This window comes from Bacillus sp. RCC_6_1, from assembly GCF_041360755.1.
Taxonomy (GTDB): Bacteria; Bacillota; Bacilli; order Bacillales; family Bacillaceae_G; genus Bacillus_A; species Bacillus_A cereus.
This window is the reverse complement of sequence record NZ_JBFUPV010000009.1, coordinates 1-57,671: the sequence shown is the minus strand read 5'-3', so window position 1 is coordinate 57,671 and position 57,671 is coordinate 1. Positions and strand designations below refer to the sequence as shown.

Below are 57,671 nucleotides of genomic sequence, written 5' to 3'. Positions count from 1 at the left end.
AACGTTTTAAGCTATTATTCCAAAACTTGTTTTTTAATGTTGAGTCTTCCTCGATTGAAGCTAACCCTTCAACTTCAATATAATCTTCATCTAATTTTTTTCCTTCTCGTCCGAGTAGTACATGGACATTAGGATTTTGTTCAATATCTGTTATCTTTTTTGATTGTCGATCTGTTGCAACATATAGTACAAAATCTTCATGGAAAAACATCATAAAGGCGCTATGAGGTTTCTCATTTCGTACTGTAGATAATACACCAGTACGTTGACCTTGAATAATAGTTGCGATTTTTTCTTTTAAGTGCATAATTTTAACCCCTTTTCACAATTTATAATTCTGTCTGTTTAAACAAGATAATTTAAATATCTTTCATACTGTTTTCTTCAATCCGATTTTTTAAACGTAATTGTGATGAAATCGGACAAGTTAGGAGAAGAATAATAATAATATTGAGGAGAAATACATACGATGGAAGGATGAAAAGCATGTTTAATAAAATATTTCTTATAGTAGCGCTTATAGGTGTACCACTATCTGTACTTGGAAAAACACTTCATTGGCCAGAAACAATTATGTTCGCTGTGTATTGTATTACGATTATCGCATTAGCTGGTTTTATGGGGAGAGCAACAGAGAGTCTAGCAATTGTTTCTGGTCCTAGAATAGGCGGATTATTAAATGCTACTTTCGGTAATGCTGTTGAACTTATCATTTCAATTTTTGCACTTCAAGCAGGGTTAATTGAAGTGGTGTTAGCTTCTTTAACCGGTTCTGTACTTGGAAATTTATTATTGGTAGGAGGGTTATCTTTCTTTGTTGGAGGTCTTAAATACAAAAGACAAAGTTTTAATGTATATGATGCAAGGCATAATTCAGCTTTATTAATATTTGCTGTTGTTGTGGCCTTTGTTATTCCAGAGATCTTTTCAATGAAGATGGACGCTGGCAAGACGTATCAATTAAGTATAGGTGTTTCTATTATTATGATTATCATGTACCTTGCTGCATTACTATTTAAGTTAGTTACGCACCGTGGTGTATATCAACATAAAAGTGACGAAGTAGCGCATGAAGAAGAGCCAGAGTGGTCAAAAGGGAAGGCGCTCCTTATTTTAGCGATAGCAACACTGGCAGTAGCTTATGTGTCAGAGGCACTCGTACATACTTTTGAAACTGTTGCAAAGTCATTTGGTTGGTCAGAGTTATTTATAGGGGTTATTATCGTTGCAATTGTTGGGAATGCAGCGGAACATGCGTCTGCAATTATTATGGCTTATAAAAATAAAGTAAATATTGCAGTCGAAATTGCAATAGGCTCTACATTACAAATCGCCATGTTTGTTGCTCCTGTATTAGTATTGCTATCTATGTTCTTCGCGCAAAGGATGCCTTTAGTATTTACTATACCAGAACTTGTGTCTATGATTACAGCCGTTTTCTTAACGATTGCGATTTCCAATGATGGAGATACAAACTGGTTTGAAGGTGGCACTTTACTAGCGGCGTATGTCATTATGGGAATTGGTTTTTATTTATTATGAAAAATAGGCATAACAATTGCGCTCAGAGAAAACAATAAACGAAGTAGTATATATACCTACATAGGAAGGAGCCAGACAGGTGAAACGAGTATACAGCATATGTCTTTCAACTATGGTCTCGTTTATTTTATTATTTCCTAACATGAGTTTTGCAAAGACAACAGTAGGAACAAAAATGCCTTCATCTGTTTTAAATATTTCAAAAGACAATACATTTCCAAATGATGCGCAAGATTTGCCACGTTTACAACCAAGTAAATTTGCTCAAGAGCTATTGAAAACGGCTAATATTAAAATTGAAAATCCAGACTTAATTCGGATGTTTAATGAAACGACAATTTCAAATGCGCCGCTTGCAGTAGGGTATCGGGCAAAAATTTATTTGGGTCAATGGGCTTTACATTATGAATCAGTAGACACATCGATTAATTGGGAATATAAACAAGTGAATCGAAATGTGTATGATAATCGCGGAGGAGACCGTTTATATCCACTTCGCTATAAGCAAGAAACACAAAAGACGGTTGAAGGCGATTTAACAGCAGATATGAAAGATGCTGCAGATGTGAAAAAAATGATGCTTCTCAAAGCACTTGAAAAAGTACAATTACCCCTTTCGTTTAAAACGACCATTGGTTATGGTACTGGACATGAGCGTGTGTATAATATTAGTCCGAGTCAACTCGGATATTTATACGCTTATACACCAGCAGTAAATGAAAAAGGAAAAGTAACATTTGGAGAAGTGTATCTTGTATTAAAGGGAAATCAAAAAAGACTTGTTGTGAAAAATATTACTTCTCAAGGAATTGGAGCTGCTATTCCAATTCATGATCATTTGTATTTTAAATTCATTTCTTCTTCCCACTCGCAATAACATGAAAAAACGTCAGCTTATAAGCTGACGTTTTTTTATAATGTAATGTTTGCTGTTTTTGATAAGAAATCTTCTGTCGGATAGTAGCTGTTTTTTACAAGAACATTTGGTCCAAGACATTTTACTGCAGGACAGTGACAGCTTAATGATTTTGCAGTTTTTGAAGCGCTCCATTTTTCATACGCTTCTTGTAATGTGTTTGTTTGTATGTTTCCTAGAAGTGGAACATCACCAAAATCAGTAACGATAATATTGCCATCAAAAATATTTACATTTAAGCGTGAACGACCATCTGGATCGTTACGAACAGTTACATTTTTGCTCTCTTGTAACTTTTTAAATGTGGCAATGTCTCGCTCGTCATCGCTACAAGCATAGAAAGGTAAAGTTCCAAATAACATCCATACATTTTCATCGCGAATTTCTAGTAAATGCTCAATCGCATCACGAATTTCAGCTTTTGTTAAAATCTCTAGATTACTCGCGAAGTCACTTGGATACATTGGATGAACTTCATGACGTTTACAGCCCATCTCTTCGACGATTTGGCGGTGAATATGTTCAATATGTGGTAGAGTTCTTTTGTTTAACATTGTTTCGGCAGATACAAGTACACCTGCATCTGATAGAGCCTTACTATTTGTAATCATTCTTTCGAATAATTTTGCACGTTGTTCGTAAGTAGGCTTACGCTCCATCATTGCAAATCCGCCTTCAACGAAGTCATCAATTGTTCCCCAGTTATGAGAGATATGCAATACGTCTAAATAAGGAATAATCTGTTCGTAACGTGCTAAATCTATAGTTAAGTTAGAGTTGATTTGAGTGCGAACGCCTCGTTCATGGGCATATTTTAAGAGTGGTGTTACATAGTTGTCGACGGATTTTTTTGAAAGCATAGGTTCTCCGCCAGTAATACTTAAAGAACGTAAATGAGGAATCTCATCTAATCGTTTTAATAAAAGATCCATCGGAAGCGGATTTGGGTCTTTCGGCTGTAACGTGTAACCAACAGCGCAATGCTCACAGCGCATATTGCATAACGTCGTCGTTGTAAATTCAACATTTGTTAATAGTAGTTTGCCGTACTCTTCAAGGTCCATATACGCTTCCCATGGATCGTAAGAAGGAGTAATCGGCTTCATTTTTTGTGATATCGTCATATGAAATACTCCTTTGACTATTGAAATAACAATTTGTCCATTCTCTATAATAGAAGAATATGTGCTTTTTATAAAGTGAAACTTTTTAGCATGAAAAGAGAGAGGGCTTACATTATAGTGGATGACTGTGACAAAATTGATGAAATTTCATGCCCATAGCAATCGTTTTTGCGGTATAATAAAAGCAACTCGAATTAAAAGGAGAGTGCCTTCATGGGAAAAGCAATTCAAGATAAAGATACACAATTAGTATATTTAAAAGAACGTTTAAATATGTTCATTGAAGTAATTGATACAATTGAACCCGAAGAAGTAGAATTAGAAGATGTAGATCGTCTTCTTGCAATGTTAGATGAATTAGAATTAAAATGTGAGCAATTTAAAAAAGACGAATAATATATTAAAAAGGCTACCAATTCCAATTTGGTAGCCTTTTTCTGTTCGGGTAATAGAAGGACGATAGAAAAAGAGGTATAATCAAGTTGTGAAAAATTTCATTTATGCTCTAATAGCGTGAAATAAATAGCTAAAGAGCATAACAATTGAATTTTCAGCTCATAACGTTTTGGTAGCGTTCACAATTGAGGGGGAAGTAACAATGGAAAAGCTTCAAGAAAGCATGTATCAACTAATTGTTGAAACGTCAACGAACTTACCGAAAGATGTTCGTCGTGCGATTCAACAAGCGAAAGAGCGAGAAAATGCAGGGACTCGTTCTGCGATGGCACTTGGCACAATTACAAATAATATTAAAATGGCTGATGATAACATCTCGCCGATTTGCCAAGATACAGGGATGCCAACGTTTAAAATTTATACACCAGTTGGTGTGAATCAATTAAAGTTGAAGGAAGCTATCTATAATGCGCTTGAGCGGGCGACAAAAGATGGTAAACTTCGTCCCAATTCTGTTGATTCTCTTTTTGGAGATAATAGTGGAAATAATTTAGGACCAGGTACGCCGGTGATTAAGTTTGAACAATGGGAAAAAGATTATATTGATGCACGTTTAATCCTAAAAGGTGGTGGCTGTGAGAATAAAAATATTCAATATAGCTTACCGTGTGAACTAGAAGGACTTGGACGAGCTGGCCGTGATTTAGAAGGGATTCGTAAATGCCTTCTTCATGCAGTATATCAAGCACAAGGGCAAGGATGTAGCGCTGGTGTAATTGGTGTTGGTATCGGGGGAGACCGCACATCAGGTTATGAATTAGCAAAAAATCAATTATTCCGTACATTAGATGATGTCAATCCAGTACCAGAGTTACAACATCTTGAAGAGTACGTATTAGAAAATGCGAACAAGCTTGGCATTGGTACGATGGGATTTGGCGGAGAAACAACTTTACTTGGTTGTAAAATTGGCGTCTATAATCGTTTGCCAGCTAGTTTCTATGTATCTGTTGCGTATAATTGCTGGGCATATCGTCGCCTTGGTGTGAAAATTCATCCTGAAACAGGAGACATTATGGATTGGCTATATCAAGAAGGGGAAGATACACTTCAGCATGAAGTACAAGAAAAAACAGAGCAACGTGAGATTGTATTAGAAGCACCAATTACAGAAGAGCAAATTCGTGAACTTCGCGTTGGTGATGTTGTAACAATTAATGGCATGATGTATACAGGTCGTGACGCAATCCATAAGCATTTAATGGATAATGATTGTCCAGTAGATTTAAATGGACAAATTATTTACCACTGTGGTCCAGTTGTTGTGAAAGATGACAATGACAATTGGCAAATTAAAGCGGCAGGTCCAACGACAAGTATTCGTGAAGAACCGTACCAAGGCGATATTATGAAGAAATTCGGTATTCGCGCTGTCATTGGAAAAGGCGGTATGGGTGCGAAAACATTAGCGGCTTTAGAAGAACATGGCGGTGTATATTTAAACGCAATCGGTGGTGCAGCGCAATATTATGCTGAATGTATTAAAGAAGTGAAAGATGTTGATTTCTTACAATTTGGTATTCCAGAAGCAATGTGGCATTTACGTATCGACGGGTTTAAAGCAGTTGTAACGATGGACTCTCATGGTAATAGCTTACATGCAGATGTTGATAAAACATCACTTGAAAAATTAGCTAGCTTTAAAGAGCCAGTATTTAAGTAAATAAAAAATGCATCTCGAATGATTCGAGATGCATTTTTTTGGTATATATAGAAAAACATGTTCAGCATGAAAGAATGCGTTGCAACAGAAACTACAAGTACGATTATATATGGAAAGGAGACTATTTATGAAATATAAATGGTTATATATCGGTCTCATTTTTTCAATTATGATGGCACTTGTTCCAGTTTCAGCACTGGCTTATACAAATACTCCACATAACTGGGGAATCCCGCGTCCTAAAAATGAAACAGTACCAGATGCAGGAAAGTTATATACAGATTTACTACAAAAAAATGGCGGGTTTTATTTAGGAGATACGAAGAAAAAAGATATTTATTTAACATTTGATAATGGATATGAGAATGGATACACAGGGAAAATATTAGATGTATTAAAAGAGAAAAAAGTACCAGCAACTTTCTTTGTAACGGGACATTACATTAAAACACAAAAAGATTTATTGTTAAGAATGAAGGATGAGGGACACATTATTGGAAACCATTCTTGGAGTCATCCTGATTTTACAGCGGTAAATGATGAGAAACTTCGTGAAGAATTAACGAGTGTAACGGAAGAAATTAAAAAAGTAACTGGGCAAAAAGAAGTGAAATATGTACGTCCTCCGCGCGGTGTATTTAGTGAAAGAACGTTAGCTCTTACGAAAGAAATGGGCTATTATAATGTATTTTGGTCACTTGCATTTTTGGATTGGAAAGTGGATCAGCAAAGAGGATGGCAATATGCGCATAATAATGTTATGACGATGATTCATCCAGGATCTATTTTATTACTTCATGCAATATCAAAAGATAATGCAGAAGCACTTGCAAAAATCATTGATGATTTGCGCGAGAAAGGGTATCATTTTAAAAGTCTAGATGACTTAGTAAAAGGCAATCAACCGTAAGCATGTATGCTTACGGTTTTCTCATGCTATAATGATGTGTAAAAAGGATGGGGAAACGTATGTGGAGCGAGCATGTTACGTTAGAGTATCCGTATCATTTTGAAGAAGTATTAAAACGTTTATCTTTTGATCCTCTTAACGTCATTCAATTAGATGAGAAAGTTATTTATATCCCGCTTTGTATAGACGAGGAACAGGTTGTTGTTCGCTTACAAGGGATTGGTACTGTTCAAAATCCACAGTTTTGGATTTCTAGTCAGACAGGAGATCCAGAGAAAGTCATGAAACGAATGAGAGCCATTTTTCATTGGAATGAACCGTTTCAAGATATACAAAATCATTTTTTAAACACATCATTACGTCCACTATTTGAAACATATGCTCATACTCCAATTATTTTAGAATTTGATTATTTTGCTTGTCTGCTTCGCTGTATCATTCACCAACAAATAAATTTGAAATTTGCTACTGTGTTAACAGAACAATTTGTGAAACGGTATGGAACAGAGAAGAACGGTGTATTCTTTTTCCCCACTCCGGAAATAGTAGCAAATATTTCAATAGAAGAATTGAGAGAGCAGAAGTTTAGTCAGCGAAAGGCTGAATATATAGTAGGATTAGGTCGAAGTATTGTCAGTGGTACATTAAATTTAGCGAGTATAGAAAATGGGACGGAAGAAGACATTTCAGCACAATTGTTGCCAATTAGGGGAATTGGTGCATGGACAGTGCAAAACTTTTTAATGTTTGGGCTTGGACGGAAAAATATGTTCCCGAAAGCGGACATTGGGATTCAGCGTGCAGTGCAAGGTATATTTCAATTAGATGATAAACCTGATGATGCATTTTTAGAAAAATTGAAACAAGAGTGTGAACCATACTGCAGTTATGCAGCGTTATATTTATGGAAAAGTATAGAGTAGAGGTGTAATAATGATACAAAAGCAACATGAGAGTAAGTTGGAAGTTGGTCAAACGTTTCCTGTGACAATTAAACGTCTTGGGATTAACGGAGAAGGCGTTGGTTATTTTAAGAGACAAGTTGTTTTCATTCCAGGGGCATTACCAGGAGAAGAAGTTGTTGCAGAAACAACGAAAATTCAGCGTGGCTTCGCTGAAGCGAAAGTGAAAAAAGTTCGTAAAGCTTCACCGCATCGTGTGAAAGCACCGTGTCCAGTATATGAGGAGTGTGGCGGTTGTCAGCTGCAACATTTAGATTATAAAGAACAATTGAATCAAAAGCGTGATATCGTTGTACAAGCATTTGAGAAGTACATGAAAAATAGTATGGAAGAGAAAATTCGTCCAACGCTTGGCATGGAAAATCCATGGCATTATCGTAATAAGAGTCAATTACAAGTGGGGCGTAAAGACGAAAAGGTTATTACAGGGCTATATAAACAAAACTCACATCAGTTAATTGATATCGCTCACTGTATGATTCAACATAAAGCAACGAATGAAGCGACAAAAGTTGTAAGACGTATTTTAGAAAAATTAAATGTTTCTATTTACAATGAGAAAAAACAAAAAGGTTTAGTACGCACAATTGTAACACGTACTGCAGTTCAAACAGGTGAAGTACAAGTTACACTTATTACAACAAAAGAAGAATTACCAAATAAAGAACAATTTATTGCAGAAGTACAAAAACAGATGCCAGCGGTTAAATCAATTATGCAAAATGTAAACTGGCGTAAAACATCTGTTATTTTTGGCGACAAAACATTTAAATTAGCTGGAAAAGAAGTAATTCAAGAAACACTTGGTGATTTATCATTTGAATTATCAGCACGTGCGTTCTTCCAGTTGAATCCAGAGCAAACCGTTGTTTTATATAATGAAGCAAAAAAAGCCGCTGCGTTAACAGGCGATGAGAAAATTGTAGATGCGTATTGTGGCGTTGGTACAATCGGTCTTTGGCTTGCAAATGATGCAGCGGAAGTACGTGGTATGGATGTAATTCCAGAAGCGATTGCAGATGCAAGAAAAAATGCAAAGCGTCACGGATTTACAAATACGAAATATGAAGCAGGTAAAGCTGAACAATGGTTACCGAAATGGGTAAAAGAAGGATGGCGTCCAGATGTAATTGTTGTCGACCCACCACGTACAGGTTGCGATGATAAATTACTGGAAACAATTTTAAAAGTGAAGCCGAAACAAGTTGTGTACGTGTCTTGTAATCCTTCTTCATTAGCACGTGATGTACAAGCATTAATGAAGAGCTATGAAGTGGAGTATGTGCAACCAGTTGATATGTTCCCGCATACAGCTCACGTAGAAAATGTAGTGAAGCTTGTTAGAAAGTAAAGTTTATTAATATTCCCTCATGGTATGAGGGAATATTTTCTATGAAGGAGAATATTATGCATAATTATAAATTAACAATTCAGTACGATGGCGCACGTTTTAAAGGATGGCAACGTCTCGGTAATAACGATAATACAATTCAAGGAAAAATCGAAAGTGTCATATCTGAAATGGTCGGAAAAGAAATTGAAATTATCGGTTGTAGTAGAACAGACGCTGGTGTACATGCTTTGAATCAAGTTGCTAACTTTCAAAGTGATGAGAAGTTAGTGGAACATAAAGTGAAAAAATATTTAAATCAATATTTACCTAATGATATTAGCATTACGAATGTGGAAGAAGTACATGATCGTTTCCATGCTCGTTACAATTCTAAAGCAAAAACATATCTGTATAAAATTTGGAATGAAGAGCATACAAATCCATTTATGCGTAAATACAGCATGCATGTGAATAAAAAATTAAATGTGAAAAGCATGAAAGCAGCTGCGAAACATTTAGTTGGTTCACATGACTTTACTGCTTTTTCAAATGCGAAATCAAAGAAAAAATCTATGGTTCGAGAAGTATATACACTTGATGTGATGGAAGAGGCAGGGTTTGTACAAATTAGAGTAAGTGGTAACGGCTTCCTTCATAATATGGTAAGAAAAATTGTCGGGGCATTAATTGAAGTTGGATTAGGACAATTAGACGCTGAAGCAATTCCAAACATTTTAGAGGAAAAGCAGCGCAATCAAATTAATTGTCTTGCTGAGGCAAGTGGGTTGTATTTAGAGAATGTTGAGTTTTAATGGCAAATAAAAAAATCGGGCTAAGTAGCTCGATTTTTTTAGTATTACGAAGATTTCTCGTTTTTTATACGTAGCTTCAAATTCCAAAAAGCAGCAAGCATAATAGCTGCAAAGGAGCCACTAATTGTTGCTAATAGCTTTGCATAAGGATAGGCGTTTATATCAATTAGTAACATCATACATACAATGGTAGGGAAGAAGGCTAAGTATTGTAATAACTTTAATTTGTTATCATTACTCATATATATCGCTCCTTTCTAGTATGTTATATGTTTATTGTAGCATATTTTACCAAGTGTTTATTTGTATGTTAAAGCAGATTTATGCTGCATTAACAAGCAATAAAAGTCGAATTGATTAGGGCTAGCAATCCACTCATCCAAGTTTCATTTCATATGTGTAAATGCAGTTTTTTAATTCGATATTGTAAGTTTTGTCTACTTAATCCTAAAAATTTTGCAGCTTGTGAGATATTCCCGTGATACTCTTTTAGAATTTGATTGATGTAGTTTTTTTCCATTTCTTCTATTGTGTGCTTTAACGTTTTAGGCGTATCAGTATCGTTATTAGTTAAGAAAGGTTGCATATTGAATTCTTTTTTTATTCGTTCGCGAAAGCGAGTGGGAAGATGAAACGCTGTAATGATGTTTTCATCTTCAACTAAATTCATTGAACCTTCAATGATATGTTCCAATTCTCTTACGTTTCCAGGCCAATCATATGCATATAAAAACTCTCTTACATGCACATCTACATCTGTTACACTAAGTCCGAATTGAATATTGTATTTTTCGATAAAGTGCTGAACAAGAGCCGGAATATCTTCTTTTCGTTCACGTAAAGGCGGAAGACATAAAGTAACGACGCTTAATCGATAATATAAGTCTTCTCGTAATCGATTGTGTGTAATAGCTTCAAGAGGATCTTCATTAATAGTTGCTATAATACGAACGTCAATTTCTTTTTCGTGTGTGCCTCCGATTCTTCGTATTGTTTTTTCTTGTATAGCTCGCAGTAACTTCGCTTGAAGTGCTGGACTTAATGAGTTGATTTCATCTAATAACAAAGTTCCTCCGTTCGCTTCTTCGAATAAGCCTGATTTATCTATTGCTCCTGTAAAGGCACCTCGATTTGTGCCAAATAGTAGGCTTTCCATTAAGGTATCAGGTATAGCGGCACAGTTTTGTGAAATAAAGGGTTTGGTTGAACGCTGACTTTCATTATGGATGCTTTGTGCAAATAGTTCTTTACCAGTGCCTGTTTCCCCTACGAGAAGTATGGAGGAAGATGTACGAATTACTCTTTTTCCTTCTGTAATGATTGATTGAATGGCTTCAGAATCACCAATTATGTGATCAAAGGTAAATTTAGTGCTTTGTTTTCGAGAAGGACTTATTTTTATCGTTTGTTTTAAGTTACTAATTTCTTTTGATATTTCAATAGCGCCTTTAATTTTTCCATTTTCTATTATAGGGAAAGTATCGTTAATCGTTGTAATTTCTTGTCCTTTATTGTTAAAATACGTTTGTTTTATATTTTTCTTTGTTTTTCCAAATTTTAATGCCTCTATAAGAGTACTATTTTTATTTTCTTCAAATGCAAATATTTCTAAAGGACTTTTATATAATACATCTAAGCGATCCATTGATTCAATTTCCATCATTTTGCGGTTATAGACAATCGTTTTACTTTCCTCATTAATAATATGAATCCCGATATCGAGTTCATTGAGTAAAGTTTCATATAGCATATTCATTTCAACGATCTGTTTTAAATTAATTTCTTCTGTACGCATAGATTATCTTCTCCTCATTTCACCCTATGAAGACTTACTTTTTATAATTTTATTAAAATTCTTATAAAATCGCAAAATTTTTTTGCTATTTTTCTCTTAAAACTTTTCAAATGATAGAAAAATTTTGCGGTTGTGCACACTTTTTTGTGTGAAACTCTCATTTAATATATGAATCAGAGACTTGGTACGTATTTTGCATAAATAATATTCGAAATCTCTAGAGGGGAGAATATGAATTTTTACAGGATATACAACGTTTTGGTGTCAATTAATAAGAGGGAGGAATTTATAAAGTGAAGACAGTTATAGAAGGTGTGTATAGTCCTTGTTATGGAAAAGTAGAGAAGCTATTTGTTGCGGAAAGTTCATACGTATACGAGTGGGAGAAATTAGCGTTAATTGAAACAATAGATAAACAGAAAGTAGAAATTAAGGTAGGAATCAGTGGGTATATCGAATCATTAGAAGTAGTAGAAGGACAAGCCATTGCTGATAAAAAGTTATTAATAACAGTGAGGGATGATCTTTTAATAACAGGTAGTGATTAATAAGTGCTATGTATTTCGCTCTTTTCAATAATCATTTTTATTATGAATGATTTTAAAAACGCTTACATGAAATGGGTTTCCAAAGGGAAAAGGGGGGATTTATATGATGGATCAAAACCAAGGTTTAAAACGTGAATTGAAAAGCAGGCACATATTTATGATTGCACTTGGAGGAGTTATTGGTACCGGTCTTTTTTTAGGATCTGGGTATACAATTCATGAAGCTGGGCCTGGGGGAGCAATTGTAGCGTATCTTGTTGGAGGGTTTGTTATGTATTTAACGATGCTCTGTCTTGGAGAGTTAGCTGTTGCGATGCCCGACGCAGGATCTTATCAAACGTATGCAACGAAGCACATTTCCCCTGCAGCGGGTTATGTAGTCGGATGGATGTCGTGGTTAAACTGGTCTGCTACGATAGGTATTGAACTGATTGCAGTTAGTATTTTGATGAAACGTTGGTTTCCTGATGTACCGTCATGGATTTGGTGTGTAGTGTTTGCGGTGCTTCTCTTTGCTATCAATGCATTATCTTCAAGAAGTTTTGCAGAAGTTGAATTTTGGTTTGCAAGTATTAAAGTAATTACAATCATTGCATTTATTATTTTAGGCGGGGCGGCAATGTTTGGTTTTCTAGATATGAAAGGAAATGAACCAGCACCGATGTTCTCTAGCTTTACTGATTACGGGGGACTGTTTCCGAATGGATTATCAGCCATTTTAATTACGATGATTGCAGTTAATTTTTCTTTCCAAGGAACAGAACTAGTCGGTATTGCAGCAGGTGAGAGTGAAAATCCAGAAAAAACAATCCCAAAGGCAATTAATAATACAGTTTGGCGTATACTCGTGTTCTTTGTATTATCTATTTTCATTCTTGCAGGATTATTCCCATGGCAGCAAGCAGGAGTGATAGAAAGTCCATTCGTAGTTGTATTTGATAAAATTGGTATTCCTTATGCAGCTGATATTATAAACTTCGTTATTATTACAGCGGTACTATCCGTTGCGAATTCAGGATTATATGCAACTTCTCGTATGCTATGGTCTATGTCTAATCAAGGAATGATTAGTCCGATTTTTGGTAAGTTATCTAAAAATGGTGTTCCTATTTATGCATTGATTGTAAGCACGATTGTAGGCTGTCTTTCATTACTATCAGGTATTTATGCGGAAGATACAGTTTATTTATGGCTACTTTCTATTGCCGGATTTGGGGCGATATTAGTTTGGGCATCTATTGCTTTATCTAACTTATTAGCTAGAAGGGCATATGTTAAGCAGGGCGGAGATGTGAAGGACTTGAAATTTAAAACACCGCTATATCCATTCGTACCACTTCTGGCATTAGCATTAAATATAACAGTTATAGTTGCTATGGCTTTTATCCCAGAGCAAAGAATGGCGTTATATTGTGGAATTCCATTTATGATTGTTTGTTTACTGTTTTACCGTGCGACAAGAAATAAGGTACGTAAAGTAGAGCATATTGAAAAGATCAATACAACAAAAGTAGAAAGTTTATAATATTGAGTAATTTGGAGACTGTAAAATTGTAAACAGTCTCTTTTTTTGTGAAAATAAAGCTGGAAACATACTATGTATGCAAAGGGGAATTAGCGATGAATCAAGAAGTTTCACAGCTATTAGAACAGATTGATTTACGAAAAGATGAGTTACTAGAGCTTACAAAAACCTTAATTCGTTTTGAAACACCAGCACCGCCAGCGAGAAATACAAATGAAGCGCAAGAATTTGTTGCAGAGTTTTTAAGAAAACGAAATTTTAGTATTAATAAATGGGATGTATATCCGAATGATCCGAACGTTGTTGGGGTAAAAAAAGGAATAAAAAGTGACTCATATAAAAGTCTTATTATTAATGGGCATATGGATGTAGCTGAAGTGTCAGCAGATGAGGCGTGGGAAACAGATCCATTTGATCCATTTATAAAAGATGGCTGGTTAGTTGGACGTGGCGCAGCAGATATGAAAGGGGGATTGGCTGGGGCACTATTTGCTATTCAGCTTTTACAAGAAGCTGGCATTGAATTACCTGGAGATGTAATCTTTCAATCCGTAATTGGGGAAGAAGTTGGAGAAGCTGGCACGCTTCAATGCTGCAGGCGAGGTTATGATGCTGATTTTGCAGTCGTAGTGGATACGAGTGATTTACATATGCAAGGACAGGGCGGCGTAATTACTGGATGGATTACTGTGAAAAGCCCGCAAACGTTTCATGATGCAACACGTAGGCAAATGATCCATGCAGGGGGACGTTTATTCGGAGCGAGTGCGATTGAAAAAATGATGAAAATTGTGCAAAGTTTACAAGAATTAGAGCGCCACTGGGCAGTCATGAAAACATATGAAGGCTATCCATCTGGAACAACAACAATTAATCCAGCTGTTATTGAGGGGGGAAGGCATGCGGCGTTTATTGCGGATGAGTGCCAGTTATGGATAACAGTGCACTTCTATCCGAACGAAACACATGAACAAATAATAAAAGAAATTGAAGAATATATTGGAAAGGTAGCAGCTGCCGATCCATGGTTAAGTGAAAATCCGCCACAATTTAAGTGGGGTGGAGAATCAATGATTGTAGATCGTGGTGAAATTTTCCCTTCATTAGAAGTAGATAGGGAACATGCAGCTGTAAAAAAACTTAGCTCAGTACACGAGTCTATTTTATCAAAAAATGCAATTTTAGATATGTCTGCAACGGTAACTGATGGCGGTTGGTTTAGTGAGTTTCACATTCCAGCGATTATATATGGACCAGGTACATTAGAAGAAGCACATTCTGTAAATGAGAAAGTTGAAGTTGAACAGTTAATTGAATTTACAAAAGTAATAACAGCATTTATATATGAATGGTGCCACACGAAAAAATAGATTTGCATAGTAAAATCGTACGAGTATGTATACTTGTACGATTTTTTATTGAACTATTTCAGAGTTGAATATAAACAACTGAAATAGTTCTTTATTTTGCTATGTCTTTCGTTTTATTTCAAGTAATTTCTCTTTTGCTAATTCAACGGCGATCGCATCATCTAAATAGCCAATTGGAAAGAGATAGTCGGGAATAATATCTGTCGATAAAATGAAATAAAGTAATGCGCTCCCAAGAACTGCACGTTCTTCTTTTGAAATGGTTTTATTGCAAAATTGTTGATACATATCTGTTAATTGTTCAATAAAAGGACCAGCACTATCAATTTGCTCTAATTTGCTTGCGAAACTGTTATGAATACGTTTTTCGCCTTCTGTTGTCTGGGCATAGCGTTCGTAATTTTCGAGTTCTTGTTTTACGCGAGTTGTAGTGTAATCGAAATCGAATAAGTTAGAGGATTGCAGCGTTTGCTGAATGGTATCAAGAGATGTGTACATATCTGTTTTTTCTTTATTAATGTGAGGAGAATCAGGGTACATTTCATCAAATAACAATTGGGGTGGAACTTGAAGACATTCTGCAAATTTTTGTAGATGTTTTTGTTTTGGCGGTTGCTTACCATTAATAATTCTTGAGACTGTTGCAGGATCAATATTTGTAAGTATTCCTAGTTGGCGCATAGATAAGGCGCGTTCTTTTAAAAGTTTTTTTATTAATTTGCCAAGCCGATCATTCGGGTTTTCATTAGCCATAGTGTAGGCACTCCTTTTTTAGTGTTGAAAAAATATTGAGCATTTATTACAAGTATATGAAACAGACAGGCACAGTTGCTCAACATTTTCATAATATGCATTGAAAAGTGAGAAAAAGGGGTGACTATTTATGAGTACGGTAGGCTTATTTTCAATTTTTTTAATCGGGATCGCTTCTAATTTAGATAATGCAGGTGTTGGAATTGCATATGGCATTCGTAAAATTCGTATTTCGTGGTTTAACAATTTTATCATCGCATTCTTTGGATTTTTATTTACTTTACTAGCTGGATTTTTTGGAAACTGGATTGCGTTATTTATTTCAGAGTTTACAGCAAATCTGATTGGAGCAATCGTTTTAGGGATAATCGGTGTGTTTATTTTATGTCAGCCTTTCTTGGGCCAAAAAAATACTGCAGGTTCTAAAGATGATAATGTACTTATGGGAATTTTACGTGATCCGGAAAAAGCAGATTTTGATGGTTCTAAAACAATTAGTTTCTCAGAAGCAATTGTTTTAGGAGTTGCGTTGTCTATTAATAATATTGCAGGTGGATTTGATGCAGGGGTAACAAATTTAAATCTTTGGCTTACAGCGACTATTTCTGGGGTGTTTAGTTTTATTTGTATTAGTGGTTTTGCGTATGTAGGAAAACGATTTTTAGCAGAATACTTAGGGAAATGGGCGACAGTTATCGCAGGAGTGTTATTAATTCTTATTGGGATCGATCAGTTGTTGTAAGGAGAGTAGAAAACAAGGTTCGAGTATTTCCTTGGAAATACAGCAAGAGATTGCATATATCGACGTACTTTTCTCCATACTAATACGGATTTCTTTTAAGAAAGGGGGATTTGTATGGGACGCGGGAAAGCATTTGATCATAAGAAAAAAGGGCATGATCATCAACCACCTAAAGGTGCGTTCATTCATAAAGATGTAAATGAACATACTTTGGAAGAGGAAGAGCTACCAGTAAATATTGAGGCGTATAAAAATAGTTTAAAAAAACATTAAAAGCACCTACATAGGTGCTTTTTTACCGTATATCTTCAATTAATTGTTCGGATTCTTCATGCATACTGTACTCACTTAATACTTGAATGCAAAGCCACTTTAATTCCTCAATCGTATGCTCAAGTTCTTCAGGAAGCACATGATAAATGTCTTCAAGTCCCATCCCGAAATGAATAAGTTCAAGTACTTGATCATCGATGTTCCGATCCATTAATAATTCAAGTACTTCTAAATTGAATATGTATCGGTGAGCTTCGTCGAGTGAAACAACTTTTAACTTCAAGCTTTCTACAATACTCAGTATAAAAAGAAGGATTGTTTTTTCAAGAACAGGTTGTTTTCCCATTTGAAATATTAGTTTCATCTTTCACACCTCCACATATAGCGCTAGGTTGTACTATATTATTCAGGAGGGGGGAACAAATATGCATGATATAGAGAAACTTTCAGCACTGTTTTTGTAAGAGGATTGATAACTGACAAAAGTGAGGTTTTGGCGAAATAAAAAATCCTGCTAGTATAGCAGGATAACTCGCGATTAAAAAATGCTCCAACCTTCTTGAGCAGAAAGAAGTTCAAGGATTTTAAAACCGGCAATACTATTTCCGTTTGCATCTAAAGCTGGTCCGAAAATACCGATTCCCATGTCTCCTTTTACGCAGCCAAAAATACCACCGGCTACACCACTTTTTGCAGGAATACCAACACGAATTGCAAATTCACCAGATTCGTTATACATACCACATGTGACCATAAATGTTTTGCAAATTTTTGTAATATGCTTAGGGATAATTTGTTTTTTCTTATATGGATCATATCCATCCATTGCAAAAATTAAGCCGATACGCGCTAAATCGATGCAGTTTACTTCAACTGCGCATTGACGAGTATATAAATCCATAAGTTCTTCAATATCACAATCGATAATTCCGTTTTGTTTCATATAATAACAAAGTGAACGGTTTAGGTAAGCTGTCTCTAGTTCTGAATCGGCAACTTTAGAGGAATAATTAATAGTAGGATTATCTGTTATTTCACGTACAAAATGAAGAATACGTTCCATTTTTTCCTCGTTATCTTTTCCTGCTAACATGCTTGTAATAGCTAAAGCTCCTGCATTTATCATTGGATTAAGGGGTTTGGACGGACTTGTCGTTTCTAACTTAATAATAGAATTAAATGGGTCACCCGTTGGTTCCATTCCAACTTTAGAAAATACATATTCTTCACCACGGTCTAAAAGGGCAAGGGCAAGTGTAATTACTTTGGAAATACTTTGAAGAGTAAATAGTGTTTGTGAGTTGCCTGCATGGATATATTCTGTTTCTTTATGGAAAATGGCAATCCCTAAATCGTCTGGATTTGCATTTCCTAGTTCGGGGATATAAGTAGCAAGTTTTCCTTTTTTCGTATATGGTTTTACTTGTTCTAACAACTGTTGTAAGTTGTTTGTTTCAATGCACTGCATAGTACCAACGCTCCTATTTTGAATTAACTAAGTTTACTTTTCCCGATATGCTCGGAAATAAATAATAACATGAAAAAGTGGAATGATAAAACGAAAGTTCAATGTGCTATAATAGGTCTTTCGTTTCGAGTATTCTGTATTTTAAAAAGGAGAATTTTCCTTTTATATAACAGTTTGGAAATAGGAGATTTATCCATAAAAAGTTCAGAAATAAAAACTACACATCTATACAACTATATGTTATTATGGTTATGTAATAGAAAGCGTTTTCTAAAGCGTACTTATAATGATAACGATTTCATAAATTTAATTAGGGGGAATTAAAATGTTGCAGTTTTTACAACGTATTGGTAAAGCTTTAATGCTTCCGATCGCAGTACTACCAGCAGCAGGATTATTGCTTCGTTTAGGGCAACCAGATGTATTTGATATTCCTGTTATGGCACAGGCCGGCGCAGCAGTTTTTGATAACTTAGCACTTATTTTTGCAATTGGTATTGCAATCGGTCTTTCAGTGGATGGTAGTGGTGCAGCAGGTCTTGCAGGTGCAATTGGTTATCTTGTTATGAAAAATAGTATTGATGCACTTAGCAAAGGGTATTCAACTGCTGAATTACAAGGTAAATTAAGTAAAGTCCAAGATTTAATAGGTAATAGCGCAAATGTAGATCCATCTAAGCTTGCGGATACAATGACACAAGTATCTAAGGCTGCTGAATTATCGACTAAAGTAGATATGAAAGTCTTAGGTGGTATTATTGTTGGTGTTATAGCAGGACTTCTTTATAATAAATTCCATAAGATTAAACTTCCAGAATGGTTAGGTTTCTTTGCTGGAAAACGTTTCGTTCCAATTGTTACATCAGTCGTGATGCTGATATTAGGAATTCTATTTGCACAAATTTGGCCAACAATTCAAAATGGTATTGATGCATTAGCTCATGGAATTGTTAATTTAGGTGCAATTGGTTCAGGATTATTTGGTTTATTAAACCGTTTATTAATCCCAATTGGTTTACACCACGTAATGAACACATACTTCTGGTTTGTATTTGGGGACTTTACAAATGCAGCAGGTAATGTTGTTAATGGTGATATTGCTCGTTTCCTTGCAGGTGACAAAACAGCAGGTATGTTTATGACTGGTTTCTTCCCAGTTATGATGTTCGGTTTACCAGCAGCATGTTTCGCAATGATTGCAGCTGCTAAACCAGAAAAGCGTAAAGCAGTTACTGGTATGTTAGCTGGTCTAGCATTAACTTCATTCTTAACTGGTATTACAGAGCCTATTGAATTCTCATTCATGTTCTTATCACCAGTATTATATGGTATTCATGCTGTATTAACAGGTCTTTCTTTATTCATTACAACATCGCTTGGCATTCATGATGGTTTCTCATTTAGTGCCGGTGCAATCGATTACGCTTTAAACTTCGGTATTGCAACAAAACCAGTCTTACTAGCAGGTATCGGTTTAATTTACGCAGCAATTTATTTCATAGTATTCTACTTCTTAATTAAGAAGTTCGATTTAAAAACTCCTGGTCGTGAAGATGACGATGAGTTAGTTGAAGATGGTGAGGCACCAGTTGCAGGTTCAATCGGTGAAACTTACGTAGCAGCTTTAGGCGGAAAAGAAAACTTAACAGTTATTGATAACTGTGCAACACGTCTACGCTTACAAGTAAAAGATGCTGGTCAAGTAAATGAAGCAGCATTAAAACGTGCTGGTGCAAAAGGTGTTATGAAATTAAGTAATACAAGTGTACAAGTTATCGTAGGTACAAATGTTGAATCTGTTGCCGATGATATGAAAAAACACGTATAAATAATGAGATAAGAGGATGTCCAAAAAGATTGATAAAATCAATTTTTTAGAGGATATCCTCTTTTTTTTGTTAATAATTTAACGGGAATCTTACTTTTGTAAATTTTCTTTTTCTTTTTTGTACATATAGGTTGGTAATATGTGCAGTGCGTGATAAAGTAGGGATGATATAGAATGGATTATCCATAATCTACTAAAATAAATCTTTAATAGAGGAATTAAATTATTGGTGAGTAAGGGGAAAAAAGCAATTATGGATCAGGAAAAAAATAATGCGAATGGGAAAGTACGTCGGCCGATTGTATACATAAAAAGAACAATCATTCTCGTCTTACTATTATCACTTGTATATTTTATGTATACAAAAATTGTTGCGCATAATAAGAAAGAAGAAACTTTAAAAGCGGCAGCAGAAATGAAGAAACAAGAAGAGCTAAAAAAGAAAGAAGAAAAAAAGAAACAAGAAGTACAGAAGCAAAAACAAAAAGAGCAGGAAGAACAAGTGAAGCAAGCGCAAGCTGTGGAGAAGCTTCCCGAGGGACCACCTCAAGAAATTAATGAAAACGCTCAATTAGACCAGTATTTACAAAACGCAGGATTTAGCGGGACAGCTGTTATTGTAAAGAATGGAAAAGTTCTTTTGAATAAAGGGTACGGTATGGCAAATAAAGAACAGAAAGTACCGAATAATTCAGAGACGACTTTTTATATTGGTTCTATTTCAAAGGCATTTGTAGCAACTACTATTATGCAGTTGAAAGATCAAAATAAATTACAAGTAGAAGATACTGTTGCAAAGTATATTCCAAATTTTCCTCAAGGTAATAGTATTCAGCTAAAACATCTATTAACACATACATCAGGGATTCCCGAATATGAGCAGGGAAAAGAAGATATTTCTCATGAAGAACTGATAAAGCGGATAGGAAATCAAAAGCGTATTGGTGGTCCAGGAGAGAAATGGAAGTATTCTGACTCGAACTACTCTATACTTGCATACATTGCCGAGAAGGTAAGTGGACAGTCGCTCGAAGAATATATTAAGCAACATATTTTTGCTATTGCGGGTATGAAACATTCTGGTTTTGGCACAGCGTTAGAACAAACAAGATTCCCATCAACGGGTTATAAAATAGTAAATAATAATATGACAACACCTAATATTCCGAGCATGTCACAACTATATGGTTGTGGTGATATATACACAAGTGCGCATGATTTATATTTATTTAACGAAGCACTATTCTCTGGTAAATTAATTTCAAAAGAGAGTTACGATCAAATGTTTACGGGTGGAAAAAAGGATTACGGGTTTGGATGGTACGTAGACCCAGGAAGCTATTCGAATCACGGTGTAATGCCAGGATGGAATTGCTTAAACGGATTTAGTAAAAATGGTAGTGTATATGTTGTTTTATTATCTAACATTCAAAATAACATTAAATCATTTGGTAAAGTGAATAACGATATTTATTCGATATTGCGGAATATTGAAGTGTAAGAAACTATCCTTTTGGATAGTTTTTTTTATGCCTTGAACCAAATATTTCTTTTAGAAAATGTATGTCTTACCTATCACAAAAATATCTATTTTGTATACATTAAGATGTATGGATGTGAAATTTTATAATCTAAAAATAATAGGAGGAGAAGTGTATGTGTCTGTTCAGAAAATATTGGAATAAATTATCGAGATTGTTTAATAGGCAATTAGATTATTTTTTAGATAATAAGTTATTACCTGCTGTGGAAAGACTTTTATTTTCACAAAACTTCGCGAGATTTATTCAAAGAAACTCTAAGCAAGCTACTGAAGAAGTTATTGAATCAAGTAGATTTCAATCTATTATTTGTAACATTTTAAAAGAATGTACTACATCACCTTTTAAAGAAATTGCAGAGCAGTATTTAGGTAAAAACGTAGAAATTACTGTGACAGTGGGACAGTTAACAGGCGTTATTGTAGCAGTTGGTGATGACTTCTTAACATTGCAAGAAGGAATAGGAACAGAAGTTTTATTACCATTTACAAGTATTATATCAATTAAAGAAGCGTAAGAAAGGAGCGTTATATATGTTATTTACTGATGAATTACGTAACCATGTTGGGGAACTAGTGCAAGTTGTGACAGCTGTAGAAATCATTGCAGGCGTTCTTTTATCTGTGACGGATGGGGCAGTAATTGTTCGTACTTCTCCTTCTTATGGACCACCAGAAGATGTAGTTGTGCGTATTCCTATTATTGCTTATGTTCGCTTGGAAGGGTAAGAGTGATACAAGTATGAGAGTGTCAGTTGTTATTCCAGTGCATAATGAAGCAAGTACTTTATCAAAAGTTTTAGTAGAAGTAAGAAAGCTCGAACCATATGAAATTATCATAGTAGATAATGGATCGACAGATGGTACGAAAGAAATAGCGCTACAGCATAATTGCCGTGTGATTTATTATAGATATTCCCTTGGTAATGATGTGGGACGGGCAATTGGTGCTAGAGAAGCAAAAGGTGAAATTGTTTTATTTTTAGATGGTGATATCGTCATGAAAAGTGAAGAATTATACAATTTTATTAAAGGAATACAGCAAGGACATGAGATTGTTTTAAATAATTTAACATGGTCCGTTTATTTGAAGATGAGACCGCATTATACGACGGTTGGAAAATATATGTTAAATCGTTATTTGAACAAGAAGGAGTTTGTTGTAGGATCTTTAATTGCAATACCACATTCGATAAGTCGTAAAGTGATTGAAAAACTGGGGTGGTGGAATTTAGCAGATCCAGCATTATTTCAAGCGATGGCGATGTCTAGAGGAGTAGATATTTCTGATATGGCTTCAGTTGATGTCATTTACACAAATAAAGTTCGTCCTGTCCATACGGGCACATCACCTGGCTCTCCTTATCCGAAAGCGACTAGTCGTATTATGGGTGATCATTTGCGTGCTTTACAATACGTAATCGAAACATACGGTAATCGCGGTGGTTTTTCAGAGGACAATAGAGATAGAGCGTTTGTAGGAAAGTATAAACCAGTTTTATTACAAAAGAAAAAAGCGAAATATAGTGCCATTATCCCGGTATCAGAAGAAAAAATAATTATAAGGTCTGTTATACAAGAAGTGAAAGAAGCAGGTGTAGATGAAATTATAGTTGTCGCAAATGGAGCAGATGTTGAGACTGTTAAACAGGCAAAGTTAGAGAATGTTATTGTAGTTGAATTTACGAAGGCGCTTGGACATAATGTAGCACGAGCAATAGGGGCTATGCATGCTACGGCAGATATTTGTTTATTCGTTGATGGTGATTTTGTTATTCCAGCAAAAAAACTCACTCCATTTTTACATGCTGTTGAAGATGGAAATGACGTGGTGTTAAATGATTTACAATGCTTATTAGATATGTTTCATCCAGCAGATCCAATTAGTATGGGAAAATACTTTTTGAATTTGGTAGCGAAAAGACCAGATTTATGGAATAACTCACTAACTGCTGTACCACATGCCATGCATAAGAAGGTAATAGAGAAAATAGGATATGACTCCCTTATCATTCCGCCATTAGCACAAGTGAAAGCTATTTTAGAAGGATTCTCTATTACAACAGTAGAGTTAGTAGATGTTATAAAAACAAATCGAGTACGTCCAGAGCAACACGAATTTGTAAATGGGCGTATTTCAGCGTTTGATCGTATTTTCGGTGATCAACTTGAGGCGGTTACGTATTTATTACAACGTACGGACGAACGTGGTGGCTTTACTGATGGAGATAGAGATAGAGATATCATTCAACAATTGAGAAGGGAAGAAGAGAATACAAATGAATAGTAGTAAAGTAGCTATTATTGGGTTAGGGTATGTTGGCCTTCCTTTAGCGGTACATTTTGCAGAAAGAGGGCATACAGTACTTGGATTAGATAAAGATATTAGAAAAATAGACTCAATTATAAAAGGAGAAAGTTATATTCCAGATGTTTCTTCTAAAGAGTTACAAAGTTTATTGACGAAAAAAAAATTAACAGTAAACACACCGGATCAAGGCATTGCTGATTTTCAAAGTAGTGATTATGTTATTGTCACTGTCCCGACTCCAATTAATGAACAAAGAGAACCAGACTTAAGTGCCCTCATTTCAGCTTCGCATTATATACAACAAAACCTTCAAAAAGGACAAACCTTCATTTTTGAAAGCTCCACATATCCAGGCACACTTGAAGAAGTCATCATACCTATTATTTCTCAAAATAGTAACAAGGTAGGGGAAGATTTCTATATCGGATATTCCCCTGAGAGAATTGATCCAGCAAATAGTCAATATTCAGTTCAAGCTATTCCAAAAGTTATTAGTGGACAAACAGAAAAGTGTAGACAAAAGGTACAGGATTTATATAGTACCATTTTTGACGAAGTTGTACCTGTTAGCTCTCCGAAAGTAGCAGAGATGTGCAAGCTATTTGAAAATATTCAGCGCTTAGTTAACATTTCTTTAGTAAATGAACTAAACACACTATGTGAAAGTTTAGGCATTGATTTTTATGAGGCCATTGAAGCGGCATCTACAAAACCATTTGGGTTTACTCCATATTGGCCAGGGCCAGGGATAGGGGGACACTGTATTCCAGTAGACCCTTTATATTTTCAATGGAGAATAAAAAAGAATGGGGCAATTAGTCAATTAATTGAGGCAGCACATATAATTAATGAAGAAATGCCAGAGAAAATGGTCCGGAAAGTAAAAAGTGTGGTGCAATCACCTGCAACGGTGTTAATTGTAGGGATTGCGTATAAAAAAGATGTAAATGATTTGAGAGAATCACCAGCGTTACCGATTATTCAATTATTAAGAAATCAAGGATACGAGATAGAATATCATGATCCTTATATTTCTTTCGCGGAAATTGGAGATAAGGTGTATCAATCTGTTTCTTTAGATGAAGAAAAAGTTAAAAAAGCGGATTGTATTTTAATTTTAACGGATCATTCTAATATTGATTGGAAGCTTTTTAAAGGAATGGACCGAGTAATAGATACACGCGGGATTGTAAAGAAGGTGAGTAAATGAGTAAGAAATGTTTAATTACAGGTGGGGCCGGATTTATCGGGTCGCATTTAGCTGAAGAGTTGATGAGAAGAGGTTATGAGGTCACTGTTGTGGATAACTTTTATAAAGGTAAAAATAAGTACCATAAAGAGTTAATGAAAAAAATCCGTGTTATTCCAATAAGTGTTTTAGATAAAAATTCTATTTATGAATTAGTAGATCAGCATGATGTCGTGTTTCATTTAGCAGCAATTTTAGGTGTGAAAACAACAATGGAAAAAAGTATAGAGCTCATAGAAACGAATTTTGATGGGACGAGAAATATTTTACAAGCAGCGTTAAAAGGAAAGAAGAAAGTAGTTTTTGCTTCTACTTCAGAAGTATATGGTAAGGCCAAGCCGCCTTTCTCTGAAGAGGGAGATCGATTATACGGGGCAACTTCTAAAATTCGTTGGAGTTATGCAGTTTGTAAAACGTTGGAAGAGACATTATGTTTAGGATACGCATTAGAAGGTTTACCGGTAACGATTGTTCGATATTTTAATATTTATGGTCCAAGAGCGAAAGATGGTCCGTATGCAGGGGTAATCCCGCGATTTATTAGTGCGGCTTTGCAAGGAGAAGACATTCTCGTATATGGAGATGGAAAGCAGACACGTTGTTTTACGTATGTGAGTGATGCGGTAGAAGCAACAATTCGGGCAATGGATGAGAAGGTAAATGGTGAGATTATTAATATAGGTTCTGAGAATGAACAGAGTATAAAAGAAGTAGCAGAAGTAATTAAAAAATTAACGAATTCTTCTTCGAAGATTGTACAAGTGCCTTTTGAAGAAGTATATCCTCATGGTTTTGAAGAAATTCCAAATAGAAGACCAGATGTAACAAAATTAAAAAAGCTTGTTCAATTTCAGGCGAAAGTAACGTGGGAAAACGGATTGAAGGAAACAATTAAGTGGTTTCGTGAACAAAACAATGGCTAAGTCATTATCTGTTATTATTCCTGCATGTAATGAGGTCGATACGATTTCAGACGTTATTCAATCGGTAAGACCATTAAATCCAGTAGAAATTATTGTAGTAGCAAACGGTTGTAATGATGGAACAGAAGATGTTGCAGATCGTTTAGGGTGTAAAGTAATCAAACATACAGAGCTACTAGGGAACGATGTTGGACGTGCAGTCGGCGCAAAACATGCGATAGGTGATGTATTACTATTTATAGATGGTGATTTTGCTATTCAAACTTCAAAATTAAAATTATTCCTTAATCCGATTTTATACGATCAGGCAGATGTAGTTTTAAATAATTTGGATGCATTATTTTTAAAAAGGCAAAAACCTACTTCTATTACAGTATGGCGCCAAATATTAAATGCAATGTTAGAGCGTGAAGAATTAAAAATTAATTCTTTATTAGATGTACCTCATGCGCTGACGAAAGAAGTCGTTCAAAGCATCGGATATGAATGTTTTGTTAATCCTATTGTGGCTCATTTACGCCTACTTCAAAGTAAATGGAGAATTAGTCGTCATTGCGCCATTGACGTTATTACGCCAAATAAATTTCGTCCATTCCAGCATGCTGCATATGGAACAAATCTTTCCCAATCTGAAAAAAGAATGATAGGTGATCATATAGAAGCAGTAGCGGCACGGATATTAAGCAGTGATGAGCGCGGAGGATATTATGATGGAAATAGGAAAAGGGATAGTGTCTATCATACTTTAAGTTTTGAAGAGTTTTATCAAGGATGGGGCGTCACATCTAATTTGTATAAAGGAAAGCAACTATCTGTTGTTATTCCCGTACAAGATGAAGAGAAAACAATTGGAAACGTTATAGAAGAGCTTCGCAAAATTGAACCCTTCGAAATTATCGTTGTCGTAAATGGTTCGTCAGATAAAACGAAAAAAATTGCAAAAGACAAAGGGGCAACGACAATTGTATATAAAGAAGCACTCGGAAATGATGTAGGGCGCTCACTTGGAACTTATTTTGCCAAAGGAGAAATTGTGTTATTTATAGACGGCGATTTTATTATTCCAGCGAGTGAGCTATATCCTTTTGCAAAAGCTATAGCAGATGGAAAGGACGTCGCATTAAATGATTTAAATCACTATTTAGATTTAAGAGTACCACTTCATCTTGTAACTGCATTTAAGTATGCACTAAATTTAGCTTGTGATAGAAAGGATTTAGGGGTAGGCTCACTTATTGCGGTACCTAATGCATTTAGCCAAAAGTGTTTGAAAGCAATTGGGTATAAATCTTTATTGTCACCTTGTGTAGCACAAGTGAAGGCTCTTCTGTCTGGATTTGAAATTGCATGTGTATATCGTGTTGAGGTTGATAAGATGAACCGTATTCGTCCCAGTGAACATTTCGCAAAAATAGGTCACCCTCCAGCTGTACTTCGAATTATAGGTGATCATATAGAGGGACTAGAGCAAATAATTTCATTAACAGACAATCGTGGCGGATTCTATGATGGCAATAGAAAAAGAGATGTTTTATAGAAGTAACAAAAAAGTGTACAACATGTGTACACTTTTTTGTTCTGTTATAAAAACTATAACAGATTAGGAGATAAGAGTATTACAGCTCTACAATGGGTATTGTTCTTATATTACAAAATAGGACTCGTATATAAGGATACCAAAAAAATACAATTAAGGAAAGGGTTAATTTTAAAGACTTTTAAATGAAGTTAACACTATATATATAGTAGTTTGCTCAATGTTTCACAAACATGTCACAACTATTTCGTTCACTTTCGTAAAAAAGTAGTATTCTAAGTGTGTAAGCTGTTATATAAAAAATCTTAGTCCTGTACTAATCAAAAATGGAGGAGATTAGGATGACTCAAGTATTAGAAAATGTTAAAAACGCATGGGAAAACTTTAAAGGTGAAAAATGGAAAGCAGAGATTGATGTTCGCGATTTCATTTTAAATAATGTAAACGTTTTCGAAGGAGACGAATCTTTCTTAGCAGAAGCAACTGAAGCAACGAAACAACTTTGGGATCAAGTAATGGATTTAACAACGAAAGAACGTGAAAACGGTGGCGTTCTTGATATGGATACAAAAATTGTTTCTTCTATTACATCACATGCCCCTGGATACTTAAATAAAGATATTGAAAAAGTAGTCGGTTTCCAAACTGATAAACCATTTAAACGTTCTTTACAACCATATGGTGGTATTCGTATGGCAGAACAAGCTTGTGAATCTTATGGATACGAAATGGATAAAGAACTTAGTCGTATTTTTAGAGATTGGAGAAAAACTCATAACCAAGGTGTATTTGATGCATACACACCAGAAATGAGAAATGCACGTAAATCAGGTGTTATTACGGGTCTTCCAGATGCATACGGACGTGGACGTATTATCGGTGACTATCGCCGAGTAGCGTTATATGGTATTGATCATTTAATTGAAGCGAAAAAAGCTGATTTAAATTTAACTGGCGGTGTAATGAGCGAAGATACAATGCGTTTACGCGAAGAGTTATCTGAGCAAATGCGTGCACTTCAAGAGTTAAAAGAAATGGCCGCTTCTCATGGCTTCGATATTTCTAAGCCAGCAACAAACACGCAGGAAGCATTCCAATGGTTATACTTCGCATACCTTGCAGCGATTAAAGAGCAAAACGGGGCTGCAATGAGTCTTGGGCGTACTTCTACATTCTTAGATATTTACATTGAAAGAGATTTAGCAAATGGTACTTTAACAGAAGAAGAAGTACAAGAAATTGTAGATCACTTCATTATGAAATTACGTCTTGTGAAATTCGCAAGAACACCTGATTATAATGAATTATTCTCTGGTGACCCAACTTGGGTAACTGAATCTATCGGTGGTATGGCATTAGATGGTCGTCCATTAGTAACAAAGAACTCATTCCGTTTCTTGCATACATTAGATAATTTAGGACCAGCTCCAGAACCAAACTTAACTGTTCTTTGGTCTAAACAATTACCAGAGAACTTTAAAAACTACTGTGCGAAAATGTCTATTAAAACATCAGCAATTCAATATGAAAATGATGACATTATGCGCCCTGAATACGGCGATGATTACGGTATTGCATGTTGCGTATCTGCAATGAGAATCGGTAAACAAATGCAGTTCTTCGGAGCTCGTGCAAACTTAGCGAAAGCATTATTATATGCGATTAACGGTGGTAAAGATGAAAAATCTAAAGCACAAGTTGGTCCTGAGTACGCACCAATTACTTCTGAAGTATTAAATTATGAAGAAGTTATGCATAAGTTTGATATGACAATGGAATGGTTGGCGGGTCTATATTTAAATACATTAAATGTTATCCATTACATGCATGATAAATATAGCTATGAACGTATTGAAATGGCACTTCATGATACAAACGTTCTTCGTACAATGGCAACAGGTATTGCTGGTCTATCTGTAGTAGCAGATTCATTAAGTGCAATTAAATACGCAAAAGTAAAACCAATTCGTGATGAAAATGGTATTGCAGTTGACTTCGAGATTGAAGGAGATTTCCCTAAATACGGTAACAATGATGATCGTGTAGATGAGATTGCTGTAAATCTTGTAAAAACATTTATGAATAAACTTCGTAAACATAAAACATACAGAAATTCTGTTCATACAATGTCAATCTTAACAATCACATCTAACGTTGTATACGGTAAGAAAACTGGTAATACTCCAGATGGCCGCCGTACTGGAGAACCATTTGCACCAGGTGCGAACCCAATGCATGGACGTGATACAAAAGGTGCATTAGCTTCATTATTATCTGTGGCTAAATTACCATATGAAGATGCACAAGATGGTATTTCTAATACATTCTCTATTATTCCGAAAGCACTTGGTAAAGAAGATGATGTACAAGTACGTAACTTAGTATCAATGCTTGATGGCTATGCAGTAAAAGAAGGCCACCACTTAAATATTAACGTATTTAACCGTGAAACATTAATGGATGCAATGGAACATCCTGAGAAATATCCACAATTAACAATTCGCGTATCTGGTTACGCTGTAAACTTTATTAAATTAACTCGTGAACAACAAATTGATGTAATTAACCGTACAATGCATGAAAGCATGTAAATGAAAAAAGTGTCCCTTCGCTCTTAATATATAGCGAAGGGAGGCTGTTTCAATAAAGGAGGAAGTAACATGGTAAAAGGAAGAATACATTCTGTAGAGTCTTGTGGTACTGTTGATGGCCCAGGGATTCGTTATGTCATATTTACACAAGGGTGTTTATTACGTTGTCAATATTGTCATAATGCTGATACGTGGGAAATCGGTAAAGGTAAAGAAATAACAGTTGAAGAAGTGATGCAGGATGTGACATGTTACCTTCCATTTATTGAAGCTTCCGGAGGCGGTATAACAGTTAGCGGTGGAGAGCCATTATTACAGCTAGACTTTTTAATTGAGTTGTTTAAAAAGTGTAAAGAGGCTGGTATCCATACAACAATCGACTCTTCTGGTGGTTGTTATTCTGAGGAACCAGAATTCCAAAATAAGCTAGATATTTTAATGGATTATACAGATTTAGTTTTATTGGATCTGAAACATATCGATTCCAAAAAGCATCGTAAATTAACAGGGAAACCAAATGAACATATTTTACAATTTGCTCGTTATTTATCGGATAAGAATAAACCGATTTGGGTACGACACGTATTAGTTCCTGGTGTTACGGATAATGAAGAGGATCTACAAAAACTATCTAGCTTTATTCAAAGTCTGTCTAATGTTCAAAAAGTTGAAGTGTTACCATATCATAAGCTTGGTGTATATAAATGGGAGGCGCTTGGACACAAGTATCCACTCGCAAATGTAGAACCACCTACTGAGAAAAATGTAGAACATGCTAAATATATTTTACAAGCGGTCTAATCCAAATATTGGATTAGGCTTTTTGCTTTCTTTACAATAAAATCTAGAGTATATATTGATAAAAGAGTATACTGAAAATAGAATATCCATAATTTTGTACGGAATAAATGGAGAAATTTACATAATTGTAAAGGGAAATCAAAATAGTAAAAAGAATTAAGAAGTAAAAGAGTGAGTATCATGGAATAGAGAACATTTGTAAGTTATTGCGAAAGCTCTTATAGGAAAGTATAATGTAAAGATATGAGCACAGATAGGATTAAGGGGTCAATCTTATATGCTTTGCATATCCACGACAGGTACATAGCTGAAAGGGAATTATTAGAATCTGTTTATGTAATTTTTAAGGAAAATGTTTTTCCTATTGTCGTATATGCAATATGGAGAAACAAAAAGCTAGGAGTGGATTTGTTTGATAAAAAACCCCAAGGTTTTAATATTAACTGCACATTACGGTAATGGTCATGTGCAAGTAGCAAAAACATTAGAACAAACATTTCGCCAAAAAGGAATTGAAGATGTTATTGTATGCGACTTGTTTGGAGAATCACATCCATTTATAACTGACATTACAAAATATCTATATTTAAAAAGTTATACAATAGGAAAAGAATTATATCGTTTGTTTTATTACGGGGTAGAAAAAATTTATGATAAGAAAATAGCATCTTGGTATGCGAACTTTGGAAGAAAACGTTTGAAAACACTGTTACAGGTGGAGAAACCAGATATTGTAATTAATACATTTCCAATTATCGCTGTACCAGAATTGAAGAAACAAACAGGTATTTCAATTCCTGTCTATAACGTATTAACGGATTTTTGCGTGCACAAAATATGGATTCATCGAGAAGTAGATCGTTATTTTGTTGCAACGGATCATGTGAAAGAATTGATGGTTGATATCGGTGTACCTGCGGAACAAATTGTTGAAACAGGAATTCCAATTCGGAGTAGTTTTGAGTTAAAGGTAAATCCAGAAATCATATATAATAAATATCAGTTATGTAAGAATAAAAAGATTTTACTAATTGTAGCAGGTGCTCATGGGGTATTAGGAAATGTAAAAGAACTATGCCAATCATTTATGTCAGTGCCTAATTTACAAGTAGTTGTCGTTTGTGGGAAAAATGAAGCTTTAAAACAGGATTTATTAAGTTTACAGAAGCAAAATTCCGATGCATTAAAAGTGTTTGGGTATGTTGAAAATATTGATGAATTATTCCGTGTTACTTCTTGTATGATTACGAAGCCAGGCGGAATAACATTAAGTGAAGCAGCAGCGTTGCAAGTACCTGTCATTTTATATAAGCCTGTTCCAGGACAAGAAAATGAAAATGCGATGTACTTTGAAAGAAAGGGAGCAGCAGTTGTCATTCGCGATGATAGTGAGGTTTTTGCAAAAACAGAGGCATTATTACAAGATGATGTGAAGCTTCTTCAAATGAAAGAAGCAATGAAAAGCATCTATCTTCCAGAGCCAGCTGGTCATATTGTAGATGCAATTTTGGCAGAAAATCATGCAGAACCGCGTCATATACCTATTAAATCACCTGCTCTTGCACAATCTTTTACTTAATATGAAACCCTCTTTGTATATGTAAAGAGGGTTCTTTATTATTTTTAAAGAAAATTTAGTGAGTTATCCACAAAAGGATTGCGCTTTCATTAAACAGTAAAGTCGGAATATTAACAACTATATCCACATTGTCCACAATTTTTAGAAAAATATCCACAATTAAAACAGCTGATATATGCTTTAATATAGAAAAATATTAAATGTTTTTGAAAATTACTAACAATTTCATCGGTTTTGTGGATAAAGTTGTCCACAGCAAAAAAGTCCCTTATGTATAAGGGGCTTTTTTGCTTACTTCTATCAGTCGAGAAAATTATGTAATGAAAATGAATAATTAGGGGGGAAACTTCTAATTATTCATTTTCACTTTAAATGCTTTTCGAGCGATATCCTGCTGCACGATCTGCTTTTTGAAATTCGCGTTGATAGAGAACTTCTTGTGTACTAGATAATGTGTTTTTTGCTTTATCACGTTTCTTTTTATCCATTACAAATCACCTCGTGTCTTAAAGTTACTATTTATCGTTTCCAAAGACATGAGGGGATATACGCATATGGAAAATGTTAACGATTGATTATCATTTCAGAAAATTTAGATTACGCTTCTTTTAATTGATGAGCATCTTGGAAGGTTGTATCTCGCATTGTAGCAAGTGTGTATTGATCTTTTGGAATTTCATATAGGTTATACACTTCTTCGTTTGCGTTAATTTCATCATATACGGCTTTTCTTGTTTCGTTTGCTAGATTCACATATTGTAGTTTTTCTGCAGCTTTAATAGAACGAATATTTATTTTACGAATACGCATGAAAATTGTTTCAATATCTAATTCATAGAAAAGTTCACTAAAAAATGAATCTTTTGCCAATTTGTTATAGCCTTTTCCATGATATGGTTTGCCAAGCCATGTGCCGAGAAATCCAGCTTTTTCTTGCACATCAAATAAAGTAATTGTTCCGATAGGGTTACCCCATTCATCTAAAATTGTGCGTGAAATTAATTCACCACGCTCTTCAGCTTCAATCGTTTGTTTCGTTAAGAATAAATATTCTTCATAAGAATAAGCCTTTTGACGCACAAAAGGGAAGACAGCTGGATCCACCATTAACTCGTATAGAACGTGGCTGTCGTGTAAGTCGCGTTTTTTCAACATACTAACTCCTCCTCACACGAGGGTAGCATGACGAAAAAACACCCCACCCTCGAAATTTTTATATCAATCTTTAAAAAATTTCGGGGTGGGAATCGAACCCACTAGAACCAGTTCTAACGCTGGTGGCGCACCATTTGCCTTCCCCATTCATCAATTTGAAAATGATAATCACGACACAAATTGATTATGGTTTCATTCAGTTTATAATCGTATAATACTTTATCTAGTCAAAAAAATAAACTAGTTTTTTTTATTTTTTTTGTAAATTATTTTTCCATCAATCATAGTTAGTACAGGCTTGGCTAAATAATGGAAAGGATGATGAGTCCATAGCACGAGATCGGCGTCTTTTCCAACTTCGATGCTTCCAATTCTATCCTCTAAACGCAAATTTCGTGCTGGGAATATGGTGATTCCTTCTAGTGCTGTTTTCTCGTCTAACCCTTCTCTTACTGCAACAGCAGCGCAAACATTTAAATATTGAATGGGTGTATAAGGATGATCTGTTGTGATAGAAACTTCCACACCATTTTTTGATAATATATGGTAAGTATCCCATGTTTTATTTTTTAGTTCGATTTTAGAACGGCGTGTCAGAGTGGGACCAACTGAAACCTTCAAATTGTGTTTTGAAAGTTCTTCAACAATAAAGTGTCCTTCTGTGCAATGTTCAATACGTAAATCGAGATTGAATTCTGTTGCAAAGCGTAGAGCAGAACTAATATCATCTGCTCGGTGAGCGTGGATACGTACGGGTATTTCACGACGTAATGCTTTTAAAATAGGAAGCATTCGAAAATCAGCTTCGTGCCCGTAGTGTTGTGCTTCATAGAATGATTCCCGAAGTAACCCCATAATCCCCATACGTGTAATGGATTCTTTTGTTCCATTACTATGGACTTTTTTAGGATTTTCTCCAAAGGCAATCTTTAAACCAGCAGGTTCTTGAATAATCATATGATCAATACAAGTTCCAGCTGTTTTTATTACACAAGTAGTACCCCCGATAATATTTTGACTGCCAGGCATAACGTGAACGGTTGTAATTCCGTTTTGTACAGCGTCTTGAAAGGCAATATCTAAAGGATGGATTCCATCTAAAGAACGAATATGTGGTGTTGAAACTTCAGATGTTTCATTGGCATCATTTCCAGCCCAACCAGTACCTTCATCATAGAGACCAAGGTGAGTATGGACATCAATAAAGCCAGGTAAGAGATGGAGTGCTCGTGCATCTATAACGGTCATATCTTGAGTAGGTGGAATAAAAGGTTTGACCTCGGTAATTCGCTCTCCTGTAACGAGTACATCTCCTTGAAACTTTTGAGATGTAATAGGGTATACAATGGCTTGTTTGAGCAATATTTTCATAGGTACCTCATTTCTGTTACTTTATAATGCTAATGGAAGTTAAGAGAAAGTAACTGAAAGGTTATTTGTATGGTAATGCTTCGGATCCTAGAAAATGAAAGTTTTGAAAGAGCCCATGTAAAATTGTGTTTTAGAAGTACTACATTGTATGCGAAAGTATATTTTGTAATGCATGGTCTATTTCTGGAAATGTGTATTGGTATCCATGTTCAATTGCTTTAATGGGTAATACACGTTGCCCTTCTAGTACAAGTATGCTCATTTCACCTAATAAAGTTTGAATGATAAAAGAAGGTACAGGCAACCAATGAGGCTTTTTCATTATAGTTGCAATGGTTTCTCCAAATTCCTTCATTCTTATAGGTGTTGGTGCTGTCATATTAAGAGGACCATCAATTTCTTTTTTGTGTATAATGAAATCCATCATACGAACGACATCGTCTATATGAATCCATGATAACCATTGCTTCCCAGAACCAATGGTGCCGCCGATATAGAATTGATAGGGAAGTAGCATTTTTGGAAGAGCTCCTTCATTTGCACCTAATACAACTCCAAATCTTGCGTAGATTGTTCGTATTCCGAGAGAACGTGCTTTAGATGCTTCTTGTTCCCATGAATATACTGTATTTGCTAAAAAGTCATTTCCAGGAGTCTCATGCTGTTCTGTAAAAGACTCTATTTCAGACGTTCCATAGTATCCAATAGCACTTGCGTTAATAAATGTGTGTGGCTTTGTATGGAGTCCCTGCAATTGTTTAATGAGTCCTTTTGTTGTTTGAATTCTACTGTTTAAAATGGCTTTCTTTTGTTGCTTTGTCCATCTACTATTAATAGACTCTCCGGCTAGATTAATAACTACATCAATAGAAGAGAGGGGGAAGGTTTGTAAATCTGGTGTCCATTGAACATACTGAAGGTTAGGATCGGAAGTTTCAGTAGTTTTTTTTCGTGTGAGAATGTAAACAGTATATCCTTTTTGAATAAAAAAAGTAGAAAGGGATTTACCGATAAAGCCTGTACCACCAGAAATTGCGATTTTCACAAGTATTTCCTCCTCATTATATATATTCTTGAAAAGAAAAAATGTTCCTCGACTATGTTAAAATAATAGAGAGGTGAGAGTATGGCTGTCATTACAAAAATAGAAGTACAAAAACGATCGAAAGAACGATTTAATATTTATATTGATAAAGGTCAAGGCGAAGAGTACGGATTTAGTGTGGATCAAGTAATCTTAATAAAACATGGATTACAAAAAGGCTTAGAAATTGATGAAATCGAGTTAGGAAATATTTTGTACAATGAAGAAGTGCAAAAAGCATATTTACAAGCAATCTCCTATTTATCCTATCAAATGAGAACAAAACAAGAAATAGAAGATTTTTTACGAAAAAAAGAAGTGGGACAGGCCATCATCTCTGAAGTCGTTTCGAAATTATTACATGACCGATATATTAATGATAAAGAGTATGCTGTTTTATATACGCGAACGCAAAGTAATGTGAATCGAAAAGGTCCAACTGTTATTAAAAGAGAGTTATTAAATAAAGGTGTTCAGGATTTAATTATTACACATAGTTTACAAGAATATCCGAAGGGAAAGCAAATTGAGAATGCCTTGTTTCTCATAGAGAAGAAGAAAAAATCTTATCAAAAACATTCTTTTTTACAAATGAAACTAAAGTTAGATGAGATGCTTGTTCGAAAAGGATATTATAGAGAAGTAATTCAAATTTGTTTGGAAGAATTGAAAGACGAAAAAGATGACGAAAAGCAACAAGAAGCGTTACACTATCATGGGAATAAATATTATGAGAAATATAAGAAGCATGATGGATGGACATTTGAAAACAAGATGAAACAAGCGTTATATCGAAAAGGATTCTCTATTGATGAAATCGAGATATTTTTGCAAATGAAACGCGAAGAGGAATGAGGAGAATAAGATGAATATGCCAAAACGCTACAGTGAAATGACACCGCATGAGCTAAGGGAAGAAATTGGCGCTTTGAAGGAGCAAGCAGTAAAAGCTGAGCAGCTTGGGATTGTCAATGAATTTGATGTATTAATGAGAAAAATGGCAATGGCTCGTGCTTATATGACGGATATAAACAAATTCCGTATTGGTGAAACATATGAATTAGTAGAAGAACCTGGTGTATTATTTAAAATTACGTATTTCAATGGGGTATTTGCTTGGGGATATAAGCAAAATGATAATGAAGAGATTGGCATACCAATTTCCTTATTGCAAGAAAAATAAAAACCAGAGAGCATATATCTCTCTGGTTTTCATCTTTGGTAGGCGTTAAAGGAGATAGGAGATTCTAAAATTGGCGTTTTTTACATTCATTTGCCAATATAATGAGAGACTGGGTTTGTTGCGTCTGTCCGTTAACTTGCGCTTTCGCATGTTTTGGACGAGTCCACGTATGGTTAAATAATTCAGAACGACTATCTAAGCGATCACGGTAGCTCATCTTTATCACCTCGTGTAGGAAGTTAATTTAATTTGTATTACTCTTCCTGCTGATTTGCAGCACGCATACGTTCTTGTGGGTGCGTGTTAATTGTGCCGTTAGGTCGTTTCGAAGCGAAGCGTGATTTCGCTTTCGGTTGACCGTCGATTTTGCTGTTGTTTTTTGACTCAGACCAAAATTCGGCTTGTTTACCCATTACGAACGCCCTCCTCATTATCGGTTGATACCTCTTTAAGAAGTATCAATTATAGAATGTGCAAAATTGAAGAAACTATCCTTTAGAAATGAAGGGATAAATAGGTAAAAGGAGATTATAATATGAATGATATTTATGAAACATTAACGAAAGAATTATTAGACAAGAATGACAAGCTTTCTTACGCACAAGCTCGTGCGTGGGTTGAGTTACTATGGGAAGATTTTCAAACAACTTATGCAAAATCAGGTCGTTATCAAGGCGATGAAATGACGGAACAAGTGGTACGATCATGGATTAATAATCATGGTGTACGCCTTCATGAAATGCGTACAAATAATCCGAAGTATAGTCATTTAATTAATCAAGAAGATCATTTGAAACATTAAAAAAAGCGACTTAAGTCGCTTTTTTTAATGTGGAAGTAATTCCAGTTTTTTTCGAAGCTTTTCTTCACTAAAGATCCATCCTGTATAGGAACTAATAATATTTAAATTGTGGTCGAGCTGAACGATTGCAACAAATGGATAATAATCTTTACTTCGATATCGTAAATCAATGAATCGTACTTCATAATAATGGTCATGATCAAAAATATCCCAGCGATATACAGGAGAGAAAGATAGAAAGGCCGAGATGTTTTCATCTTGTTTAGCTGCTCGCATAATATTATTGTCTGGGAACGGTACCCGATCGAACTTATCATATATCATGATGTTACCACGGTGCCATCTCGCAACGTAGTAATAATCAGCCGTAACGATTGCTAAATGGTAATGGTAAAATCGGTAAGAAGGAGAAATGATAATCTTTTCGACATTTTTGAAACGTTTGTGTACAACGCTTCTTATATTTCTGTGCATCATAATCCGTCCGATATAGTAAACAATCATTAATATATATGCCGCTAAAGCTGTATATCCCTTATGAGAACCGACGAGCATGCAAGCAATTGCAAGTATATGGATAAAGAAAATTACGGTGTCGAATGTATTAATCACGCCGAGTGCGACCCATTTTTTTGTGAAAGGCCGTAATGCTTGTGTACCATAGGCATTGAAAATATCTACAAAGACGTGAAGGAAGACAGCAATAAATGACCAAAGCAGTAGATGAAGATATGGAGCGTCTGAAAAGAAGGCGAAAGAGATGCCACTTATAAGGAATGACCAAAGAATTACCGCAGGAATAGAATGAGTAATTCCACGATGATTTCTTATATATTTAGCGTTATTACGCAATTTTAAAACTGTGTCAATGTCAGGAATGTTGGAACCAGCAATTGTAGCAAGCATAACAGCTTGGGGGCCAATATCACTTTGTGCTATGGCTGGATCTAATGTTGCTAAGCTACCTAAAGTGATACCCATAACAAGGTGAGTGGCTGTGTCCATAGAAATCCACCTCCGTTTTTTATTAATGTAACTCTTTTTATTCGATACCTCAAGTCCTTTGCCTTCTATTTCCTGTATCATCTTACTTAAATTTTTTCCTAAAATCTTTATAATAGTACTTATATGCAAAAAAATGAGGGGGATCAAGTTTGACACTTGAAATACTAAACAATTTTAATATAGAGCAGTTTCAAAATGATTTAATTGGTTGGTTTGAAGAAGAACAGCGCGACTTACCATGGAGAAAGAATAAAGATCCATACCGCGTTTGGGTTTCTGAAATTATGTTACAGCAAACAAGAGTAGAAGCTGTAAAACCATATTACGCAAATTTTATGGGGAAGTTTCCTACACTTGAAGCGTTAGCGAACGCAGATGATGAAGAAGTATTAAAAGCATGGGAAGGTTTAGGATATTATTCTAGAGCACGTAATTTACATGCGGCAGTAAAAGAGGTAAAAGAAGTATACGGCGGAGTTGTACCAAGTGATGTAAAGAAAATTGAAAAGTTAAAAGGAGTGGGACCATATACAAAAGGTGCTATTTTAAGTATCGCATATGGTATACCAGAGCCGGCAGTTGATGGAAATGTTATGCGTGTATTATCTCGTATTTTATCAGTATGGGATGATATTGCAAAACCAAAGACTCGAAAAGTTTTTGAAGAGATTGTGCGTGAAATTATTTCAGTAGAAAACCCATCTTATTTTAATCAGGGATTGATGGAATTAGGTGCACTAATTTGTATTCCGAAAAATCCAGCATGCTTACTTTGTCCTGTACGTGAACATTGCAGAGGATATGCTGAAGGTGTTCAAAAAGAATTACCAGTAAAAAGTAAAGCGAAAGCTCCTAAAATGGTACCTATTGTTGCAGGTGTACTTCAAACTGAAGACGGTCGTTACGTTATTAATAAACGTCCAAGTACAGGTTTGTTAGCTAACATGTGGGAGTTTCCGAATGTGGAACTTGGAGAAGGTATTCGAAATCAGAAGGAACAGCTTATAGATTATATGAAAGAAAAATTTGAGCTCGAGGTTTCTATTGATGAATACGCAATGAATGTACAACATACGTTTACACATCGTACTTGGGATATATTTGTATTTTACGGAAAAATAACCGGTAATATTGTTGATACAGATACATTAAAATTTGTATCAAAAGAGGTATTTGAGCAATTACCTTTCTCAAAATCACACCGTACTATTTATGAAAATTGTGTGGAGAAAATTACAATGCAATAAACAAAAAAAGTGTTCCCAATCTAGGGAACACTTTTTTAATCGTAAGAAATTTTTGTCCCATGAGTCCAACTAGCTTCACCTTCTTGTAAGCCGCCTCTTGATTCGATTTCTACTACAATTTCTTTGTAAATACTTTGCCCTTCTACATTTAAATAAGGCAGAACCTGTTGTAGTGAGTGATGAAAATAAGCTAATTCATCTTCTTTCCATTCATTTTTTGAAATCATCGTTAGTTCAGTCATATCGCGTCCTATATACATATTTACACCTCCATTTTCTATAGTTTGAATGAGTAACAAAAGTTATATGCGGAAATTTTAAAAAAGAAAATTACGGATAGCTTCTAAGTGAATTGGTTACATTATTGATTGTGGAGGTGAGAAAGATGAGTAAAAAACAACAAGGTTATAACAAAGCAACTTCTGGTGCTAGCATTCAAAGTACAAATGCTAGTTATGGTACAGAGTTTTCAACTGAAACAGATGTACAAGCTGTAAAACAAGCAAACGCACAATCAGAAGCAAAGAAAGCACAAGCTTCTGGTGCACAAAGTGCAAACGCTAGTTATGGTACAGAATTTGCAACTGAAACAGACGTGCATTCTGTGAAAAAACAAAATGCTAAGTCAGCTGCAAAACAATCACAATCTTCTAGCTCAAATCAGTAATGAAAGAAAAACACTTCTCTAATTCGGGAGAAGTGTTTTCTTTTTGCGTGGATCGTTGTAATGAAAAGAAAGCGAACGACATAACTTCTAATAAGTCAACAAATGTAGTCAAAGGAGAAGGAAGTTAACAATTAGAATTATGTAATTAGGAATAATAACTGATGAATAAGTCCAAAAGGGGGTAAGTAATGAACGATTTTGATAAGTTGATAGGGGAGCAATTAGAAACGATGGATGAGTTGTTAAAGTTACAAGCACATCTAGAGAAGTATCAACAAATCGAAATGAATGAAAAAGATACGTGCGATAAAAAAGAACTGCATTTTATCCGTCAGGAAATATATAGAACAGAAGTAGCGTTGAAGATGTTACATGAGAAATTTGAAGAACAAACGAATAGTGTAATTCAATCTTTTGCAACTGAAAAAATGATTTCAAATTTAGGGTAAGATATATTGTTATCTTCAGGTGAAAAGTCCTTCTTTGTATGGAAATAGAGAAGGGCTTTTTCTATTACATGTCCTCGCTTATAAATAATGCAGTACAATCCCTATCTCTTAAGAAGAGTTGGGGCATAGTATTCAACGATAAACCTCCTGCATATTCAATTTGAAAAATAGAGTCTTATCCCTTTAGTTTTAAAATTTCGACAAAAAAGTTATAATAGAAAAAAAGTGAATGCCGTTCAAAGGGCATTTGCAGTTGAAAGAAGGGAGCATATATGGGATTTCCCAAAGAAGGAGAAAAAGTACAAATACATAGTTATAAACATAATGGCTCCATTCATAGAATGTGGGAAGAAACAACAATTTTAAAAGGGACACAGAGTCTTGTAATCGGAGCGAATGATCGTACAGTAGTTACAGAATCGGATGGCCGAACATGGATTACTCGTGAACCAGCAATTTGTTATTTTCATGCCAACTATTGGTTTAATGTGATTGGGATGCTTAGGGAAGATGGCGTATATTATTATTGTAATTTAAGCTCACCTTTTGCGTATGATCCTGAAGCATTAAAGTATATTGATTATGATTTAGATATTAAAGTATATCCAGATATGACATATACGCTTCTAGATGAAGATGAGTATGAAAAACATAGTCAAATTATGCAGTATCCACCTGTTATTGATACAATTTTAAAACGAAATGTAGCACATTTAACACAGTGGATTCATCAAAGAAAAGGTCCATTTGCACCAGACTTCGTAGATATGTGGTATGAACGATATTTAATGTACAGAAATTAAAACAAACCTGCAGGGGGCTTCCCGGCAGGTTTGTCCTATTAGAGGGGGGATTATGTGCAAGGCATAAAAAGATATTTACAATTTGTTAAACCATATCGATGGCTTATTGCTATTACAATTATTATTGGACTAGTTAAGTTCGGTATCCCACTTATTATGCCGTGGTTATTAAAGTATATTATCGATGATGTAATTCAAGGCGCGGGCTCACTTCAAGATAAAACATCTCAATTAATAACAGCGATTGGAATTGCTTTTTTTATTTTTGCGGTATTAAGACCACCGATTGAATATTATCGTCAATATTTCGCCCAACGTATCGCAAATACAATACTGTATGATTTGCGGAAGCATATTTTCGGTCACTTACAAAAGTTAAGTTTACGTTATTACTCCAATACAAAAACAGGGGAGATTATTTCGCGTGTCATCCATGATGTAGAACAAACGAAGGATTTTGTAATTACTGGTTTGATGAACGTCTGGTTAGATACTGCAACAATTGCTATTGCTATCATTGTTATGTTTTCTATGAATATAAAATTAACATTTGTTGCGTTATTGATTTTACCTATTTATGTAATTGCAGTGAAATATTTTTTCGGACGTCTTCGGAAATTGACGAAAGAGCGTTCACAAGCGTTAGCGACGATGCAAGGGTATTTGCATGAACGTATTCAAGGAATGCAAGTGACACGTAGCTTTGCGTTAGAAGAGTATGAGGGGAAGCAGTTTGAAAAAAGAAATAATGAATTTTTAACGAAAGCATTAACCCATACAAGTTGGACGGCAAGAACATTTTCGGCAGTAAATACGTTAACCGATTTAGGTCCGTTACTTGTGATTGGTTTTGCAGCATATGAAGTAATTCAAGGGCAGTTAACGCTAGGAACGATGGTAGCTTTTGTTGGATATATGGATAGTTTATATAGTCCGCTTCGCCGCCTTGTTAATTCATCTACAACATTAACACAATCTTTTGCATCGATGGACCGTGTGTTTGAACTGTTAGATGAAAAATACGATATTGTTAATGTACCAAATGCGGTACAAACGAAAAAATTAAATGGAGAAATTGTATTTGACAATGTTTCTTTTCGTTATAATGCAGATGAAAAAGAGATATTACACAACTTGTCATTAACTATGCAGCCTGGAGAGAAAGTAGCGCTTGTAGGAGCGAGTGGGGGAGGAAAGTCATCTCTTGCTAGTTTGATCCCGCGTTTCTATGATGTTTCTGAAGGCGCGGTTTATGTAGATGGCATAGATGTAAGAAAGTACAATATGAGAAATTTGCGTAGTCATATTGGAATTGTACTGCAGGATAATTTATTGTTTAGCGATACAATTGGAGCTAATATTTTATATGGAAATCCGAAAGCTACAGAGAAAGAAGTGATTGCAGCTGCCAAAGCTGCGCAAATTCATGATTTTATTATAGACTTACCAGATGGTTATAATACTGTCGTTGGAGAACGTGGTGTGAAGCTATCAGGCGGGCAAAGACAACGCGTGGCAATTGCACGAGTGTTTCTAAAGAATCCGTCGGTACTTATATTAGATGAAGCAACTTCAGCATTAGATTTAGAAAATGAAAGGTATATTCAAGAGGCGCTTCAGACGTTAGCTGCTGACCGGACAACGATTATAATCGCACATCGATTAGCGACGATTACGCATGTTGATACGATTATTTACATTGAAGACGGTGAGATTAAAGAGACTGGTTCTCATGAAGAGTTAATGCGAAAAAGAGGATTTTATTACAATTTATATCAACTTCAACATATAACAGAAACAGCTCCTTTACCATAAAAGGAGCTGTTTTTTTATTCGTCTTCTTTTTTATCATCGATTTGGAGTTCTTTTTCTGGTTTATGATATGTGTAGAAGCTATCTACAAGCAAATCTAAATGCTCTACTTCTTCGCTATAGTTAATGATGGAAGAAATAAGAGGGAAGAGATGTAACCATGTTTTATATGCTTCTTCATCGTCCTTATTTTGATATTCCATAAAGATATCAATTAATTCTTGTTTACCTGTTTCAACTTCATCAAGCATTTCAACTGATTGTTGTTTTTTTGCTTTACCAATAAATTTTAATAAAACTTGTTCATGATAATGCGTTAATGAGTCAAGTTCATTTTGGATAGATTCCTGAAATTCTTCCGGCATATAGCGCAGTTCATTTTCAGTACGGTGTAATGATTTTAACGTACTTAAAGCACGGCTTGTTGTCGCTAACATTTGTCTGAATAAAACGAGCTTACGAATTTTTGCGAACTTTACTTTTTTCGTATAGCTTCTTTCTTCTTTATACAGCAAATAGTAATGATTTAGTTTAATCATTTTTTCTTTCATACGATCAATATCAGTTTTTAGCGTTGTAAAATCAGAAGCCTGCCTGCTATTCATTCGAATCCATTTTACAATTTCTTCTGTATTATCAACGATACGATGATAAAGTTTTGTTTCATATTTTGGCGGCATAAATACTAAATTTACAAGTGAAGCCGCAATAATACCAATCATAATCGTCGCAAATCGAAGTAAGGCAAAACTAAAGAAATCTTCGCCTTGATACTCCATAATGGCGATAACTGTTACTAAAGCAATTGATATTGTGTTTTCTAATCGTAATTGTAATGTAAGAGCAATTACTAATATACATGTTAATCCAATAATAAAAGGATTATGTCCAAAAGCAGTAGCAAATGCGATAGCAAATATCGCACCAATTACATTTGCTTGAATTTGTTCAAGTGCTGTTAAATAAGAACGGTATACAGACGGTTGAACAGCAAAGATAGCTGAAATTCCCGCAAATACCGGACTCGGTAATTGAAGTAAAATACAAGCAAATAAAGCTAACGTGATGGCAATACCCGTTTTTAAAATGCGAGCACCAAGTTTCATACCCTTAATAAGATCCTTTCTCTTGTCATAATGAATGTACAACATGATACTATACATTCATTACAATATGTTAGCAAGTGATATTTTAGTGACGTTAAAAGAAATTAGTGTTCATTTTATCCCGCTAATTGTGAGTAGTAAGATTCCTGCCTCAAAAATTAGAAGCTAGATGCCGGTAAACGCTCGATTGGTGTAGGCTAATTAAAGTTTCACTTTATAATTTTTCCTAATTCCTTTTAAACATCAGTTTTTAGTAAAAAAACCTGCTGAATTTCAGCAGGTCTCAAATTGTTACTATAGATTACTATGAGAAGCGTACTTCGTCAATTTTTTCTTAATAATGAAAATTACTCATTTTACTCTGTTGAGATAGATGGGTCTGCCTGTTCTTTTTTCGGGATAATCTCAAAAAACTGGTTCTGTATATCATCTAATAATGCTGTTAATAAAGCAACTTCCTCATATTGCTCATGTTCGTTTAGTACACGAATATAGTCTAGCAATAATTCAGTTACATCTTTCAAACCATTTTTACTAATTGGTTGTAATGCAACATTTGCCCCTTTTGCAATTCTTCTTTTTAAGGCCTGTTCTGTTAGGCCTAAGTTTGAATCATGACGCAAATAAACAACACCGCCAGTCATGCCAGCGCAAATCCATGGACCAGGGTCACCTAAAACAAGCGCTCGCCCATTTGTCATATATTCAAAAGCAAAACCTTTAATATTGGAGTATGCCCCTATATTTCCTTGCTCTTTTTCACGGAGTGGTTTTGTTATTCTACCTCCAATTATCATGTCTGCACCAGAAAGGCGAATGCCAGCGCGAGCATCAGCGTTCCCTTGCACGTATAGTGCCCCTTTTTGTGCACCATATCCAAATCCTTTTCCGACAGAACCGTTATAATATACTCCGTCTTTTCCTTTTGATTTCGTTATATAAATCCCACCACCAAAGGAAGTTTTACCAATGCCATCTTGTGCACCGCCATTTACGTGTATAAATAAATTTTCACTATTGTAAGCGCCTAACCCATTTCCGGGAATAGAACCATTCGTATACTTTAATGTAAGTGGTTCAAGTTGAGTAGCTTCATATAGTTTACTGCGAACGCGATAACATGATTCTAGACCACCCATAACGCGTTGCTCTACACCAACGCCTACTAATTCTTTTGAGTCAGCAGAATGAACTGTCTTAAATTGTTTTTCTGGTACGCCATCTGTTGTTGTAACAGATGGATGTTCTATTATTTGTAATAAATTACGTAAGTTTAATAAATTTTCGCCTCGAACTTGCTCTAATAAATCAGAACGCCCAACAATTGCTTGTAAATTTGTATACCCAAGCTGTCCTGTTAATCGTTTTAGTTCTATACCGAAAGAGGTGAATAAATTTAGCAGGCCAGTAACTGCGCTTTCTAATTCGCGTGGGACGAAGCGGCGTAACCCATGTTCCTTTGCTTGTGCTTCAGACTCGATTTGTGTCGCAATTCCGACATGGCAAGTATCTAGATGACACCCACGGCAAGTAGTACAGCCGATTGCAATCATTGATAGTGTGCCAAATCCAATACGGTTTGCTCCGAGAAGCATGATTTTCAAGGCATCATTTACACTTCGAATACCACCATCTGCCCAAATCTCTACTTTATGTCTCATGCTCGCTTCTAATAAAGCGTTGTGAGCGGCTTTAACACCAATTTCTACAGGAAGACCTACATGTTGCAAGGCGTGAATACGTGCAGCACCTGTTCCGCCATCGAATCCGCTAATGTTAATAAAATCAGCACCAGCTTTGGCGATACCGACAGCAATTGTTCCGATATTAGGAACGACAGGGACTTTCACGGCTACTTTGGCAAGTTGATTAGCTGTTTTAATTTCCGTAATCATTTGAGCTAAATCTTCAATTGAATAAATATCATGGTTATTAGAAGGTGAAATTAAATCTGAGCCAATTGTCGCATTACGTGCTTCAGCGATTTTGGCTGTTACTTTTGAACCAGGTAAATGCCCACCTTCCCCAGGCTTTGCGCCTTGACCAATTTTGATTTCAATTAAGTTCGATGAGTTTAGTAGTTCGGCATTTACTCCAAATCGCCCAGATGCCACTTGTTGTCCACGTGTATGTGGATATTTTCCAATCATATCTTTAATTTCGCCGCCTTCACCGTTCAAGCTAATCATATTTAGCTGATCGGCCGCTTCTGCATATGCGCGAAAGGCAATTTCGTTTTGAGAACCAAATGACATAGAACTAATAATAAATGGAAAATAATGGTTTTTAATGCCGATAGATACTTCTTCAGTTGGAACGACATGTTTTGTTTGTTTCGTTTGAACAAGGTGTCTGATTGCGATGGGATTATTCTCTTCTAGTTCACTTAACTTGTCACGGTAATCATCATAAGAATTTCCTTTTGCAACATCGCCGATTGCTTTCCAAATTCGCGGGAATATATGAAATGATTTTCGCATTCTAATTTTAGGATTGTTATAATCATCCGCTCGCATTTTTGCATCTTCAGCAAGTGATTCAAGTGAAAAAGCTAAATCATTTGAACCGAAGAAATTTGTAATCTGTAATATATTTGCGATTTCTTCATGTAACCCAATAGATGAATAGAGACGTCCGTAACCACGTAACTCATGAATTCCAATTGTTGAAATGACTTTTTCTAATCCTTTATTAAGTGCATTATACAGATTCGTAATTGGTGTTTTTGTTCCATCATTTACAGTCGCGAATAATAAATATGGATTAATACTATCTGCTCCTAATCCATATAGCGTGACAATGTCATGTAAGGAGCGAAGGGCACCAGAACGTATAACGAGAGAACAATTGCGGCGTAATTTATTTTCACTTAATGCTTGATGTACTTTAGCAGTAACTAAATGTGGATCAATCCACAATCTTTCATTTAGATGGGCTTTTGCGTCATCTAATACTAGTAGGGAAGCACCATTGTTAACAGCAGCTATCGCTTCAGAACTAATGCGGCTTAATGCACATTGTAGAGTTTCTGACGAGCTGAATGTAGCAGAGATTGTGGCGATAGAGTTATGAGTTTTAAATAGCTCTATGAGTTGTTCGTACGTAATTGTGTGTAATTCCTCTGCAATAGGTTGTGCCACGCTGCCTTCTAAAATAATTGGTGAAAGCATTTCAACTACAAATGGCCGTTTTGCGCCACTTAATAAACTTGGACGCTCTCCAAGTACAGTACGTGTAGAGAAGTGTTCAATTTCACGGTCACGGTCAATTGCAGGGTTTGTAACAACAGCTACACTTTCTTTAATGAAGTCAGCGATATTTCGTCTATCAGTATCAAGTGCGGCAAGTGGGGAGTCATGCCCAAGTGAGCGTATTGGCTCAACGCCTTTTGTTGCCATCTGTTCAAGGAGTTGAATATGTTCTCGGTCCCATCCGAAAGCGACGTATTGTTTCGTTTCAACTTGAACAGAATCACATAGCCCTTGGATTTTTTTCGTTTCAGGGATAGATAAATTTAAATGGTAATTGGTAGTATCAATTCGCTTTTTAAAACGGTTATATACTTGGATTTGATATCTGTCATATTCATAAAGAACAAGTTCATCTTGTTCATTCCATTTTAATCCGACTTTTTCTCCAGGAGCGAGTGGTTTTGGTTCTGCTACATATTTAGTTGGTGATACAACTCCAGGTTCAGAAGAGAAAATATAAGAGCTCTCTGTCTCTACTTTCCATACTGGGCGTAATCCAAGGGAATCAACGCTGAAAACAGCTTCATCTTTAAAACGGGAAATGATGCCAGCTGGTCCTTGGGCAAAATGTCCCCATGCTTCACGTATATACGTATATAAATCTTGTAAAGGTGTTTCATAAAGTTTAATTTCATTAATAATTGGTGGGAATAGAATTTCCATTGCTTCAAATAAGCTGTAGTTGTATTGAACAAGTAGGGTTTCTAAGGTGCGGTTTAAATCTTGAGAGTCACTGCCTCCTGCAGTAAGTGGTACATCAATCATTTCGGCTTGATCGCGTAATTTCGCAATTGTGTTAATTTCACCATTATGTCCGAGAATGCTAAATGGTTGTACACGAAAAAAATTAGATAATGTATTAGTAGAGTAGCGGTTATGTCCTAATGTCATAGTTGAAGCGATAAGCGGATGTTGTAAATCATTATAGTAGGCAACAAGCGTATCACCAGCACCTAGAACTTTATATACAACATGATCACGACTTAATGAAGCAACATGAATTGCTTCGTTTTCCTCTATTTTTATTGTGACAGAAAATAATGTTTGCTCAATATTTGTAATTTCGTTTTCTGCGATAAGGGCAACTTGCCAAAATAAAGGTTCTTCTTGTTTACCAAGTGGACCGAGTGCATCTGAGTTTGTTACATCATCACTTTCGAAAATGATAGTAAAGTTTTTGTTGTTTAATTGCGTACGAATATAATCTTTTAAGACAGTAATGTCTTCTTTTTTATTTAGAAAAAAATGTCCAACGATAAAGTGGGGATGATCCACAATCGTTGGATTATATCCGCTACTTTTTAGTTTTTCATTCCAAAGCGTTTTTGGTATATCAATGTGAATGCCGATGCCATCGCCCTCACCATTAATGAAACCAGCTCTATGATTCATTTTGACGAGTGATTGTATGCAAAGGTCAATGTTTTCTTTTGTAGCAATTTTTCGTTTCTCCATAACGGAAACGATTCCACACGCATCATGTTCTGCATTTCTATAATCTCGAAATAAAGACGGTGTCCATGTATTTTTTTTATTGAGCATCCGTCAATCCCCCCTCTTGTAAAAGTTAGAATAATCTTACTATTTAAGGTGCGAATCACCTTGTACACAGAGATAGTAATGCTGTAAAAGAGTATAAAACAGATAATTATGAATAATTATACTATTAATACGGAATTTATGAAATAGAAAAAAGGAAAAAAGAAAGGTGAGCTTTCTTTTTTCCTTTTAATGACGGGATTATTTATTGTCTGCTAGGGCAGCAAATGCTCTGCCGACAGCTTCGATTGTATATTCAATATCTTCTTTTGTATGTTCTGTAGTTAAGAACCATGCCTCGTATTTAGAAGGTGCTAAGTTAATTCCTTCTTGAAGCATAAGCTTGAAGAATTTACCGAACATTTCACCGTCTGTATCTTGTGCGGCATCGTAATCTTCAATTGTATTTGTTGTGAAGTATACAGTTAAAGCCCCTTTTAGACGGTTTAATGTAATGTCGATATTATGTTTCGCTGCTTGTTCTAAAATTCCTTTTTCAAGCATTGCACCAAGTTCATCTAATTTCTCATAAAGCCCTTCTTGTTGAAGCACTTCTAGACAAGCGATACCTGATGCCATAGAAGCAGGGTTTCCTGCCATTGTACCAGCTTGGTATGCAGGTCCAAGCGGAGCAACTTGTTCCATAATTTCTTTCTTACCACCGTAAGCACCGATTGGTAAGCCGCCGCCAATAACTTTACCAAGCGCTGTTAAGTCAGGTGTCACACCAAGTAAGTCTTGAGCACCACCGTACATAAAGCGGAAAGCAGTAATAACTTCATCATAAATTACTAATGCGCCAGCTTCGTGAACAAGTTCATTCACTTTTTCAAGGAATCCTGGTTTAGGCTCTACAATACCGAAGTTTCCAACGATCGGTTCTACAAGGATAGCTGCTACTTCATGACCCCATTTATCTAAAGCCTCTTTTAAAGTTTCGACATTATTAAATGGAACAGTAATAACTTCTTGTGCAATACTTTGTGGTACGCCAGCTGAGTCAGGAGTTCCTAAAGTAGAAGGACCAGATCCAGCTGCCACAAGTACTAAATCAGAATGACCGTGGTAACAACCAGCGAATTTCATGATTTTTGTGCGACCTGTATAAGCACGAGCAACACGAATCGTTGTCATCACTGCTTCTGTACCAGAGTTTACGAAACGGACTTTATCTAATGCAGGCATTGCTTCTTTTAACATTTTTGCGAATTTTACCTCTAGCGCTGTTGGTGTTCCATAAAGTACCCCATTTTCAGCAGCTGTTGTAATTGCTTTTGTTATATGCGGATGAGCATGTCCAGTAATAATAGGACCGTATGCTGCTAAATAATCGATATATTTATTTCCGTCTACATCCCAGAAATAAGCGCCTTTCCCACGTTCCATAGCAACAGGAGCGCCGCCGCCAACTGCTTTAAAAGAACGAGAAGGACTATTAACACCGCCCACGATATGCTCTAAAGCTTCTTTATGTAATGCTTCTGACTTTGTGAATTTCACTACAATTCATCTCCTTACAAAAATCTATGTATTATTCTAACATGTTTTTCGAAAAGACGTATTGTTTGTGATAGCGAAGGCAGTTGGGTAAACTATTCGTTGTGACATTTAGGAGGGGGGTCCGATTATGAAATCGGTAATTGAGGTACAAGGGTTACGTAAAGAGTTTACAGCCTATTCAAGTCGTCCGGGCTTAAAGGGTGCATTTCGCGATTTATTAAATCGTAATTATAAAATAGTACCAGCAGTAAATGATGTATCTTTTACTGTAAAGCAAGGTGAAATGGTTGGTTATATCGGTGAGAACGGTGCTGGTAAATCAACAACAATTAAAATGCTTACGGGGATTTTAACTCCGACATCAGGGCAAATCACAGTAAATGGAATGAACCCACATAAACAAAGAGAAGAATTTGTAAGAACAATTGGTGTTGTTTTTGGACAGCGTTCGCAACTTTGGTGGGATATTGCAGTACAAGAATCGTTTCGTTTATTAAAGAAAGTGTACGGTGTATCAGACGCTCAGTATAAGGAGCATATGGAGCACGTAATTGAAACGTTAGATATAGGGCCTTTATTAGATAAACCAGTTCGAAAATTATCTCTTGGTCAAAGAATGCGTTGTGAATTAGCGGCAGCCTTAATTCATAATCCACCGTTATTATTTTTAGATGAGCCAACAATTGGGTTAGATGTACTTGTGAAATTGAAAATACGTGAATTTTTAAAAGAAATGAATGAACGTTATAAAACAACAATTTTATTAACAACACACGATATTACTGATATTGAAGCTTTATGTGAGCGCGTTATCATGCTGGATGAAGGGAATATTATGTATGACGGTTCTTTAAGTAATCTTCGTACGCAGTGGGGAGCAGAGAAGGAAATTCACTTTCAGTTTGTTGCACCAGTTTCCTATCAGGCTTTATCAATGGTTATGCCAGATAATCATGTCGTTTGGTCGAAAGCGAAAGAGGAAAATGCATGGGTTGCAAAAATTCCGAATGAAGAAGTTATTATTTCAATGCTTATTTCTAAAGTAGTACAAGCATTTCAAATTAAAGATTTAAAAATTAACGAAGTGTCTACAGAGGAAATTATTCGTAACATTTATGAAGAAGGTATTACGCATGGGTAAGTATATTGAAATGATTCGAATTCGCTTTTTAATGATGCTTGCGTATCGTACAAATTACTATAGCGGGATTTTAATTTATACGATTAATATCGGTGCTTACTATTTTTTATGGCAAGCAATTTATAGCGGAAAAGAGAATATTGAAAGTTTATCTATTTCGCAAATGACCACGTATATCGCAATCGCGTGGATGGCACGTGCCTTCTATTTTAATAATATAGATAGGGAAATTGCGATGGAGATTCAAGAAGGACGTGTGGCTGTAGAATTAATTCGTCCGTATAACTATTTGGGAATGAAAGTTATGCAAGGTCTTGGCGAGGGAATATTCCGTTTTGCCTTCTTTTCCATTCCAGGCATGGTTATCGTTACGTTATTATTTTCGTTGCAAATTACAACGAATTTTCAAACTTGGTTATATTTCTTCTTATCTTTAATATTTAGCTTTATTATTAATACACAAATTAATTTAATGACGGGAATGCTTACGTTTTTCCTATTTAATAATAGTGGAATTATGTATGCAAAACGCGTTGTTATTGATTTATTTTCAGGTCTATTATTACCAATTAGTTTTTATCCGTTATGGGCCAAAAAAGCAATGATGTTTTTACCGTTTCAGGCTATTAGTTATATTCCAAGTATGATTTTTTCTGAAGGTATACAGGGGAGTAAGTTGTATGAGGCTTTAGTATTTCAAGTGATTTGGGCGATTGTACTTATTATTCCAATTGTACTCATGTGGAGAACGGCGAGAAAACGTCTAATTGTACAAGGGGGATGATGAGATGCTATATATAAACTTATTTTTACAATATGCAAGTCAATATATAAAAACGAAATTGGAGTATCGAGGCGATTTTATCGTTGGTTTACTTTCTGATTTATCGCTTCAAGCAGTTAATTTAATATTTATTCTCGTTGTATTTGGGCATACACAAGCATTGAAGGGATGGAGTCGAGAAGAGGTAATCTTTATTTATGGTTTCTTTTTAGTACCATTTGCCATCTTTTCAGCTTTCTTTAATATATGGGATTTTAATGATCGATACATTATTAAAGGGGAGATGGATCGTGTATTAACGCGACCGATCCATAGCCTATTTCAAATTATATTAGAAAGAATGGAACTTGAATCTTTAATTGGAGCTATTACAGGGATTGTTGTAATGGGATATGCAGCTGTGGAGTTACAATTATCTTTTTACTGGTATGATTTCTTCTTATTTATATTGATGGTAGGAGGAGGAGCACTTGTATATGGAGGGATATTTGTTACGTTGGCGAGCCTTGGTTTTTGGTCGGATGCGAAAAGCTCAATTATGCCTCTTATGTATAACATAGGTAATTACGGGCGCTATCCTGTTAATATTTATAATCGTGTAATTCGTTTCATTTTAACGTTCGTTTTACCGTTTGCGTTTGTTGGAGTATATCCAGCAGCATACTTTTTAAGAAAAACAGAATGGAATAGTTATGCGTTTGCGACGCCAATTGTTGGTATTATCTGTTTTACGATTGCAATCACCCTCTGGAACCAAGGGGTAAAAAGGTATCGTGGCGCGGGTAATTAATTATAGAAGCTTGTTCGTTTCTAAGGGATAAATCAGTTCTCCACCTCATACATATAAAATGAGGTGGAGGACATGTTATGGGGATTTATTCTATTAATTGCAGCAATCGCTATTTTGAAAAGTGTCCAATTATTATGGAGTTCCTATTCAGATTCAACGCGTTTTTTTTCGCTCTATAATTTGGCCACATTATTTTTAATCTATACAACAGTACTAATCGCATTTGGATTAAGTTACGTTGTATTAGAGGAAATGGGTTTCGCAGTTTTGAAAGAGGACGGAGAAAGTTTGAACGCTCATTCTTTTCAACTCGTCGAAGTTTGTTTATATTTTAGCGCAGTTACTTTATTGTCTGTTGGATATGGTGACATATCTCCGATTGGAATTGGGCGATGGATTGCAATCGCAGAAGCGCTAATTGGATATACACTCCCTTTTGCTTTTGTGATGAGGTCTGTAATAGACAATGAAAAATAAGGAAGCATTTGTTATAGTAAAGGAAAAGAGTAGGAGTGATAACTATGATTACAGTAGGAGAAATGGCACCAGAATTCACATTAGAGGGAAGTAATGGAGAAGAAGTTCGCCTAGCTGATTTCCGCGGTAAAAATGTAGTTCTCTATTTTTATCCCAAAGATATGACGCCAGGATGTACAACTGAAGCATGTGATTTTCGTGATGCGTATGGAGTATTTCAAGAGAAGGATACGGTTATTCTTGGAGTAAGTCCTGATTCAGCGAATAGACATTTAAAATTCATTGAGAAACATGAATTGCCATTTACACTTTTAGTAGATGAAGATCATAAAGTAGCAGAGTTATACGATGTTTGGAAGTTAAAAAAGAACTTTGGGAAAGAGTATATGGGAATCGAGCGTTCTACATTCCTTATTAATAAAGACGGTGAACTTGTAAAAGAGTGGCGTAAAGTGAAAGTGAAAGGACATATTGAGGATGTTCTTTCTTATATAAAATAAATCTACATTGGGGATAAAATATGCAGAAACAAGGCAAGTGTCTATACATATTTTACTGCCTTACATAAAGTGGAAGTGTAGGGCATACCTCCTCAGATGATAGTATTCCAAGTGCGATTATGTCGCACTTTTTTCTGTGGAATATATGAAGAAAAAAGGGAAAGATACATAAAAACAAGTCCTGAATATAAAAATAAACTACATACTTATAGTAGAAATATTGACGATTTATAAGAAAAGGAGTACACTCTTTATAAGAATTATAAAATAATAATCCGTATAGAATCGGGGTGCATGACGGTGGTCAAAGAAGAATTAAAAGAAGCGCTAGAAATGCTGAAAAATACGGGTGTACGCATTACTCCACAGCGTCATGCTATTTTAGAGTACCTTGTGGAATCAATGACGCACCCAACAGCGGATGATATTTATAAAGCATTAGAAGGTAAGTTTCCAAATATGAGTGTTGCAACTGTCTATAATAACTTACGTGTGTTTAAAGAGGTTGGACTTGTAAAGGAATTAACTTATGGAGACGCTTCAAGTAGATTTGATTATGTTACAAGTCAACATTATCATGTGATTTGCGAAAAATGTGGTAAGATTGTTGATTTTCCTTATGGAGGCTTGGAAAAGCTGGAAGAGGAAGCTGCGAAAACGACAGGCTTCGTTATCAATAGTCATCGCTTAGAAATTTATGGCGTTTGTCCAGAGTGTCATAAGGCGTAATATATAATAAAGAAAGAGGCTGACGGCTATACGTCAGCCTCTTTCTTTATTATATAAGGATTAGCGTGAGGTTAATCGGGATTTACAGTGCTAAGTTAGTAAGGAGGGTTAGATAAAAGTTTGTCGAATTTACTTTGTATTGGTGGAAATGAATTCTGGGAGGGGACATTTTGAAGAAATATGAGATTAAAAATAACATTCCAACATTGGAAGAATATAAATATTTATGTGATTCTGTGGGATGGACTAACTATATAAACTTTGAGGTGGCGGAAATATCACTTCAAAATTCGATTTACTGTATAACAGTCAAGGATAATAATCAAATCATCGGCATGGGGAGAATTGTTGGTGATGGGGCTATCTATTTCTATATTCAAGATATAGTGGTTCATCCAGAGTATCAAAAGAATGGTATTGGAAAGAAAATAATGAATACTTTAGTAGAATACTTAAATCAGAATGCTCCAGATAAAGCATTCATTGGTTTGTTTGCGTCGCAAGGTAAAACATCATTCTACGAAAAATATGATTTTAAAGATTATTCGCCTAATATGACAGGGATGTTTACTGTTATTTCGAAAAAATAGGTGTAATAAATTTAATAAAACAATTAAAAAGTTGATTTTTTAAGAAATCAACTTTTTAATGAGTTGAAACATTTGTAGTGTTGCAAATTCGTATTTCCCTTGATACTTATGATTTATAACTCTTCTTATTATACTTTTCATCAAATTCTTTTCCTTCTAGATCTCGATCTAGTGTTAAAGGTTGATTGCAGTGCATACATGCATCGACACGGCCGAGCATTTTTGTTGGCTTATCACAGCTTGGGCAAATAATTTGGATAGTCTTAGTAGATAACATACCAATCCAAAAGTAAACGACAGTGCTAGCGATAACAGCTAAAAAGCCAACCATCATAAACGTTGTCATAATAATAATGTTTTCGCGGAAAAAGACACCTAAGTATGCAATGAAGAGGCCGATAAATACTAAACTTAATGCAAAGGTCCGGATTTTATTGATTTTGTTTGAATACTTAATGCTCATTCTCACCACGCTCCTATACTAATAATATAACATACAATTTAGAATTTTCACTCTCACGTAAATTGATAAAGGGATAAGATATGAAATGAATAGGAGGGGAGCCATGAAGAATGAATGGGCGCTATAATGATTTTTACAGCGGTTTTTAAGTTTTTAACGGGATGTGAAATTTTTTTATAAAAAGTATTGACCATGTATATACTGCATGATATATTAATAACCGTCGCTGATGCGGAAACGCAGAAAACGACAAAAAAGAAATAAAAAAACTTAGTTGACATTAACTAACGAAGATGTTAACATAAGGAAGTCGCAAATGAGCGACCAAGTAGTTCTTTGAAAACTGAACGAAACAAACAACGTGAAACGTCAATTTTTATTTTAGATGCTAGACAAACTAACTTTATTGGAGAGTTTGATCCTGGCTCAGGATGAACGCTGGCGGCGTGCCTAATACATGCAAGTCGAGCGAATGGATTAAGAGCTTGCTCTTATGAAGTTAGCGGCGGACGGGTGAGTAACACGTGGGTAACCTGCCCATAAGACTGGGATAACTCCGGGAAACCGGGGCTAATACCGGATAATATTTTGAACTGCATGGTTCGAAATTGAAAGGCGGCTTCGGCTGTCACTTATGGATGGACCCGCGTCGCATTAGCTAGTTGGTGAGGT

The 57,671-nt window shown here is 35.4% G+C and carries 58 protein-coding genes, 1 rRNA gene and 2 pseudogenes (1 of these 61 running past the window's edge); 42 read left to right on the top strand and 19 right to left on the bottom strand.

All coding sequences use genetic code 11. From position 1 onward, the window contains the following. On the bottom strand, window positions 1-307 hold the 5' portion of the coding sequence (locus AB6801_RS21895) for a pyridoxamine 5'-phosphate oxidase family protein (RefSeq protein WP_000550220.1). It extends 110 nt beyond the left edge of the window; only the first 307 of its 417 coding nucleotides appear in the window; its start codon is at window positions 305-307; the stop codon falls past the left edge of the window. A gap of 179 nt (window positions 308-486) precedes the next feature. Between AB6801_RS21895 and cax the strand changes: the two genes are divergently transcribed. Beyond that, window positions 487-1,542 (top strand): calcium/proton exchanger, encoded by a 1,056-nt coding sequence (cax, locus tag AB6801_RS21890; protein WP_000482133.1) that lies wholly within the window; start codon window positions 487-489, stop codon window positions 1,540-1,542. 79 nt (window positions 1,543-1,621) lie between these two features. Next, on the top strand, window positions 1,622-2,419 hold the full coding sequence (locus AB6801_RS21885) for a YfkD famly protein (protein WP_002102695.1): 798 nt from the start codon (window positions 1,622-1,624) through the stop codon (window positions 2,417-2,419). Window positions 2,420-2,454: 35 nt separating this feature from the next. On the opposite strand, the gene yfkAB is transcribed toward AB6801_RS21885, so the two are convergent. Further along, window positions 2,455-3,582: a radical SAM/CxCxxxxC motif protein YfkAB gene (gene yfkAB / locus AB6801_RS21880; protein ID WP_000156023.1), complete on the bottom strand. Its 1,128-nt coding sequence runs from the start codon at window positions 3,580-3,582 to the stop codon at window positions 2,455-2,457. A 213-nt stretch (window positions 3,583-3,795) separates the two neighbouring features. Here yfkAB and AB6801_RS21875 point away from each other — a divergent pair, with 213 nt between their 5' ends. The 6 genes from AB6801_RS21875 (at window position 3,796) to truA (ending at window position 9,718) form a co-directional block, all read left to right on the top strand. Beyond that, complete coding sequence (locus tag AB6801_RS21875; RefSeq protein ID WP_000513558.1) at window positions 3,796-3,978, top strand: SE1561 family protein; 183 nt, start codon at window positions 3,796-3,798, stop codon at window positions 3,976-3,978. Window positions 3,979-4,180: 202 nt separating this feature from the next. Further along, window positions 4,181-5,701, top strand: a complete 1,521-nt coding sequence (gene fumA, locus AB6801_RS21870) for a class I fumarate hydratase (RefSeq protein ID WP_000413520.1) — start codon at window positions 4,181-4,183, stop codon at window positions 5,699-5,701. 127 nt (window positions 5,702-5,828) lie between these two features. Next, window positions 5,829-6,611 carry a delta-lactam-biosynthetic de-N-acetylase gene (gene pdaA / locus AB6801_RS21865; protein WP_000875956.1) on the top strand — a complete coding sequence of 261 codons (783 nt, stop codon included), beginning with the start codon at window positions 5,829-5,831 and terminating at the stop codon, window positions 6,609-6,611. Between the two features lie 59 nt (window positions 6,612-6,670). Next, entirely contained in the window at window positions 6,671-7,534 is an 864-nt protein-coding gene (locus AB6801_RS21860; protein WP_000269418.1) for a DNA-3-methyladenine glycosylase family protein, read from the top strand. 10 nt (window positions 7,535-7,544) lie between these two features. Further along, complete coding sequence (gene rlmD / locus AB6801_RS21855) at window positions 7,545-8,924, top strand: 23S rRNA (uracil(1939)-C(5))-methyltransferase RlmD (RefSeq protein WP_000615200.1); 1,380 nt, start codon at window positions 7,545-7,547, stop codon at window positions 8,922-8,924. 56 nt (window positions 8,925-8,980) lie between these two features. Further along, complete coding sequence (gene truA, locus AB6801_RS21850; protein ID WP_000553118.1) at window positions 8,981-9,718, top strand: tRNA pseudouridine(38-40) synthase TruA; 738 nt, start codon at window positions 8,981-8,983, stop codon at window positions 9,716-9,718. Between the two features lie 44 nt (window positions 9,719-9,762). On the opposite strand, the gene AB6801_RS21845 is transcribed toward truA, so the two are convergent. Together AB6801_RS21845 and AB6801_RS21840 are read right to left on the bottom strand one after the other, a co-directional pair. Then, on the bottom strand, window positions 9,763-9,960 hold the full coding sequence (locus AB6801_RS21845) for a hypothetical protein (RefSeq protein ID WP_000063913.1): 198 nt from the start codon (window positions 9,958-9,960) through the stop codon (window positions 9,763-9,765). Window positions 9,961-10,109: 149 nt separating this feature from the next. Continuing rightward, window positions 10,110-11,513 (bottom strand): sigma-54 interaction domain-containing protein, encoded by a 1,404-nt coding sequence (locus AB6801_RS21840; RefSeq protein ID WP_001258457.1) that lies wholly within the window; start codon window positions 11,511-11,513, stop codon window positions 10,110-10,112. 293 nt (window positions 11,514-11,806) lie between these two features. Here AB6801_RS21840 and AB6801_RS21835 point away from each other — a divergent pair, with 293 nt between their 5' ends. From AB6801_RS21835 to AB6801_RS21825, 3 genes are all read left to right on the top strand, one after another. After that, the gene (locus AB6801_RS21835; RefSeq protein WP_000859483.1) at window positions 11,807-12,061 is read left to right on the top strand and encodes a biotin/lipoyl-containing protein; all 255 of its coding nucleotides are present in this window, start codon (window positions 11,807-11,809) and stop codon (window positions 12,059-12,061) included. A gap of 103 nt (window positions 12,062-12,164) precedes the next feature. Next, window positions 12,165-13,586: an amino acid permease gene (locus AB6801_RS21830; protein WP_000969246.1), complete on the top strand. Its 1,422-nt coding sequence runs from the start codon at window positions 12,165-12,167 to the stop codon at window positions 13,584-13,586. 95 nt (window positions 13,587-13,681) lie between these two features. Beyond that, window positions 13,682-14,956, top strand: coding sequence for an acetylornithine deacetylase (locus AB6801_RS21825; protein ID WP_001071201.1), 1,275 nt, complete (start codon window positions 13,682-13,684; stop codon window positions 14,954-14,956). Between the two features lie 99 nt (window positions 14,957-15,055). Here the strand turns inward: AB6801_RS21825 and AB6801_RS21820 are convergent, their stop codons facing one another. Then, complete coding sequence (locus AB6801_RS21820) at window positions 15,056-15,709, bottom strand: DUF1232 domain-containing protein (RefSeq protein WP_001262776.1); 654 nt, start codon at window positions 15,707-15,709, stop codon at window positions 15,056-15,058. Between the two features lie 130 nt (window positions 15,710-15,839). Here AB6801_RS21820 and ytaF point away from each other — a divergent pair, with 130 nt between their 5' ends. Then, window positions 15,840-16,451 carry a sporulation membrane protein YtaF gene (ytaF, locus tag AB6801_RS21815; protein WP_000108728.1) on the top strand — a complete coding sequence of 204 codons (612 nt, stop codon included), beginning with the start codon at window positions 15,840-15,842 and terminating at the stop codon, window positions 16,449-16,451. A 114-nt stretch (window positions 16,452-16,565) separates the two neighbouring features. Then, window positions 16,566-16,724 carry a hypothetical protein gene (locus AB6801_RS21810; RefSeq protein ID WP_000532409.1) on the top strand — a complete coding sequence of 53 codons (159 nt, stop codon included), beginning with the start codon at window positions 16,566-16,568 and terminating at the stop codon, window positions 16,722-16,724. Window positions 16,725-16,746: 22 nt separating this feature from the next. Here the strand turns inward: AB6801_RS21810 and AB6801_RS21805 are convergent, their stop codons facing one another. Then, complete coding sequence (locus tag AB6801_RS21805; RefSeq protein WP_000766604.1) at window positions 16,747-17,088, bottom strand: DUF3969 family protein; 342 nt, start codon at window positions 17,086-17,088, stop codon at window positions 16,747-16,749. A gap of 174 nt (window positions 17,089-17,262) precedes the next feature. Next, complete coding sequence (glsA, locus tag AB6801_RS21800) at window positions 17,263-18,192, bottom strand: glutaminase A (protein WP_001149850.1); 930 nt, start codon at window positions 18,190-18,192, stop codon at window positions 17,263-17,265. A gap of 69 nt (window positions 18,193-18,261) precedes the next feature. Here glsA and AB6801_RS21795 point away from each other — a divergent pair. The 13 genes and pseudogenes from AB6801_RS21795 to AB6801_RS21735 all read left to right on the top strand — a co-directional run bounded on the left by AB6801_RS21795 (window position 18,262) and on the right by AB6801_RS21735 (window position 32,551). Next, a pseudogene (locus tag AB6801_RS21795) lies at window positions 18,262-18,376 on the top strand (transcriptional regulator). Between the two features lie 141 nt (window positions 18,377-18,517). Beyond that, the gene (gene nagE, locus AB6801_RS21790; protein WP_000938903.1) at window positions 18,518-20,020 is read left to right on the top strand and encodes an N-acetylglucosamine-specific PTS transporter subunit IIBC; all 1,503 of its coding nucleotides are present in this window, start codon (window positions 18,518-18,520) and stop codon (window positions 20,018-20,020) included. 253 nt (window positions 20,021-20,273) lie between these two features. Next, on the top strand, window positions 20,274-21,521 hold the full coding sequence (locus tag AB6801_RS21785; RefSeq protein ID WP_048568178.1) for a serine hydrolase domain-containing protein: 1,248 nt from the start codon (window positions 20,274-20,276) through the stop codon (window positions 21,519-21,521). A gap of 155 nt (window positions 21,522-21,676) precedes the next feature. Next, window positions 21,677-22,078: an LSm family protein gene (locus AB6801_RS21780; RefSeq protein ID WP_000335548.1), complete on the top strand. Its 402-nt coding sequence runs from the start codon at window positions 21,677-21,679 to the stop codon at window positions 22,076-22,078. Window positions 22,079-22,094: 16 nt separating this feature from the next. Next, a complete protein-coding gene (locus tag AB6801_RS21775; RefSeq protein ID WP_000899469.1) occupies window positions 22,095-22,289 on the top strand; it encodes an LSm family protein in 195 nt (64 codons plus the stop codon). Between the two features lie 13 nt (window positions 22,290-22,302). Further along, entirely contained in the window at window positions 22,303-23,847 is a 1,545-nt protein-coding gene (locus tag AB6801_RS21770) for a glycosyltransferase family 2 protein (RefSeq protein WP_087966451.1), read from the top strand. Further along, window positions 23,840-25,081, top strand: a complete 1,242-nt coding sequence (locus AB6801_RS21765) for a nucleotide sugar dehydrogenase (protein ID WP_001088932.1) — start codon at window positions 23,840-23,842, stop codon at window positions 25,079-25,081. Before AB6801_RS21770 ends, AB6801_RS21765 begins: the two co-directional genes overlap by 8 nt. After that, entirely contained in the window at window positions 25,078-26,043 is a 966-nt protein-coding gene (locus tag AB6801_RS21760) for an NAD-dependent epimerase/dehydratase family protein (RefSeq protein ID WP_000037023.1), read from the top strand. Before AB6801_RS21765 ends, AB6801_RS21760 begins: the two co-directional genes overlap by 4 nt. Further along, window positions 26,036-27,580, top strand: coding sequence for a glycosyltransferase family 2 protein (locus AB6801_RS21755; RefSeq protein WP_002100715.1), 1,545 nt, complete (start codon window positions 26,036-26,038; stop codon window positions 27,578-27,580). The genes AB6801_RS21760 and AB6801_RS21755 overlap by 8 nt, the downstream gene beginning before the upstream one ends. Next, a pseudogene (locus tag AB6801_RS21750) lies at window positions 27,549-27,769 on the top strand (hypothetical protein). Before AB6801_RS21755 ends, AB6801_RS21750 begins: the two are co-directional and overlap by 32 nt. Window positions 27,770-27,921: 152 nt before the next feature. After that, entirely contained in the window at window positions 27,922-30,171 is a 2,250-nt protein-coding gene (gene pflB / locus AB6801_RS21745; RefSeq protein WP_000195464.1) for a formate C-acetyltransferase, read from the top strand. A gap of 69 nt (window positions 30,172-30,240) precedes the next feature. Further along, window positions 30,241-30,972, top strand: a complete 732-nt coding sequence (gene pflA, locus AB6801_RS21740; protein ID WP_000238467.1) for a pyruvate formate-lyase-activating protein — start codon at window positions 30,241-30,243, stop codon at window positions 30,970-30,972. Between the two features lie 412 nt (window positions 30,973-31,384). Beyond that, a complete protein-coding gene (locus tag AB6801_RS21735) occupies window positions 31,385-32,551 on the top strand; it encodes a diglucosyl diacylglycerol synthase (protein WP_000594688.1) in 1,167 nt (388 codons plus the stop codon). A gap of 368 nt (window positions 32,552-32,919) precedes the next feature. Here AB6801_RS21735 and AB6801_RS21730 read toward each other — a convergent pair whose 3' ends face one another. The 4 genes from AB6801_RS21730 to AB6801_RS21715 all read right to left on the bottom strand — a co-directional run bounded on the left by AB6801_RS21730 (window position 32,920) and on the right by AB6801_RS21715 (window position 36,122). Next, window positions 32,920-33,039, bottom strand: coding sequence for a YfhE family protein (locus AB6801_RS21730; protein WP_000358482.1), 120 nt, complete (start codon window positions 33,037-33,039; stop codon window positions 32,920-32,922). A 109-nt stretch (window positions 33,040-33,148) separates the two neighbouring features. Beyond that, window positions 33,149-33,706 (bottom strand): GNAT family N-acetyltransferase, encoded by a 558-nt coding sequence (locus AB6801_RS21725; RefSeq protein ID WP_000914737.1) that lies wholly within the window; start codon window positions 33,704-33,706, stop codon window positions 33,149-33,151. Window positions 33,707-33,946: 240 nt separating this feature from the next. Then, window positions 33,947-35,077 carry an amidohydrolase gene (locus tag AB6801_RS21720; RefSeq protein WP_000698315.1) on the bottom strand — a complete coding sequence of 377 codons (1,131 nt, stop codon included), beginning with the start codon at window positions 35,075-35,077 and terminating at the stop codon, window positions 33,947-33,949. 139 nt (window positions 35,078-35,216) lie between these two features. Beyond that, window positions 35,217-36,122 carry a TIGR01777 family oxidoreductase gene (locus AB6801_RS21715; RefSeq protein ID WP_000684380.1) on the bottom strand — a complete coding sequence of 302 codons (906 nt, stop codon included), beginning with the start codon at window positions 36,120-36,122 and terminating at the stop codon, window positions 35,217-35,219. A gap of 81 nt (window positions 36,123-36,203) precedes the next feature. Here AB6801_RS21715 and recX point away from each other — a divergent pair, with 81 nt between their 5' ends. Both recX and AB6801_RS21705 read left to right on the top strand, forming a co-directional pair. Continuing rightward, the gene (gene recX / locus AB6801_RS21710) at window positions 36,204-37,016 is read left to right on the top strand and encodes a recombination regulator RecX (RefSeq protein ID WP_370941158.1); all 813 of its coding nucleotides are present in this window, start codon (window positions 36,204-36,206) and stop codon (window positions 37,014-37,016) included. A 10-nt stretch (window positions 37,017-37,026) separates the two neighbouring features. After that, a complete protein-coding gene (locus AB6801_RS21705) occupies window positions 37,027-37,344 on the top strand; it encodes a YfhH family protein (protein ID WP_001057024.1) in 318 nt (105 codons plus the stop codon). 64 nt (window positions 37,345-37,408) lie between these two features. Here the strand turns inward: AB6801_RS21705 and AB6801_RS21700 are convergent, their stop codons facing one another. Continuing rightward, window positions 37,409-37,561, bottom strand: a complete 153-nt coding sequence (locus AB6801_RS21700) for a YpzG family protein (RefSeq protein ID WP_000122093.1) — start codon at window positions 37,559-37,561, stop codon at window positions 37,409-37,411. A gap of 37 nt (window positions 37,562-37,598) precedes the next feature. Next, on the bottom strand, window positions 37,599-37,757 hold the full coding sequence (locus AB6801_RS21695; RefSeq protein ID WP_000517891.1) for a small, acid-soluble spore protein K: 159 nt from the start codon (window positions 37,755-37,757) through the stop codon (window positions 37,599-37,601). A gap of 122 nt (window positions 37,758-37,879) precedes the next feature. Between AB6801_RS21695 and AB6801_RS21690 the strand changes: the two genes are divergently transcribed. Continuing rightward, window positions 37,880-38,146 (top strand): YfhJ family protein, encoded by a 267-nt coding sequence (locus tag AB6801_RS21690; protein ID WP_000998166.1) that lies wholly within the window; start codon window positions 37,880-37,882, stop codon window positions 38,144-38,146. A gap of 24 nt (window positions 38,147-38,170) precedes the next feature. Here the strand turns inward: AB6801_RS21690 and AB6801_RS21685 are convergent, their stop codons facing one another. Further along, complete coding sequence (locus AB6801_RS21685) at window positions 38,171-39,151, bottom strand: metal-dependent hydrolase (RefSeq protein WP_000379106.1); 981 nt, start codon at window positions 39,149-39,151, stop codon at window positions 38,171-38,173. 149 nt (window positions 39,152-39,300) lie between these two features. On the opposite strand from AB6801_RS21685, the gene mutY reads away from it, so the two are divergent. After that, the gene (mutY, locus tag AB6801_RS21680; protein ID WP_000171394.1) at window positions 39,301-40,398 is read left to right on the top strand and encodes an A/G-specific adenine glycosylase; all 1,098 of its coding nucleotides are present in this window, start codon (window positions 39,301-39,303) and stop codon (window positions 40,396-40,398) included. Between the two features lie 35 nt (window positions 40,399-40,433). Here mutY and AB6801_RS21675 read toward each other — a convergent pair whose 3' ends face one another. Further along, window positions 40,434-40,658 (bottom strand): hypothetical protein, encoded by a 225-nt coding sequence (locus AB6801_RS21675; protein ID WP_000275436.1) that lies wholly within the window; start codon window positions 40,656-40,658, stop codon window positions 40,434-40,436. Window positions 40,659-40,783: 125 nt separating this feature from the next. Between AB6801_RS21675 and AB6801_RS21670 the strand changes: the two genes are divergently transcribed. The 4 genes from AB6801_RS21670 to AB6801_RS21655 all read left to right on the top strand — a co-directional run bounded on the left by AB6801_RS21670 (window position 40,784) and on the right by AB6801_RS21655 (window position 44,132). Further along, window positions 40,784-41,065, top strand: a complete 282-nt coding sequence (locus AB6801_RS21670) for a gamma-type small acid-soluble spore protein (protein WP_000039046.1) — start codon at window positions 40,784-40,786, stop codon at window positions 41,063-41,065. 188 nt (window positions 41,066-41,253) lie between these two features. Beyond that, window positions 41,254-41,514: a YgaB family protein gene (locus tag AB6801_RS21665; protein ID WP_097999050.1), complete on the top strand. Its 261-nt coding sequence runs from the start codon at window positions 41,254-41,256 to the stop codon at window positions 41,512-41,514. A 272-nt stretch (window positions 41,515-41,786) separates the two neighbouring features. Continuing rightward, window positions 41,787-42,317, top strand: coding sequence for a nucleoside tri-diphosphate phosphatase (gene ntdP / locus AB6801_RS21660; RefSeq protein ID WP_000506624.1), 531 nt, complete (start codon window positions 41,787-41,789; stop codon window positions 42,315-42,317). Between the two features lie 54 nt (window positions 42,318-42,371). Further along, a complete protein-coding gene (locus AB6801_RS21655; protein WP_001161596.1) occupies window positions 42,372-44,132 on the top strand; it encodes an ABC transporter ATP-binding protein in 1,761 nt (586 codons plus the stop codon). Window positions 44,133-44,146: 14 nt separating this feature from the next. Here the strand turns inward: AB6801_RS21655 and AB6801_RS21650 are convergent, their stop codons facing one another. The 3 genes from AB6801_RS21650 to hemL form a co-directional block, all read right to left on the bottom strand. Beyond that, complete coding sequence (locus AB6801_RS21650; RefSeq protein ID WP_000765787.1) at window positions 44,147-45,235, bottom strand: aromatic acid exporter family protein; 1,089 nt, start codon at window positions 45,233-45,235, stop codon at window positions 44,147-44,149. Between the two features lie 356 nt (window positions 45,236-45,591). After that, window positions 45,592-50,028 (bottom strand): glutamate synthase-related protein, encoded by a 4,437-nt coding sequence (locus AB6801_RS21645; protein ID WP_097999049.1) that lies wholly within the window; start codon window positions 50,026-50,028, stop codon window positions 45,592-45,594. A 198-nt stretch (window positions 50,029-50,226) separates the two neighbouring features. Then, window positions 50,227-51,525, bottom strand: a complete 1,299-nt coding sequence (hemL, locus tag AB6801_RS21640) for a glutamate-1-semialdehyde-2,1-aminomutase (protein ID WP_000673239.1) — start codon at window positions 51,523-51,525, stop codon at window positions 50,227-50,229. Window positions 51,526-51,652: 127 nt separating this feature from the next. On the opposite strand from hemL, the gene AB6801_RS21635 reads away from it, so the two are divergent. From AB6801_RS21635 to AB6801_RS21605, 7 genes are all read left to right on the top strand, one after another. Next, window positions 51,653-52,666 (top strand): ABC transporter ATP-binding protein, encoded by a 1,014-nt coding sequence (locus AB6801_RS21635; RefSeq protein ID WP_000843658.1) that lies wholly within the window; start codon window positions 51,653-51,655, stop codon window positions 52,664-52,666. Continuing rightward, entirely contained in the window at window positions 52,659-53,450 is a 792-nt protein-coding gene (locus AB6801_RS21630; protein ID WP_016121803.1) for an ABC transporter permease, read from the top strand. Before AB6801_RS21635 ends, AB6801_RS21630 begins: the two co-directional genes overlap by 8 nt. Before the next feature lie 4 nt (window positions 53,451-53,454). Further along, entirely contained in the window at window positions 53,455-54,240 is a 786-nt protein-coding gene (locus AB6801_RS21625) for an ABC transporter permease (RefSeq protein WP_000965772.1), read from the top strand. Window positions 54,241-54,312: 72 nt separating this feature from the next. After that, window positions 54,313-54,717: a potassium channel family protein gene (locus AB6801_RS21620; protein ID WP_000964343.1), complete on the top strand. Its 405-nt coding sequence runs from the start codon at window positions 54,313-54,315 to the stop codon at window positions 54,715-54,717. 44 nt (window positions 54,718-54,761) lie between these two features. Next, window positions 54,762-55,217 carry a thioredoxin-dependent thiol peroxidase gene (bcp, locus tag AB6801_RS21615; RefSeq protein WP_000633710.1) on the top strand — a complete coding sequence of 152 codons (456 nt, stop codon included), beginning with the start codon at window positions 54,762-54,764 and terminating at the stop codon, window positions 55,215-55,217. A gap of 300 nt (window positions 55,218-55,517) precedes the next feature. Beyond that, window positions 55,518-55,946, top strand: a complete 429-nt coding sequence (perR, locus tag AB6801_RS21610; protein ID WP_000237829.1) for a peroxide-responsive transcriptional repressor PerR — start codon at window positions 55,518-55,520, stop codon at window positions 55,944-55,946. A gap of 170 nt (window positions 55,947-56,116) precedes the next feature. Continuing rightward, the gene (locus tag AB6801_RS21605) at window positions 56,117-56,536 is read left to right on the top strand and encodes a GNAT family N-acetyltransferase (protein WP_097999048.1); all 420 of its coding nucleotides are present in this window, start codon (window positions 56,117-56,119) and stop codon (window positions 56,534-56,536) included. Window positions 56,537-56,642: 106 nt separating this feature from the next. On the opposite strand, the gene AB6801_RS21600 is transcribed toward AB6801_RS21605, so the two are convergent. After that, window positions 56,643-56,999, bottom strand: a complete 357-nt coding sequence (locus tag AB6801_RS21600) for a YgzB family protein (protein ID WP_000025058.1) — start codon at window positions 56,997-56,999, stop codon at window positions 56,643-56,645. A 403-nt stretch (window positions 57,000-57,402) separates the two neighbouring features. On the opposite strand from AB6801_RS21600, the gene AB6801_RS21595 reads away from it, so the two are divergent. Beyond that, window positions 57,403-57,671, top strand: a 16S ribosomal RNA gene (locus AB6801_RS21595); the annotation flags it as partial.

What these genes read in the sequence shown, in the direction of transcription:
- AB6801_RS21600 (WP_000025058.1), bottom strand. Translation starts at nt 56,999, where the DNA reads ATGAGCATTAAGTATTCAAACAAAATCAATAAAATCCGGACCTTTGCA.
- recX (WP_370941158.1), top strand. Translation starts at nt 36,204, where the DNA reads ATGGCTGTCATTACAAAAATAGAAGTACAAAAACGATCGAAAGAACGA.
- AB6801_RS21670 (WP_000039046.1), top strand. Translation starts at nt 40,784, where the DNA reads ATGAGTAAAAAACAACAAGGTTATAACAAAGCAACTTCTGGTGCTAGC.
- AB6801_RS21650 (WP_000765787.1), bottom strand. Translation starts at nt 45,235, where the DNA reads ATGAAACTTGGTGCTCGCATTTTAAAAACGGGTATTGCCATCACGTTA.
- AB6801_RS21775 (WP_000899469.1), top strand. Translation starts at nt 22,095, where the DNA reads ATGTTATTTACTGATGAATTACGTAACCATGTTGGGGAACTAGTGCAA.
- pdaA (WP_000875956.1), top strand. Translation starts at nt 5,829, where the DNA reads ATGAAATATAAATGGTTATATATCGGTCTCATTTTTTCAATTATGATG.
- ntdP (WP_000506624.1), top strand. Translation starts at nt 41,787, where the DNA reads ATGGGATTTCCCAAAGAAGGAGAAAAAGTACAAATACATAGTTATAAA.
- AB6801_RS21780 (WP_000335548.1), top strand. Translation starts at nt 21,677, where the DNA reads ATGTGTCTGTTCAGAAAATATTGGAATAAATTATCGAGATTGTTTAAT.
- bcp (WP_000633710.1), top strand. Translation starts at nt 54,762, where the DNA reads ATGATTACAGTAGGAGAAATGGCACCAGAATTCACATTAGAGGGAAGT.
- AB6801_RS21785 (WP_048568178.1), top strand. Translation starts at nt 20,274, where the DNA reads ATGGATCAGGAAAAAAATAATGCGAATGGGAAAGTACGTCGGCCGATT.
- cax (WP_000482133.1), top strand. Translation starts at nt 487, where the DNA reads ATGTTTAATAAAATATTTCTTATAGTAGCGCTTATAGGTGTACCACTA.
- glsA (WP_001149850.1), bottom strand. Translation starts at nt 18,192, where the DNA reads ATGCAGTGCATTGAAACAAACAACTTACAACAGTTGTTAGAACAAGTA.
- AB6801_RS21730 (WP_000358482.1), bottom strand. Translation starts at nt 33,039, where the DNA reads ATGGATAAAAAGAAACGTGATAAAGCAAAAAACACATTATCTAGTACA.
- AB6801_RS21675 (WP_000275436.1), bottom strand. Translation starts at nt 40,658, where the DNA reads ATGTATATAGGACGCGATATGACTGAACTAACGATGATTTCAAAAAAT.
- yfkAB (WP_000156023.1), bottom strand. Translation starts at nt 3,582, where the DNA reads ATGACGATATCACAAAAAATGAAGCCGATTACTCCTTCTTACGATCCA.
- AB6801_RS21860 (WP_000269418.1), top strand. Translation starts at nt 6,671, where the DNA reads ATGTGGAGCGAGCATGTTACGTTAGAGTATCCGTATCATTTTGAAGAA.
- pflB (WP_000195464.1), top strand. Translation starts at nt 27,922, where the DNA reads ATGACTCAAGTATTAGAAAATGTTAAAAACGCATGGGAAAACTTTAAA.
- AB6801_RS21770 (WP_087966451.1), top strand. Translation starts at nt 22,303, where the DNA reads ATGAGAGTGTCAGTTGTTATTCCAGTGCATAATGAAGCAAGTACTTTA.
- AB6801_RS21830 (WP_000969246.1), top strand. Translation starts at nt 12,165, where the DNA reads ATGATGGATCAAAACCAAGGTTTAAAACGTGAATTGAAAAGCAGGCAC.
- AB6801_RS21825 (WP_001071201.1), top strand. Translation starts at nt 13,682, where the DNA reads ATGAATCAAGAAGTTTCACAGCTATTAGAACAGATTGATTTACGAAAA.
- AB6801_RS21720 (WP_000698315.1), bottom strand. Translation starts at nt 35,077, where the DNA reads ATGAAAATATTGCTCAAACAAGCCATTGTATACCCTATTACATCTCAA.
- AB6801_RS21805 (WP_000766604.1), bottom strand. Translation starts at nt 17,088, where the DNA reads ATGAAACTAATATTTCAAATGGGAAAACAACCTGTTCTTGAAAAAACA.
- AB6801_RS21810 (WP_000532409.1), top strand. Translation starts at nt 16,566, where the DNA reads ATGGGACGCGGGAAAGCATTTGATCATAAGAAAAAAGGGCATGATCAT.
- AB6801_RS21630 (WP_016121803.1), top strand. Translation starts at nt 52,659, where the DNA reads ATGGGTAAGTATATTGAAATGATTCGAATTCGCTTTTTAATGATGCTT.
- AB6801_RS21685 (WP_000379106.1), bottom strand. Translation starts at nt 39,151, where the DNA reads ATGGACACAGCCACTCACCTTGTTATGGGTATCACTTTAGGTAGCTTA.
- AB6801_RS21635 (WP_000843658.1), top strand. Translation starts at nt 51,653, where the DNA reads ATGAAATCGGTAATTGAGGTACAAGGGTTACGTAAAGAGTTTACAGCC.
- AB6801_RS21725 (WP_000914737.1), bottom strand. Translation starts at nt 33,706, where the DNA reads ATGTTGAAAAAACGCGACTTACACGACAGCCACGTTCTATACGAGTTA.
- AB6801_RS21705 (WP_001057024.1), top strand. Translation starts at nt 37,027, where the DNA reads ATGAATATGCCAAAACGCTACAGTGAAATGACACCGCATGAGCTAAGG.
- AB6801_RS21820 (WP_001262776.1), bottom strand. Translation starts at nt 15,709, where the DNA reads ATGGCTAATGAAAACCCGAATGATCGGCTTGGCAAATTAATAAAAAAA.
- AB6801_RS21690 (WP_000998166.1), top strand. Translation starts at nt 37,880, where the DNA reads ATGAATGATATTTATGAAACATTAACGAAAGAATTATTAGACAAGAAT.
- AB6801_RS21620 (WP_000964343.1), top strand. Translation starts at nt 54,313, where the DNA reads ATGTTATGGGGATTTATTCTATTAATTGCAGCAATCGCTATTTTGAAA.
- AB6801_RS21765 (WP_001088932.1), top strand. Translation starts at nt 23,840, where the DNA reads ATGAATAGTAGTAAAGTAGCTATTATTGGGTTAGGGTATGTTGGCCTT.
- nagE (WP_000938903.1), top strand. Translation starts at nt 18,518, where the DNA reads ATGTTGCAGTTTTTACAACGTATTGGTAAAGCTTTAATGCTTCCGATC.
- pflA (WP_000238467.1), top strand. Translation starts at nt 30,241, where the DNA reads ATGGTAAAAGGAAGAATACATTCTGTAGAGTCTTGTGGTACTGTTGAT.
- AB6801_RS21700 (WP_000122093.1), bottom strand. Translation starts at nt 37,561, where the DNA reads ATGAGCTACCGTGATCGCTTAGATAGTCGTTCTGAATTATTTAACCAT.
- ytaF (WP_000108728.1), top strand. Translation starts at nt 15,840, where the DNA reads ATGAGTACGGTAGGCTTATTTTCAATTTTTTTAATCGGGATCGCTTCT.
- AB6801_RS21875 (WP_000513558.1), top strand. Translation starts at nt 3,796, where the DNA reads ATGGGAAAAGCAATTCAAGATAAAGATACACAATTAGTATATTTAAAA.
- AB6801_RS21625 (WP_000965772.1), top strand. Translation starts at nt 53,455, where the DNA reads ATGCTATATATAAACTTATTTTTACAATATGCAAGTCAATATATAAAA.
- AB6801_RS21845 (WP_000063913.1), bottom strand. Translation starts at nt 9,960, where the DNA reads ATGAGTAATGATAACAAATTAAAGTTATTACAATACTTAGCCTTCTTC.
- rlmD (WP_000615200.1), top strand. Translation starts at nt 7,545, where the DNA reads ATGATACAAAAGCAACATGAGAGTAAGTTGGAAGTTGGTCAAACGTTT.
- AB6801_RS21645 (WP_097999049.1), bottom strand. Translation starts at nt 50,028, where the DNA reads ATGCTCAATAAAAAAAATACATGGACACCGTCTTTATTTCGAGATTAT.
- AB6801_RS21695 (WP_000517891.1), bottom strand. Translation starts at nt 37,757, where the DNA reads ATGGGTAAACAAGCCGAATTTTGGTCTGAGTCAAAAAACAACAGCAAA.
- AB6801_RS21760 (WP_000037023.1), top strand. Translation starts at nt 25,078, where the DNA reads ATGAGTAAGAAATGTTTAATTACAGGTGGGGCCGGATTTATCGGGTCG.
- AB6801_RS21840 (WP_001258457.1), bottom strand. Translation starts at nt 11,513, where the DNA reads ATGCGTACAGAAGAAATTAATTTAAAACAGATCGTTGAAATGAATATG.
- AB6801_RS21755 (WP_002100715.1), top strand. Translation starts at nt 26,036, where the DNA reads ATGGCTAAGTCATTATCTGTTATTATTCCTGCATGTAATGAGGTCGAT.
- fumA (WP_000413520.1), top strand. Translation starts at nt 4,181, where the DNA reads ATGGAAAAGCTTCAAGAAAGCATGTATCAACTAATTGTTGAAACGTCA.
- AB6801_RS21665 (WP_097999050.1), top strand. Translation starts at nt 41,254, where the DNA reads ATGAACGATTTTGATAAGTTGATAGGGGAGCAATTAGAAACGATGGAT.
- truA (WP_000553118.1), top strand. Translation starts at nt 8,981, where the DNA reads ATGCATAATTATAAATTAACAATTCAGTACGATGGCGCACGTTTTAAA.